The organism is Shinella sp. CPCC 101442 (assembly GCF_024704725.1).
Lineage (GTDB): Bacteria > Pseudomonadota > Alphaproteobacteria > Rhizobiales > Rhizobiaceae > Shinella.
On sequence record NZ_JALIQS010000013.1, the window covers coordinates 1 to 57671 of the forward strand.

The 57671-nt window shown below is 65.1% G+C and carries 52 protein-coding genes (1 of these 52 running past the window's edge); 17 read left to right on the plus strand and 35 right to left on the minus strand.

Going from position 1 to position 57671, the window contains the following annotated elements:
• From MUO32_RS27185 to MUO32_RS27215, 7 genes are all read left to right on the plus strand, one after another.
• The coding region (locus MUO32_RS27185; protein WP_257951265.1) for an aldehyde dehydrogenase family protein at positions 1-130 on the plus strand (130 nt) is incomplete at its 5' end.
• An 11-nt stretch (positions 131-141) separates the two neighbouring features.
• On the plus strand, positions 142-1014 hold the full coding sequence (locus MUO32_RS27190; protein WP_257951507.1) for a fumarylacetoacetate hydrolase family protein: 873 nt from the start codon (positions 142-144) through the stop codon (positions 1012-1014).
• Positions 1015-1016: 2 nt separating this feature from the next.
• Positions 1017-1820, plus strand: coding sequence for a 2-oxo-hept-4-ene-1,7-dioate hydratase (gene hpaH, locus MUO32_RS27195; RefSeq protein ID WP_257951508.1), 804 nt, complete (start codon positions 1017-1019; stop codon positions 1818-1820).
• A gap of 10 nt (positions 1821-1830) precedes the next feature.
• Complete coding sequence (gene hpaI, locus MUO32_RS27200) at positions 1831-2637, plus strand: 4-hydroxy-2-oxoheptanedioate aldolase (RefSeq protein WP_257951509.1); 807 nt, start codon at positions 1831-1833, stop codon at positions 2635-2637.
• 152 nt (positions 2638-2789) lie between these two features.
• Positions 2790-3578, plus strand: coding sequence for an SDR family NAD(P)-dependent oxidoreductase (locus tag MUO32_RS27205; RefSeq protein WP_257951510.1), 789 nt, complete (start codon positions 2790-2792; stop codon positions 3576-3578).
• Positions 3579-3590: 12 nt separating this feature from the next.
• Positions 3591-4373 carry a molybdenum cofactor biosynthesis F family protein gene (locus MUO32_RS27210; RefSeq protein ID WP_257951511.1) on the plus strand — a complete coding sequence of 261 codons (783 nt, stop codon included), beginning with the start codon at positions 3591-3593 and terminating at the stop codon, positions 4371-4373.
• Complete coding sequence (locus MUO32_RS27215; protein WP_257951512.1) at positions 4373-4765, plus strand: nuclear transport factor 2 family protein; 393 nt, start codon at positions 4373-4375, stop codon at positions 4763-4765. Before MUO32_RS27210 ends, MUO32_RS27215 begins: the two co-directional genes overlap by 1 nt.
• 21 nt (positions 4766-4786) lie before the next feature.
• Here MUO32_RS27215 and MUO32_RS27220 read toward each other — a convergent pair whose 3' ends face one another.
• The 16 genes from MUO32_RS27220 to MUO32_RS27295 all read right to left on the minus strand — a co-directional run bounded on the left by MUO32_RS27220 (position 4787) and on the right by MUO32_RS27295 (position 24040).
• The gene (locus tag MUO32_RS27220) at positions 4787-5725 is read right to left on the minus strand and encodes a helix-turn-helix domain-containing protein (RefSeq protein ID WP_257951513.1); all 939 of its coding nucleotides are present in this window, start codon (positions 5723-5725) and stop codon (positions 4787-4789) included.
• Between the two features lie 3 nt (positions 5726-5728).
• Positions 5729-6445, minus strand: a complete 717-nt coding sequence (locus MUO32_RS27225) for an ABC transporter ATP-binding protein (protein WP_257951514.1) — start codon at positions 6443-6445, stop codon at positions 5729-5731.
• Positions 6445-7149, minus strand: a complete 705-nt coding sequence (locus tag MUO32_RS27230; protein ID WP_257951515.1) for an ABC transporter ATP-binding protein — start codon at positions 7147-7149, stop codon at positions 6445-6447. The genes MUO32_RS27225 and MUO32_RS27230 overlap by 1 nt, the downstream gene beginning before the upstream one ends.
• Complete coding sequence (locus tag MUO32_RS27235; RefSeq protein WP_257951516.1) at positions 7146-8177, minus strand: branched-chain amino acid ABC transporter permease; 1032 nt, start codon at positions 8175-8177, stop codon at positions 7146-7148. The genes MUO32_RS27230 and MUO32_RS27235 overlap by 4 nt, the downstream gene beginning before the upstream one ends.
• A complete protein-coding gene (locus tag MUO32_RS27240; protein WP_257951517.1) occupies positions 8174-9040 on the minus strand; it encodes a branched-chain amino acid ABC transporter permease in 867 nt (288 codons plus the stop codon). Before MUO32_RS27240 ends, MUO32_RS27235 begins: the two co-directional genes overlap by 4 nt.
• A 63-nt stretch (positions 9041-9103) precedes the next feature.
• Positions 9104-10351, minus strand: a complete 1248-nt coding sequence (locus tag MUO32_RS27245) for an ABC transporter substrate-binding protein (RefSeq protein WP_374708730.1) — start codon at positions 10349-10351, stop codon at positions 9104-9106.
• A 54-nt stretch (positions 10352-10405) separates the two neighbouring features.
• Positions 10406-11992, minus strand: coding sequence for a GMC family oxidoreductase (locus MUO32_RS27250; protein WP_257951518.1), 1587 nt, complete (start codon positions 11990-11992; stop codon positions 10406-10408).
• Positions 11992-13398 (minus strand): aldehyde dehydrogenase family protein, encoded by a 1407-nt coding sequence (locus tag MUO32_RS27255; protein WP_257951568.1) that lies wholly within the window; start codon positions 13396-13398, stop codon positions 11992-11994. Before MUO32_RS27255 ends, MUO32_RS27250 begins: the two co-directional genes overlap by 1 nt.
• A gap of 98 nt (positions 13399-13496) precedes the next feature.
• A complete protein-coding gene (locus MUO32_RS27260) occupies positions 13497-14465 on the minus strand; it encodes a helix-turn-helix domain-containing protein (protein WP_257951519.1) in 969 nt (322 codons plus the stop codon).
• 108 nt (positions 14466-14573) lie between these two features.
• Positions 14574-15275: an ABC transporter ATP-binding protein gene (locus MUO32_RS27265; protein ID WP_257951520.1), complete on the minus strand. Its 702-nt coding sequence runs from the start codon at positions 15273-15275 to the stop codon at positions 14574-14576.
• Positions 15272-16984 (minus strand): ATP-binding cassette domain-containing protein, encoded by a 1713-nt coding sequence (locus MUO32_RS27270; RefSeq protein ID WP_257951521.1) that lies wholly within the window; start codon positions 16982-16984, stop codon positions 15272-15274. Before MUO32_RS27270 ends, MUO32_RS27265 begins: the two co-directional genes overlap by 4 nt.
• Entirely contained in the window at positions 16971-17840 is an 870-nt protein-coding gene (locus MUO32_RS27275; protein WP_257951522.1) for a branched-chain amino acid ABC transporter permease, read from the minus strand. Before MUO32_RS27275 ends, MUO32_RS27270 begins: the two co-directional genes overlap by 14 nt.
• Before the next feature lie 119 nt (positions 17841-17959).
• Entirely contained in the window at positions 17960-19132 is a 1173-nt protein-coding gene (locus MUO32_RS27280) for an ABC transporter substrate-binding protein (RefSeq protein WP_257951523.1), read from the minus strand.
• Between the two features lie 33 nt (positions 19133-19165).
• On the minus strand, positions 19166-20824 hold the full coding sequence (locus tag MUO32_RS27285; RefSeq protein ID WP_257951524.1) for an amidohydrolase: 1659 nt from the start codon (positions 20822-20824) through the stop codon (positions 19166-19168).
• A gap of 238 nt (positions 20825-21062) precedes the next feature.
• Positions 21063-22541 carry an aldehyde dehydrogenase gene (locus MUO32_RS27290; protein WP_257951525.1) on the minus strand — a complete coding sequence of 493 codons (1479 nt, stop codon included), beginning with the start codon at positions 22539-22541 and terminating at the stop codon, positions 21063-21065.
• 53 nt (positions 22542-22594) lie between these two features.
• Complete coding sequence (locus MUO32_RS27295; RefSeq protein ID WP_257951526.1) at positions 22595-24040, minus strand: APC family permease; 1446 nt, start codon at positions 24038-24040, stop codon at positions 22595-22597.
• A gap of 277 nt (positions 24041-24317) precedes the next feature.
• Here MUO32_RS27295 and MUO32_RS27300 point away from each other — a divergent pair, with 277 nt between their 5' ends.
• The 4 genes from MUO32_RS27300 to recX all read left to right on the plus strand — a co-directional run bounded on the left by MUO32_RS27300 (position 24318) and on the right by recX (position 27559).
• Positions 24318-25067: an IclR family transcriptional regulator gene (locus MUO32_RS27300; RefSeq protein ID WP_257951527.1), complete on the plus strand. Its 750-nt coding sequence runs from the start codon at positions 24318-24320 to the stop codon at positions 25065-25067.
• Positions 25068-25193: 126 nt separating this feature from the next.
• Entirely contained in the window at positions 25194-26462 is a 1269-nt protein-coding gene (locus MUO32_RS27305; protein WP_257951528.1) for an SfnB family sulfur acquisition oxidoreductase, read from the plus strand.
• A 56-nt stretch (positions 26463-26518) separates the two neighbouring features.
• On the plus strand, positions 26519-26920 hold the full coding sequence (locus MUO32_RS27310) for a RidA family protein (RefSeq protein WP_308311340.1): 402 nt from the start codon (positions 26519-26521) through the stop codon (positions 26918-26920).
• 87 nt (positions 26921-27007) lie between these two features.
• Positions 27008-27559, plus strand: a complete 552-nt coding sequence (recX, locus tag MUO32_RS27315) for a recombination regulator RecX (protein ID WP_257951570.1) — start codon at positions 27008-27010, stop codon at positions 27557-27559.
• A 17-nt stretch (positions 27560-27576) separates the two neighbouring features.
• Here recX and MUO32_RS27320 read toward each other — a convergent pair whose 3' ends face one another.
• The 3 genes from MUO32_RS27320 to MUO32_RS27330 are packed head-to-tail and all read right to left on the minus strand — an operon-like array spanning position 27577 to position 30541.
• Positions 27577-28008 (minus strand): DUF3237 domain-containing protein, encoded by a 432-nt coding sequence (locus MUO32_RS27320; RefSeq protein WP_257951571.1) that lies wholly within the window; start codon positions 28006-28008, stop codon positions 27577-27579.
• A gap of 14 nt (positions 28009-28022) precedes the next feature.
• Complete coding sequence (ggt, locus tag MUO32_RS27325) at positions 28023-29615, minus strand: gamma-glutamyltransferase (RefSeq protein ID WP_257951529.1); 1593 nt, start codon at positions 29613-29615, stop codon at positions 28023-28025.
• A 59-nt stretch (positions 29616-29674) separates the two neighbouring features.
• Entirely contained in the window at positions 29675-30541 is an 867-nt protein-coding gene (locus tag MUO32_RS27330; RefSeq protein WP_257951572.1) for a LysR family transcriptional regulator, read from the minus strand.
• Between the two features lie 89 nt (positions 30542-30630).
• Here MUO32_RS27330 and MUO32_RS27335 point away from each other — a divergent pair, with 89 nt between their 5' ends.
• Positions 30631-31620, plus strand: coding sequence for a bile acid:sodium symporter family protein (locus MUO32_RS27335; RefSeq protein ID WP_257951530.1), 990 nt, complete (start codon positions 30631-30633; stop codon positions 31618-31620).
• 7 nt (positions 31621-31627) lie between these two features.
• Here the strand turns inward: MUO32_RS27335 and MUO32_RS27340 are convergent, their stop codons facing one another.
• The 4 genes from MUO32_RS27340 to MUO32_RS27355 all read right to left on the minus strand — a co-directional run bounded on the left by MUO32_RS27340 (position 31628) and on the right by MUO32_RS27355 (position 36550).
• The gene (locus MUO32_RS27340; protein WP_257951531.1) at positions 31628-31999 is read right to left on the minus strand and encodes a response regulator; all 372 of its coding nucleotides are present in this window, start codon (positions 31997-31999) and stop codon (positions 31628-31630) included.
• A 4-nt stretch (positions 32000-32003) separates the two neighbouring features.
• Positions 32004-34721: a response regulator gene (locus MUO32_RS27345; RefSeq protein ID WP_257951532.1), complete on the minus strand. Its 2718-nt coding sequence runs from the start codon at positions 34719-34721 to the stop codon at positions 32004-32006.
• Entirely contained in the window at positions 34718-35491 is a 774-nt protein-coding gene (locus tag MUO32_RS27350) for a DUF3365 domain-containing protein (protein ID WP_257951533.1), read from the minus strand. Before MUO32_RS27350 ends, MUO32_RS27345 begins: the two co-directional genes overlap by 4 nt.
• A 132-nt stretch (positions 35492-35623) precedes the next feature.
• On the minus strand, positions 35624-36550 hold the full coding sequence (locus MUO32_RS27355) for a PP2C family protein-serine/threonine phosphatase (RefSeq protein ID WP_257951534.1): 927 nt from the start codon (positions 36548-36550) through the stop codon (positions 35624-35626).
• Between the two features lie 187 nt (positions 36551-36737).
• Here MUO32_RS27355 and MUO32_RS27360 point away from each other — a divergent pair, with 187 nt between their 5' ends.
• From MUO32_RS27360 to MUO32_RS27380, 5 genes are read left to right on the plus strand one after another with little or no spacing between them, the layout of a single operon-like run.
• Positions 36738-37256: a ubiquinone biosynthesis methyltransferase UbiE gene (locus MUO32_RS27360; protein WP_257951535.1), complete on the plus strand. Its 519-nt coding sequence runs from the start codon at positions 36738-36740 to the stop codon at positions 37254-37256.
• The gene (locus tag MUO32_RS27365) at positions 37253-38431 is read left to right on the plus strand and encodes a class I SAM-dependent methyltransferase (protein WP_257951536.1); all 1179 of its coding nucleotides are present in this window, start codon (positions 37253-37255) and stop codon (positions 38429-38431) included. Before MUO32_RS27360 ends, MUO32_RS27365 begins: the two co-directional genes overlap by 4 nt.
• Positions 38428-40788: a SpoIIE family protein phosphatase gene (locus MUO32_RS27370; RefSeq protein WP_257951537.1), complete on the plus strand. Its 2361-nt coding sequence runs from the start codon at positions 38428-38430 to the stop codon at positions 40786-40788. The genes MUO32_RS27365 and MUO32_RS27370 overlap by 4 nt, the downstream gene beginning before the upstream one ends.
• Positions 40789-40792: 4 nt before the next feature.
• A complete protein-coding gene (locus MUO32_RS27375) occupies positions 40793-41341 on the plus strand; it encodes an ATP-binding protein (protein ID WP_257951538.1) in 549 nt (182 codons plus the stop codon).
• A 30-nt stretch (positions 41342-41371) separates the two neighbouring features.
• On the plus strand, positions 41372-41710 hold the full coding sequence (locus MUO32_RS27380; protein ID WP_257951539.1) for a hypothetical protein: 339 nt from the start codon (positions 41372-41374) through the stop codon (positions 41708-41710).
• On the opposite strand, the gene MUO32_RS27385 is transcribed toward MUO32_RS27380, so the two are convergent.
• The 12 genes from MUO32_RS27385 to MUO32_RS27440 all read right to left on the minus strand — a co-directional run.
• Positions 41700-42443 (minus strand): protein kinase, encoded by a 744-nt coding sequence (locus MUO32_RS27385; RefSeq protein ID WP_257951540.1) that lies wholly within the window; start codon positions 42441-42443, stop codon positions 41700-41702. The genes MUO32_RS27380 and MUO32_RS27385 overlap by 11 nt on opposite strands.
• A gap of 2 nt (positions 42444-42445) precedes the next feature.
• Positions 42446-43984 (minus strand): class I SAM-dependent methyltransferase, encoded by a 1539-nt coding sequence (locus tag MUO32_RS27390; RefSeq protein WP_257951542.1) that lies wholly within the window; start codon positions 43982-43984, stop codon positions 42446-42448.
• Between the two features lie 11 nt (positions 43985-43995).
• Positions 43996-45087 (minus strand): type VI secretion system baseplate subunit TssG, encoded by a 1092-nt coding sequence (tssG, locus tag MUO32_RS27395; protein ID WP_257951543.1) that lies wholly within the window; start codon positions 45085-45087, stop codon positions 43996-43998.
• Positions 45051-46886 (minus strand): type VI secretion system baseplate subunit TssF, encoded by a 1836-nt coding sequence (gene tssF / locus MUO32_RS27400; protein WP_257951544.1) that lies wholly within the window; start codon positions 46884-46886, stop codon positions 45051-45053. The genes tssG and tssF overlap by 37 nt, the downstream gene beginning before the upstream one ends.
• 102 nt (positions 46887-46988) lie before the next feature.
• Positions 46989-50507: a type VI secretion system membrane subunit TssM gene (tssM, locus tag MUO32_RS27405; protein WP_257951545.1), complete on the minus strand. Its 3519-nt coding sequence runs from the start codon at positions 50505-50507 to the stop codon at positions 46989-46991.
• On the minus strand, positions 50504-52291 hold the full coding sequence (locus tag MUO32_RS27410; protein WP_257951546.1) for a type VI secretion protein IcmF/TssM N-terminal domain-containing protein: 1788 nt from the start codon (positions 52289-52291) through the stop codon (positions 50504-50506). The genes tssM and MUO32_RS27410 overlap by 4 nt, the downstream gene beginning before the upstream one ends.
• Positions 52288-53757, minus strand: coding sequence for a type IVB secretion system protein IcmH/DotU (gene icmH / locus MUO32_RS27415; RefSeq protein WP_257951547.1), 1470 nt, complete (start codon positions 53755-53757; stop codon positions 52288-52290). The genes MUO32_RS27410 and icmH overlap by 4 nt, the downstream gene beginning before the upstream one ends.
• Positions 53758-53767: 10 nt before the next feature.
• Positions 53768-55099, minus strand: a complete 1332-nt coding sequence (gene tssK, locus MUO32_RS27420; RefSeq protein ID WP_257951548.1) for a type VI secretion system baseplate subunit TssK — start codon at positions 55097-55099, stop codon at positions 53768-53770.
• A gap of 66 nt (positions 55100-55165) precedes the next feature.
• Entirely contained in the window at positions 55166-55723 is a 558-nt protein-coding gene (gene tssJ, locus MUO32_RS27425; protein WP_257951549.1) for a type VI secretion system lipoprotein TssJ, read from the minus strand.
• Positions 55720-56478, minus strand: coding sequence for an FHA domain-containing protein (locus MUO32_RS27430; RefSeq protein WP_257951550.1), 759 nt, complete (start codon positions 56476-56478; stop codon positions 55720-55722). Before MUO32_RS27430 ends, tssJ begins: the two co-directional genes overlap by 4 nt.
• 70 nt (positions 56479-56548) lie before the next feature.
• Positions 56549-57628 carry a class I SAM-dependent methyltransferase gene (locus tag MUO32_RS27435; RefSeq protein WP_257951551.1) on the minus strand — a complete coding sequence of 360 codons (1080 nt, stop codon included), beginning with the start codon at positions 57626-57628 and terminating at the stop codon, positions 56549-56551.
• A gap of 1 nt (position 57629) precedes the next feature.
• Positions 57630-57671 carry the final stretch of a PAAR domain-containing protein gene (locus MUO32_RS27440; protein ID WP_257951552.1) on the minus strand. Its footprint extends 339 nt past the window's final position, so 42 of the gene's 381 nt are visible here — the last part of the coding sequence; its start codon lies beyond the right edge, outside the window — the gene reads right to left on this strand; its stop codon occupies positions 57630-57632.

A 57671-nucleotide genomic window follows, 5' to 3' on the forward strand; every position in this document is an offset into this window, starting at 1 on the left:
CGGCCTGATCTCCACGGCGGAAGCGCCATTCGGCGGTGTGAAACTCTCCGGCCTCGGCCGCGAGGGCTCGCGCTATGGCATCGAGGAGTTCACCGAGATCAAATATGTCTGCCTTGGTGGCATTGCCTGAAGGAAGAGAAGATGAGCCATCCCCGATTTGCCAGCTTCACCACGGGCAAGCGCCACGCCTATGGCCTGATCACCGAGACCGGCGTGATCGACCTTTCGGCCCGCTTCGGCACCCGTTACCCGACCCTTCGGGAGGTCGTCGAGGCCAATGCCTTCGATGAACTTCTCGAGGCCGTCGAAGGCCACCAGCCGGATTTCCCGCTCTCCGAGATCACCTACGAAATCCCGATCCCGGCGCCGGAAAAGATCATCTGCGTCGGCGTGAATTTTCCTGACCGCAACGAGGAATACAAGGACGGTCAGGTGGCACCCGCCAATCCGTCCCTCTTCATCCGCTTCCCGCGCTCCTTCACCGGCCACGACCGGCCGCTGATCCGCCCGCCGGAAAGCCCGCAGCTCGATTACGAGGGCGAAGTCACCATCGTCATCGGCAAGGGCGGCCGGCGCATTGCCGAGGCGGATGCGCTCGATCACATCGCGGCACTCACCCTCTGCAACGAGGGCACGATCCGCGATTGGGTGCGGCATGCGAAATTCAACGTCACCCAGGGCAAGAATTTCGACGCCACCGGCTCCATCGGCCCCTGGCTGGTGCCCTACCGGGACGAAAGCCAGCTTGCCGACATCAAGCTCGAAACCCGTGTCAACGGCGAGGTGCGCCAGCAGGATCGCACCAGCCGGATGATCTTCTCCTTCCGCAAGATCATCAACTACATCTCCACCTTCACGACGCTGGTGCCGGGCGACGTCATCGTCTGCGGCACGCCGACGGGTGCGGGCGCGCGCTTCGACCCGCCGATCTGGCTGAAGCCGGGCGACGTGGTAGAAGTGGAGGCCGAGGGCATCGGCCTTTTGCGCAACACCATCGCCGACGAGGTTTTCTGACCATGATGACGCAAGACGAGATCCGCGCCGCCGCGCAAAGCCTCGACGAGGCCGAGCGGACGCGCGTCCAGACGGGCCTGCTCTCGCTGAAACACCCCGGCATCACCATGGATGATGCCTATGCGATCCAGGGAGCCTGGGTGAAGAAGAAGATCGCCGATGGCCGCAAGGTCATCGGCTGGAAGATCGGCCTCACCTCCAAGGCCATGCAATATGCTTTGAACATCGACATTCCCGATTCCGGCGTGCTGTTCGACGACATGGTCTTCGAGGACGGCGCCACCGTACCGGCCGACCGCTTCATCCAGCCGCGCGTCGAGGCGGAAATCGCCTTCGTGATGAAGGCGCCGCTGAAAGGCCCCGGCATCACCGTCTTCGACGTGCTGAACGCCACCGACTACGTGACGCCGGCGCTCGAAATCCTCGACACGCGCATCCTGCGCGTCGACCCCGAGACGAAAAAGGCGCGCACCATCTGCGACACGATCTCCGACAATGCCGCCAATGCCGGCATCGTCACGGGCGGCCGCGCGGTGCGTCCCGACCAGATCGACATGCGCTGGATGGGCGCCATCGTCAGCCGCAATGCGGAGGTCGAGGAAACCGGCCTTGGCGCCGGCGTGCTCAACCAGCCCGCCCGCGGCGTCGCCTGGCTCGCCAACCGTCTCGCGCAGTACGGCGACGGCATCGAGGCCGGGCAGATCGTGCTCGCCGGCTCGTTCATCCGCCCCGTCGAGGCCCGCCATGGCGACACCATATCAGGCGATTTCGGCCCCTATGGCACGGTCAGCCTGTTCTTCGCGTAGGAGGTTTTCGATGCCCGCCCCGAAAAACCGTTTCAAGCAGGCGCTGAAAGAAGGTCGGTCGCAGATCGGCCTCTGGCAGGCGCTTGCCAATCCCTACACGGTGGAAATCTGCGCCGAGGCCGGCTACGACTGGCTGCTGCTCGACGCCGAACACGCGCCGAACGACGTGCCACTGCTCGTCTCGCAACTCCAGGCGATGAAGGGCTCCTCGAGCCATGCCATCATCCGCCCGCCGATCGGTGAAACCTGGATCGTCAAGCAGCTGCTCGATATCGGCGCGCAGACGCTGCTGATCCCGATGGTGGACAGCAAGGCGATGGCTGAGGCGATGGTGAAGGCCGTGCGCTACCCGCCGCACGGTGTGCGTGGCGTGGGCGCGGCGCTCGCCCGCGCCTCGGCCTTCAACCGCACGGTGGATTACCTCCAGACGGCCAATGACGAGGTCTGCCTGCTGCTGCAGGTCGAAAGCCGCGCCGGCCTCGAAGCGCTCGACGATATCGCCGGCACCGACGGTGTCGATGGCGTCTTCATCGGCCCGGCCGACCTCGCCGCCGACATGGGTTTCCTCGGAAAGCCCGGCGCACCCGAGGTGCAGGCCGAGGTGGAGAAGGCGCTGAAAAAGATCCAGTCGCATGGCAAGGCGGCCGGTATCCTGATCGGCGATCTTGGCCTCGCCAAACGCTATCTCGAACTCGGCGCCACCTTCGTCGGCATCGGCAATGACGTGACGCTGCTCGCCAATGCCACGACGAAACTGCTGAAAGACTTCAAGGCCACCGAGCCGGCCGAGGCGCCATCAGGCGCAAAGGTCTACTGAGCCAGAGGCGGCCCCAGCGGGCCGCCTTTTTCTTTGCAAGGGCCGCACTCCCGGCGGCGACCGGGTGCAGCCCTGGACAAAAGAATGTGCAGAACCGGACGCGACGACCTCGCACCATCACTGCATGATCGATCCGGAAAAGGGAGGAAACCATGCGTTTTGACAACAAGGTTGCCATCGTCACCGGCGGCGGCACGGGTATCGGCGCCGCCGTCGCGCGACGCATCGCCGCCGAGGGCGGCAAGGTGGCGCTGGTCGGGCGGCGGCTGGAGCCGCTGCAGGCCGTCGCCGAGGAGATCGGCGCGGCCGTCTTCGCCGCGGATGCGGCCGACACCGCCAGCATGAAGGCTGCCGTCACGGCGACGGCCGAAAAATTCGGCGGCATCGACATCCTGATCGCCAATGCTGGCGGCCACGGCGTCGGCCCAACGGTCTCGATGAGCGACGAGACCTGGGAGCTCGCCGTCCGCCTCAACCTCAACACCGCCTTCGTTTCGGCGCGCGAGAGCCTGCCGCATCTCATCCGATCCAAGGGCAACATCGTCGTGCTCTCCTCCATCGCCGGCCTCTTCGCCGGGCCGGATGCCGTGGGCTACGTCACGATGAAACACGGCTGCATCGGGCTGGCGAAATCGCTCGCCCGCGACTATGGCCGCCTCGGCGTGCGCACCAACACGGTCTGCCCCGGCTGGGTGACGACGGCGATGGCCGACGAGCAGATGGAAATGCTGGTCGAGAAGCACAAGCTCGCCTCGATTGCCGAGGCCTATGCGCTCGTCACCAGGGACGTGCCGCTCGGCCGCCCGGCAAGCGCCGAAGACGTCGCCAATGCCGTCTGCTTCCTCGCCTCCGGCGAGGCCGCGATGATCAGCGGCGCGATCCTGACGGTCGACGGCGGCGCCGGCACCGTCGATCTGCCGACCCTTGCTTTTGTGGAATAGGAGGAAACCGACATGGCTCAGCAAAACCCCAAGGACTGGAAGACCTACGACCAGTTCGCCTATGGCATCGACACCAACCGCCTGCCTTTGACCGAGGCATTGGCCGGCACGAAACACACCGTCCATTTCGATGACGGCCGCGAACTCTCGCTCGATTTCACCAAGGACAAGGTGACCTGGAAGGATGCATCCGGTTCGGGCACCGATTCGGTCGAGGTGGTCGAAGTTGCGCCCGACACCTATTTCGTCGAGATCGCCTTCACTGACAAGCCGCTCGAGGCCGAGACGGTCATCCTCAACCTCGCCTCCCGCCGCGCGCTGTCGATCCTTTCGGTCGTACGCTCCAAGGAGGAGACGGTGGGCGAACCGCAGGTCGGCCAGATTTTCCGGCCGGGCGTGATTGCCGGCGGGGAAGCGAGCGGCATGGTGCCGGAGGAAACGCGGGACCTGATCGGCCTGCGCGCCCATTTCACCTACAGCCCCAACCATGTCTACGAGCACACCTACCTGTCCTCCAAGCGTTATGCCTGGCAGTGCCTGGTCGGCGTGCAGCGCGGGCATGGCGACGTGGATCTCGCCACCACCTACAAATTCGCCGAGGCGCAATACATCTTCACCTTCCGCGAATTCAAGATCCCGGTCGCCTCGACCTTCTTCTACAACTTCACCGACATGCGCTCGACCGGCAAATTCCTCGGCATCAATGGCCAGGGCGCGATCCAGAACAGCAATGCCGGCGCCTTCATCCGCAAGGCCTCCGAGACCTTCTACCAGCCCGGCGAGGCACCCGTCTGATGCGCACCGCCTACGAAATCGTCAAAGCCCATTACGACGCCAACGGCCGCCGCGACATGGCCGGCATGCTCGCTGACATCGCCGAGGATTGCCGCTGGACGGAGATGGATGGCTTTCCCTGCGCCGGCACCTATGTCGGCCCCGACGCCATCGTGCAAAACGTTTTTGCGGCGCTCGGTGCGGCCTGGGACGACTACACCTTCACGCTGGAACGCCTTCTCGATGCCGGCAACGACGTGGTCGCCGTCGGCAGCTACACGGCCCGTTTCAAGGCGACCGGCAAGGCGATGAATGTGCGCGTCGTGCATGTCTGGGGCGTGGCGGACGACAAGATCCGCCGCTTCGAGCAGTTCACCGACACGCTGCGCGTCGCCGAGGCGATGCAGGCCTGAGGCACCGACTGAGGCGGCGGATCACTCCGCCGCCTCTCGCCACCGCGACGGCGTCCGATCGTAACGCTGGCGAAAGAGGCGCGAAAAATGCGCGCTGGAGGAAAAGCCGAATTCGAAGGCGACTTCGGCGATGGAACCGGGGCGGACCGGACGGTTGCGCAAGGCCTCGGCCGCCGTCTGAAGACGCTGCTCCCAGATGAAATCAGCCGGTGTGAGGCCCTGCGCCTCGAAAGCCCGATAGACATAGCGCACGGAACAGCCCATGCGCCGCGCAATATCCGACGCGTCGAGATCGGTTCGCTGGATATTATCCGCCACATAGGCCTTGATACGGTCGAACAGCAAGGCCAGCGGCGGCGCATCGGCTTGATGGTCGGCCAGCAAGCAGTCGGTGATGATGGTGCGCGTCAGGTCCGCCATCGCCCGGCCGAGACTTTCGCGGCCGGCAGCATCGAGCCGGTCCATTTCCACCACGGCCCCCTGCATCATCGAGAGCAGGATGTTTTGCAGCCCGCCGGGCGCAAGCGATGCCGCCATCGGCCGGCGCAGGCGTCCGAGCACGGCGCGCGGCAATGTCTCACGCGGCACCTGCAACATCAGCACCTCGACGGGCATGGGGTTTTCGAGCCGGTAGCTATAGGCGGGATCGTAGATCACCAGCGCCTGCGAATTGACGGTCAGATCGCAGCCGCCCTGGTGGAAAATCGAGCGACCGTGCGGCTGGATGATCAGCTTGATCATATCCGGCCGGTTGCCATCGGACAGCACGCGGCGGCCATCGACCAGATGCGCCTCCGCATTCAGCCGCGTCAGCCGGCACTGGCCGAGTTTTGCCGAAACGATGCGGCTCGCCCGCTCCCGTCCCTCGGAAAAATGCAACCGCACGGAGCCGAACAGCCGGCGGGCGACGAAGCGGACATCCATGCCGGTTGCGGCTTCGAGCGGCGAGAGCGTGCCCATGGCTCACACCGCCAGATAGGCGCCGTGCAGGATATCCGGCTGCTGGCGCAGGGTTTGCGAGGAACCATCGAAGACGATGCGACCGCGCTCCATCACCAGCGCATGGCTGGCAAGGCCCAGCGCCAGATTGGCAAATTGCTCGATCAGCAGCACGCCGATGCCGTCTTCGGCAGCAAGGGTGAGCGCCTCCGCCAGCCGCTTGACGATGGTAGGGGCAAGGCCGAGCGAGAGTTCATCGACGATCATGAAGCGCGGTTTTGCCAGAAAGGCCTGCGCCATCGCCACCATCTGCTTCTGGCCACCCGAGAGATCGCCGGCAAGCTGATGACGGCGGGTTTCGAGTTCAGGGAAGATAGCGAAGGCCCGCGCCAGCCCGTCGCGCCGCGCCAACGCGCTACGCTCCAGCACGGAGACCAGCAGATTGTCCTCGACACTCATCTGGCCGAGCACGCGGTGCCCTTCCGGCACCATGGCCACGCCCCGGCGGCGCACCGCATCGGGCGAAAGCCCCGTCAGCTTGAGGTCACCGAGCGAGACGGTGCCCGACATCGTGGGAATGGCACCGGAGAGCGCCATGACAGTACTGGATTTGCCGGCGCCATTGGCGCCGAGCAGGGTGCTGATCGTGCCGGCCTCAAGCGAAAAGGAGATGCCGTGCAGCACCCTTTTGCCGCCGCGTTCGACGACGAGATTGTCGACGGAAATGATGTCCGTGCTCATCACAGTTCCCCCAGATAGGCGCGGCGGACGGCGGGGTCGGCGAGGACCGTTTCCGTATTGCCGAGTGCCAGGCGCTTGCCGTAGTCGAGCACCAGCGTTTCCGCGCACATGGCGCGGATGAGCTCCACGTCGTGATCAATCACAACGACCTGCGCGCCAAAAGCATCGGGAATGGCGAGCACCAGGTCGCGCAGCCGCGCCCCCTCCTCGTCCGTCAGGCCGGCGGCCGGTTCATCAAGAAGGATGAGACGCGGCGTGCCGATCAGGCATTTGCCGAGTTCCACCAGCCGTCGCTCGAACAGGTTCAGCCGCGCCCCGAGCCGGTGGGCGACGCTGCCAAGACCGACGAACTCCAGCGCCCGGTCCGTCGTGCGGCTGCGTTCACCGACGGACGCCACATTGTCGGCGAGGGCGGCGAGATTGTCGCGGGTAGTCAGGTCTTCCACCACCTGTTCCGTCTGGAACGAGCGGCGCAAGCCCGCCCGCACCCTTTGCAGCGGTGACAGCGCCAGCAGCGACCGACCATCCAGCTTGATGGCGCCCTCGACGGGCCGCACGAAGCCGGAGAGCACGTTGAGCAGCGTTGTCTTGCCGGCGCCGTTCGGGCCGATGAGCCCGGAGACGGGCGCGCTCAGCATGGCGGTCAGCTGGTCGATCGGCTTGATGCCACCGAAACGGACCGACAGCGTTTCGATTTCGATCATCGCTCGCCTCCCTTGGTGAAGCGTGCAAGAAGGTTGGCGATCTTGCCGGCGATGCCGGTCGGGGCCGTTGCCAGCGCATGGAACAGCGCAACACCGAAAATGCCGATCGTCACGTAACCGTCGATGCCGAGATCGGTGAGCAATGCCGGCAACGCGCGCAGCAGCAGGCCCGCGATGACGGCGCCGTACCAGTGGAACGCGCCGCCGACCGTCGCCAACGCGAAAAGGTTGAGGCTCTCGAAGGCCGAAAAGGCGCGGCCCTCGAGTTGGCCGACATTGCCGGCGAGAAGCCCGCCGGCGATGCCCGCGAGAAAACCCGAAAGCGCAAAGGCCCAAGCCTTGTAGGCGAGCACATTGACGCCGGAGGCGATCGCCACCGTCTCGCCCTTGCGGATCAGCGCCCAGGCGCGGCCCGGCCGGGTGATCTTGTGGGCCTGCACCAGGATCAGCCCGAGCGTGGCGATGAACGCGCAATAGAGGAAATACGGGATCGCCTCGGTCGCTAGCGCCGGGCGGGCGAGCATGGACCGGCCCACTCCATCCGCACGGCCGAGGAAACCGGGGCCGCCATCGGGAAAACCCCAGGCGGAAATGACGATCTGGAAGGCGCCCGCCAGCATCAGCGTCACCAGCGCGAGATAGAGGCCGCGCAGCCGCAATGCCGGAACGCCGAAGAGCAGGCCGATCAGGGCGGCGACCACGCCGCCGGCCAACAGACTGACCTCGAAGGGTGGCTGGAAACCGTGGCCTATGCGCAGCGTCACCCAGCCGCCGACGCCGACCAGCGCGAACTGGCAGAGCGAGACGAGGCCGAGCTGGCCATAGAGCACGGCGACACCGGCGACGGAGAGCGACAGCGCCATCGCCGAGGTGAGGGCCGAGAGCCAGAAGGCATTGGCGAGGAGGGCGATCGCGGTGGAGAACACCGCCATGGCGAACGCGATGGCAAAAAGCGGGCGCTGCTTGCGGACGACGGTCTCGGCCGCAAGCGGCACCGCGGCGGGGAGAAGGGTTCCTTGCGTGTTCATCGATCCCTCATCGCGGCTCGGGACATGCTGCCGAGGATCGTGACCGCAATCAACGCGATGACGAAGGGCGCGGCGGCGCGGTAGGGCGAGATCAGCGTGATCGGCGTCAGGACCGCCTCGGCAAGGCCGATACCGACGCCGGCAATGGCTGTAATGTAGAGCGAGCGCAGCTGCCCGAGGATCGCCGCGGCGATGGCCGGAATGACGACGAAGGTCAGGAACGTGCCCTGCAGGCGCACGAGATCGGCCAGCAGCAGGCCGGCAAGACCGGAAAACAGGCCGGTAATGACCCAGGCCGCGGTTTCGGTGTGCAGCACGCGCACGCCGAGGATGGCGGACAGGTCACGGTCATTGGCGAGCGCGCGCATGTCGAGGCCGAGACGCGTGCGGTTCAAAAGCAGCGTGATGGCCGCCACCATGGCGAGCGACAGAACGAGCGCGATCAGCCGGGTGAAGGTGAGCCGGACGCCGAAGACGGTGAGATACATCTGGTCGGTCGGAAACTGCAGGCGGCGCGGCAGCTCGCCCCAGATGACGCCCATGGCAGCGATCAGCACAAGGGCCGGCGCCAGTGTGCCGACGGCGCGCACGACGATATCGCGGTGCGAGAGCAGTGGCGCAAACAGCCGCCCGTAGAGGAAGCTCACCGCGGTGGAGGTGGCGACGCCGACGAGGATGGCGAGCGCCAACGGCCAGTCCCATTGCAGGGTCTGCCAGGCGACATGGGCGCCGAGCGCACCGAAGGCGCCGAAAGCGAAATTCAACACGCCGGTCGATCGGTAGAGGATGACGAGACCGACGCCTGACAGGGCATAGACCGCGCCGATCCCGAGGCCGGAAATCAGAAATGGCAGGAGAGACATGGCCCCCTCGAACGTTCGGGAAAGGGGACCCTGCGAAACGCGATGTCCGCAGGGCCGGGTCGATCACTTCAGGCTGGCTTCGAAGGCGCGCACGTCCTTCAGCTCCGGATCGGGCGACGGCGCGCAATCGGAGACGACCTTCCACTTGCCGCCTTCGCTGACGGCCATGCGGGTCGTCGAGTTGGCATTGTGGCGCGGCTGGCCCTCACCGAAATACCAGGGAGCGCAGAAGATATCGCTCTTGAAATCCTTCACCTGGCGCACGGCCGCCGAGACGCTTTCGCGGCTGATGCCGGCGCTGTCGAGGCTCATCAGCGCCTTCTCGGCGATGCGCGCGGCGAGGTATCCGGCCTGGGCGAAGGTGTCGCGCGGGTCGGAGGCCTGGCCGTATTCTTCCATCACGGCGAGCCAGTTGGCATTGTCGGGCGTCTGGGATTCCAGGTCGTTGAATTCCATGTTGACGTAGAATTTGCCGTCCCAGCCGGCACCGATGGTTTCCGGTACGGAGAGATCATAGGCCGATGCGGCGGAAAGGAAGGTGATCTGTTCGTTCAGCCCCTGCTCTTCGGCAGCCACCAGCAGCGGCACGGCGACGCCCTTCGACATGCCGAGCACGATGACATCAGGCTTGCTGGCGGCGGCCTGCAGCATGATCGAGGTCGCATCCGCACTGCCGGGATCCATCAGGATCGTTTCGGCGGCAAAACCCTTTTCCTTGGCAAGCAGCATCACGCCGTCGCAGGACCAGGTGCCGACATTGGGAATGTTCGGGCCAATGCAGACCACCGACTTGGCAGCAAGCTTGTCGAGCGCATAGCCCATGGCGCCGAGCATGGAGACGCGCGGGCCGGCATTGGTCGGCGCATAGTTTTCCGCAAAGAAGCACTCGCGCGGCACGCCGACGCCAGCCACGACATAGATGCCGCTCTTCTTGTAGTAATCGGCGTTGGCCCCGCATTCGACATAGCTGGAGTTGCCGACCATCAGCACGGCCTTCTCGTCATCGACGAGCTTTGCCGCAAGCTGGGCCGCTTTTTCCGGGTCCCACTGATCATCCTCGACAAGATACGTCACCGGACGGCCCTTGATGCCGCCATTGGCATTGAGGCAGTCGAAATAGGCCTTTGCCGCCTTGGTCGAATTCGAGAAATCGTCCGGACCGGTCTTGCCGGTGATGGCGCCGATGACGATCGGCTCGCCGGTTGCGGCAGCACCGGTGTTTTCGCCGCAGGATGCGGCCGCGTATGCGCCCGCCGTGCCGGCAAGGCTGAACGCCAGGCCGACCAGCAGTCCCTTCAACAGTTTCATCATGGTTTCCTCCTCCTTGGTTTTTGATCGGCCGGCGCTCCTCCGCGCCGGCCGTTTTCAGCGCGCCGTCATGAAGGCTGCGGCGCGGGCGCCGATCATCATGCAGGGAGCATTGGTGTTGCCGGAGACGAGCGTCGGCATGACCGAGGCATCCGCGACGCGCAGCCCCTCGACGCCGCGTACCTTCAGGTCCGGCGCCACCACCGCCATCGGGTCGTCGTCGCGGCCCATGCGGGCCGTGCCGGCCGGGTGGAACACGGTTTTGCAGCTCTGGCGGATGTAGTTTTCGAGAGCCTCGGCATCGTTCTCGACGCCGGGGCGCGGCAGGACCCGCCGCTTGACGATCGCCTGCATCGACGGCGTATCGAGAATGCGGATCGCCGCCTTCACGCCACGCACCAGCGTCTCGACATCCTCACGGTCGGCGAGCGAATTGGCGTTGAAATCCACCTTTGCCGCAGGATCGGCGACCGTGATGCGGATCGAGCCGCGCGAGCGGGGACGCAGATAGCACGGGCCGATAGAGAAGCCATGGCCCGATTCCGGCTCGCGATCGACGAAGCCGATCAGGACGGGCAAGACGTGAAACTGCACGTCCGGCTGGCCGGTACCTGCGGTATCGACGAAACCACCGCATTCCACGACATTCGACGTCAGGAGACCCTGTTTCGACGTGAGGTAACGCAGCATGTGCCCGACGGCCTTCAGGCCCGTGTCGTGGCCGAGGATGGAGATCGGCTCGCGCGTCTCGGCCTGAACCGGCACTTCCAGATGGTCCTGATAGTTTTCGCCGACACCCGGCAGGTCCGACACGACGTCGATGCCGAGGGAGGAAAGATGTGCGCCATTGCCGATGCCGGAGAGCTGCAACAGGCGGGGCGTGGCGATTGCGCCCGCCGCCAGCACGATTTCGCGGTTCGCGCGATAGACCGTGCCGTCCGTGAGCGCGATGCCGACGGCCTTGCGGCCTTCGAACAGCACCCGCGCCACCTTGCTTTCGGTCAGCACGGTCACGTTCGGCCGTTTCTCCGCTTCACGGAGAAACGCCATGGCGGAACTCCAGCGCCGGCCATTCTTGGTGGTGCTCTGGTAGAAGCCGACGCCTTCCTGTTCCGCGCCGTTGAAATCGGCATTCGGCTTCAGGCCGGATTCGACTGCCGCCTTGACGAAGGCTTCAGAAAGCGGATGGCGGTGACGCGGGTTTGAAACGGTGAGCGTGCCGCCCTGCCCGTGATATTCGCCGTTGAAAACCTCGTTGTCTTCCAGTGCCTTGAAAACCGGCAGCACCTCGTCATAGGACCAGCCGCGGCAGCCCATCTGCGACCACGTATCGTAGTCGTTGCGATGGCCACGGACATAGATCATCGCATTGAGAGACGAACCGCCACCCAGCACATTGCCCTGCGGCACGATCGAGGGCCGGCCGTTCAGGCCGGGCTGCGGATCGGACGCATAGGGATGGATGTCGATCCCCTTGCCGAGCACCTTGAAAAAGGTCGCCGGGATATGGATCCAGGGATCCTTGTCGCGCCGCCCGGATTCGATGAGCAGCACCCGGTTGGCAGGGTTTTCAGACAGGCGGTTGACGACGACGCAACCGGCCGAGCCACCACCGACGACGATATAATCGTAGGTCCCGCTCATCAGCTCAGCACCGTCTGGATCGTGGTGAATTCCTTGAGGCCATCCACGCCGAACTCGACGCCGATACCTGACTGCTTGACACCGCCGAAGGGCGCGTTCGGCTGGATGGCACCATGTTTGTTGATCCAGACGGAGCCGCATTCGAGCTGCAGCGCGACCGCGCGCGCCTTGTCCGGATCACCGGACCAGACCGAACCGCCAAGGCCGGCGGGATTGTCGTTGGCGCGCCTGATCACCTCGTCGATATCGCTGTAGCGGATGATCGGCAGAACCGGACCGAACTGTTCCTCGTCCACCAGCCGCACGCCGTTGTCGACATCGGCGACGAGCGTGACCGGGTAGAAATACCCCTCGCCCTCCGGCGCTTCGCCGCCGATCAGGATGCGTCCGCCCTGCGCTTTCGCGTCCTCGACCAGCTCGCGCACCTTGTCGAACTGCATGGCGTTCTGGACGGGGCCGAGAATGTTCTTCTCGTCGAGGCCGTCGCCGACGGGAATGTTCGCCGCATAGTCGGCGAGCCGCTGGCAGACGTCGTCATAGAGGCTGTCATGCACGTAAAGCCGCTTCAGCGCCGCGCAGGTCTGGCCGTTGTTGATGAAGGCGCCCCAGAACAGACCTTCAGCAATGCGGGCCGGATCGGCATCAGGCAGCACGATGCCGGCGTCGTTGCCGCCGAGTTCCAGCGTCAGGCGCTTCAGCGTCGCGACGGCCGAAGCCATCACCTTCTTGCCGGTCTCGGTGGAGCCGGTGAAGGTCATCTTGGCGATGCCCGGATGGGCCGAGAGGGCGGCGCCAATGGCGTTTTCACCCGTCACGACATTGACGACACCCGGCGGCAGCACCTCGTTGATGATCTCGACAAGACGGATGGTGGACAGCGGCGTCAGCGGCGATGGCTTGATGACGACGGTGTTGCCGGCTCGCACGGCGGGGATGATGTGCCAGCAGGCGATCATGACCGGCCAGTTCCACGGCGTGATCGAACCCGTGACGCCGACCGGTTTGCGGTGGATTTCGACGCGACCCTCATTGTCGTCCTGCACCAGCTCGACAGGCAGGCTGAGTTCGGCGGTGTGGCGCGTCCAGGCGAGCGCGCCGCCCAGTTCGAAGCGCGAGCCGAGACCGTTCAGTGGCTTGCCCTGTTCCAGCGTCAGCAGGCGGGCAACCTCTTCAGCGTTTTCCGCGAGCTTTTCCGCGATGGAGCGGCAGGCGCTCGCGCGCAACGCGTCATCGGTCTTCGACCAGCTCTCGAAGGCAGCGGAGGCGGCCGCCACCGCGCGGTCGAGATCGACCTCGCTTGCGAGCGGCATCAGGCCGACGATCTCGCCGGTCGACGGATTGCGCACCTCTGCGTGGTGGGGCGTGGCGACGCGTTCGCCGCCGATGAGCAGCGTGTACTGCTTCAAAGTCATGTCCTCCCTTGACTGTCGGGAGGAGTATCGCCGGGTGGTGCGAAACCGTCTTGGGGAGAAGCGCGCCCCGGCTTGGACCGGAACGCAAATGCCTACCGTTCAGCGCCCTTCAAGAGGTCCGTCGGCGCGCAGTCGAACAGTTCCTTGAAAGAGCGGTTGAAGTAGGAGATGTCGTTGAACCCTGCGGAATAGGCGACCTCGGCAATCGTGCCGCCGGATTTCTGCTCCTTCAGCTGCTCGATCTTTTCCTTGGCCAGCCGCAGGCGCTTGTCGCGGATGATGGTGGTGCAGGTCACGCCCATGCCCTGGAAATCCTGCTGCAGGGTGCGGATCGAAACGCCGAGCCGTGTTGCCAGCCAGCGGGCGGAGAGATCGTTTTCCGTCAGATGCCGGTCGATCAGCATGTCGACCATCTGCAGGCGCTTGCTTGCACTGTCATGCAGCGCATGCAGCGGCTCGGTCTCACGGCTGGAATGGAAGGCCTGCCGTGTTGCCGTGAACATCAGCTGGCGAAGATGCGGCGAGGCAGAATCCGATTCCGCCGTCGTCATGATCTTGGCGATCAGCGCATGCAGCATCTGCGCCATCGGATCATAGGCGAAAAGTTTGCGCGCGACGTCGAAATGGATGCGGCTGTCGGAATACATCATCTGACGCGGCAGGTGCAGCGAGATGTGGTTCGAGAAATGCCCGCCGAAATGGAAGGTCGTGGGGCGGGTGGAATCGACGAGGATACATTCGCCGACGTCGAGCACATTCTGCCGGTCGCCATGCTCCAGCCCGCAGCTGCCCTCGATCTGCACGATCAGGAACAGGTGTTCGTTGGGGTCGCGGCGGATATCGTCCCAGCCGCGGCGGACATATTCGAGATCGTTGGAGACATGAGCGAACTCCATGCCGCAGACATCGATGCGCCGGGCGGCACCCAGCACATTGTCGCCGCGTTCCATGGTCTTCGGATTGAAATTGCCGCAGATCGAGCGCAGATCGTCCGCCCACTGGTCGTAGGAAACGCTTGCCCACGCTTCGGGCACCAGGGTCTTGTGCTGAACGAGATCCAACTTTGCCTCCCAACAAAGATTGGTCGCTCCACAATCGACATGCGGAACGGGAAGGCAAGGATGCGCCGCCCTTGCCTCCGAGTCAATGTAATTCACCTGTTAAACAAATCAGGCAGCGGCATCGCCGAGATAGAGCCGGTGCAAATGCCCCGGGTCCCGGGCAAGCGCCGCGCAGTCGCCGTCATAGACGATCTGGCCGCGACGCAGCACATAGGCGCGATTGCCGATGGCGAGCGCCAGCGCTGCGAACTGCTCCACCAGGACCACGGCCATGCCGTCATCGGCGAGCTGCCGCACCGCCCGCATCAGCCGGCTGACGATGACGGGCGCGAGGCCGGAAGACATCTCGTCGATGAGGATGACGCGCGGCCGGTTGACGATGGAGCGGGCGATGACGACCATCTGCTGTTCGCCGCCGGAAAGCATGCCGGCCTCGACGGTGCGTCGCTGGAGAAGCTCGGGAAAGAGATCGTAGGCCTCCTTGAGATCCGCATCCGGATGCAGCGCGACTTTGAGGTTTTCCTCCGTCGTCATCGCGGGGAAGACGGTTCGGCCCTGTTCGACATGGCTCAAGCCCGCCTTGGCGCGGGCGCCGGGGCGCAGCTTCACCAGCGCGGTGCCATCGAGGGTGATAAAGCCGGCACGGGCGGGGATGATGCCCGAAAGGCTCTCCAGAAAGGTCGTCTTGCCGGCGCCGTTCGAACCCAGCAGCACGCTGATCTCGCCGCCCTTCGCTTCGAGATCGACGCCGCGAATGACAGGAATGCCGGCGCGATCAACCTGCAATGCTCCGATGGAAAGGATGGTCACTCGGCGGCCTCCTCGAATTCGACGCCCATATAGGCTTTCTGCACCACCGGCATATCCAGCACCGCGGCGGTAGCGCCCGCGGCGATCACGCGTCCGAAATCGAACACCGTGATCGCCGTGCAGGCTCGCCGTACGAGATCCATGTCGTGCTCGATGAGAAGCACGGCACTTCCAAAGGTTTGCGGGATGGCGGCGATGCGCTCGCCGAGCTTCATCGCCTCGTCGTAGGAAACGCCGGCAGCCGGCTCGTCGAGCAGGATGACCGGCGCGCGCGAAGCGACCGCGCCCGCCACATCCAGCAGACGGCGCGTGCCGACATCGATGGTCGCGATCGGCGTGTCCGGCCCGGGGCATCCGAACCAGGCGAGCAGGCTTTCCAGCTCGCTCTCACTGATCGGCCCGGCCGCAAGCCGGATATATTCGCCCACACGCAGCTCCGGCGCGATGCGCGTCGTCTGCCAGGTACGGCGGATGCCAAGCTTGGACCGGGAGGTCGCGGAGATGCCTTCGAGCGGCTTGCCGTTCAGCAGGATCGACCCGTCATAGCGGAACAGGAAGCCGGCGATGGCATCGACCAGCGTCGATTTTCCGGCACCGTTCGGGCCGACGAGGCCGACGACCGCGCCGGCGGGCACGGCGAGATTGACCTTGTCGAGTGCCGTCACGGAACCGTAGCGCACGGTGAGGTCGCGCACCTCCAGCGCAATGCCGCCGGGATGGGCGGTCTTTTCCGGCAGGGTGCCGGCGGATGTCGCCGCTGCCATCACCCGCTTCGGCCCGAGCTTGCGGGCAAGCCGCGTCCAGGTCTCGGCAATCGTCTCGCCGGTCGAGAGCGCCTGCACGGCGCCGAGTGCGAAGAAGACATTGCCGACGTCCTGCGGCAGGTTGAGCCGGCGCAGCAATTCCGGGAACAGCACGATCATCATGCCGCCGGCAATGGCGCCGAGCGTGAAATGCGCGCCGGCCATGGTGGCGACGGCAAACAGCGCCAGCGACTGCATCATCGAAAAGTTTTCGGAAACCAGCGTGCCGAGATAGCCGGCGAGCAGGCCGCCGGACACACCCGAGATGAAGGCGCTGATGGCGAAGGCACTGAGTTTTGCGCGCGGGATGCTGATGCCATTGGCGGCGGCGGCACGCTCGGAATGGCGCACCGCAAGCCAGGCCGCGCCGAGCCGCGAGCGGCTGACGAACTCCAGCACCACGGCGATGATGCCATAGGTGATGAGCACGAAGGCGAAATAACCCTTGTCGCTGTCGAAGGCCTCGGGGCGCGCGACCTGGGTGAAGCTCGTCTGGCCGGGAAAGGTGATCGTGGCAAGCACCGTGTCGAAGGCCGCAGCGAAGCCGAGCGTGACGATGGCGAGGTTGATGCCGCGCAGGCGCAGCGCCGGCAGGCCGATGGCGACACCGACGGGTACGGCGGCCAGCCCCCCGATCAGCATCCAGACCGCGAGCCCGCCAGGGGCGCCGATGAGGTTGAGATACCCCGTCACCCAGGCGCCGACGCCGGCAAACGACATCTGGCAGAGCGAGATCATGCCCGTGCGACCGGTGACGAGGCCGAGGCTTTGCAGCGCGATGCCGACGATGAAGACGGCGGTGATGAGGAATACCCAGTACTTCGGCAGCACGAGGAGGATGACCGCACCGAGCACGGCGAGCGACAGGGCGGTGGTGGCCGCGGCGCGGAAACTAGCGTGCTTCATCCCAACGGGCTCCCCTTTGCGACCAGAGCAGGACCGCGAGAATGACAAGAAAGGGTACGGCGCCGCGATACTGGCTGACCGCCCCGATGGCGCTGACGCTGCCTTCCAGCAGGCCGATCATCAGGCCGCCGATCAGCGCAGCGCGAAAGCTGGAGAAGGCACCGATGAGGGCGGCGGCCAGCGCGGGTACGACGAGCAGGCTGAGCGAGGAGAAATCCGGCGAGCGCAGCGGCGCGATGATCATCAGCGCGAAGGCCGTGACCCCGCCGGTGACGGCCCACACACCGAGCGCCAGCAGGCGCACACGGATACCGATCAGCTCCGCCGCCATCGGGCGCTGCGAAAGCGCACGCAATTGCAGGCCGGTGCGGGTGCGGGCGAGAAACTGTTCCGTCAGCAGGGTAAAGGCGATGGAAAGCGCCAGCGTCGTGACGGCGGCCCAGGTCACCTCTACGCCGGCGAGGCGGAAGGCGGAACCGGGGATGATCTCCGGGAAATAGTGCGGATGCTGGCCGCCGGTGAGGCGCAGGCCGACGGCGATGATGCCGACGAGCAGTGCCGCGGTGACCGCCGCCTTGGTCGAGGCGCTGCTCCCGGCAAACCAGGTCGTCATGACGAGACCGATTGCAATACCGGCGGCGGCACCCGCGGCGATGCCAAGCAGCACGGCCGGCAACAGCGGCACGCCCAGTTCGAACAGCGCGACCATCGCGAAGGTACCGGCAGCGCCGATGGCGGCACCCGTGAAATTCACCACGGCGACGAGCCGGTAGGTGAAGATGGCACAGACGCCGAGGATGGCGTAGGCCCCGCCGGCCGACAATCCCGCAACGGCGGCAGTAAACAGTGAATCCATTCCGGAACTCCGGGTCGATGCGCGCGGCGCACCGCGCCAGCCGCCATGGTTTTCCGGCCCCATATGGGGCCGGCCAGCTTGGCATGGGGTTTGTCCCCAGGGCTTCGATCTCCCGGCAGCTACTCCGCCGCAGGCAGGACGAACCAGTCCTTGGTCTTCACCGTCCATTTGCCATCGACCAGTTGCATGATCTTGGTGGCCTGCATCGGCGAATGCGCCTTCGCATCACCGAAGGAATAGGCGTTGCCGGCAATCGGATAGGTCAGCGCCTTGCCTTCTTTCAGCGCCGCCGTCACCGCTTCGCGGGTGACTTCGCCTTCAAGACCGGAGATCGTGTCGATCATGACCTTGGCCGCCATGTAGCCGCCCTGCGAGAAAGCGGTTTTGGCAAGGCCGGCCGTTTCCATGGTCTTGGCCCAGTCGGCATTGGCGTCGGTGGCTTCCGTATAAGGTTCCCATTCGGTGCCGACATAGACCGGCTGCTTGCTGTCGGCGAGCGCCTTGGAAACGCCTTCCGTGTAGCCCGGCGCCAGGAACAGCCAGTTGATGCCCGTGATCTTCTGCGCATCCGCCGTCTTGATCCACTGCACCACACCCGGCTCGACCTGATTGGTCAGCACCGCGTCGCAACCGGCGTCGCGCGCCTTGATGAGATAGGGGGTGAGATCGCCCTGCATCGGCAGGGTCACGTCGGTCAGCGTGATCGTGTTGCCGCTGATTTTCTCCCAGCGTGCGACGGCGGCGGCATAGGCCTCCTGCGTGCCGCCGATGATGCTGAAGAACGTGCAGAGCTTTTTCGCCCCGAGATCCTTCGTGGCATAGTCGAGCACGGCCGTCGTCAGCGTATAGGGACCGACATTGACCGGCGAGACGCTCGGCGCGTTGAAGCAGAGCGGATCGACGCCGACACCCTGTACGGCGAGCACATCGTTACGGTCGTAGGTCGCGGCATTGACGGCACAGTCGAGCAGACTCGCCCCGCCGGCCAGCGCCACGACGCCCTTGTTGTCGATGAGATCGCGCGCGGCTTGAGCGGCGACCTGTGGATCGCCCTTGTCGTCGGCGATGGTGAACTCGACCTTGCAGCCATTGATGCCGCCGGCATCGTTGAGTTGCTGGAACACGGCGGCCGTCGCGCGCGGTGCGTCGGAGAAATCGACGACGCCCGTCACCGTCGAAACGGCGCCGATCTGGATCGGGCCGCTCTCGCAGGTCGGCGCAGCCGACGCCGACGAGGCGGCGGCAAGCAGGATCGCCGTGGAGGCGAGGAGAAGATTGCGGGTCTGTGTCATGCTGCTCCCTTTCTTGTTGTTGTCGATGAAGGTTTAGCGTCGATAGACGGCGCGGCCTTCGAAATAGGTGGTGAGGACCTTGGTGGCGGCGATGCGGTTGGCCTTGACGTCGAAGAGGTTCTGGTCGAGCACGATGATATCCGCCGACTTGCCGGGTTCGATGGAACCGGTTTCTTCGCCAAGCCCCATGGCGATGGCCGAATTCAGCGTGAAGATGCGAATGGCGGTGGCAAGGTCGATGGCCTGCTCCGGCCAGAGCGCCACACCCGGGAAAGCGCCCGACGGGTTCTGGCGCGTCACCATGCCCTCGATGCCGTTCAGCGGATCGGGGATCGGGATGACCGGCCAGTCCGAACCACCGGCGAGCAGCGCCCCGGTCCTGTGGAGATCGGCGATCGGCCAGAAGCGCGTGGCACGCTCTTCGCCCATCGCTTCCTTGTGCCCCTCGAGGAAGGTTGTCGGATACCAGATCATCGGGCAGAGATCGGCCACCACCTGCAGCGCAGCGAAACGCTCGATATCCTCCGGGCGGATGTAGCTCGCATGCGCGATATGGTGCAGCACCCTGGTCGGGCCATTGAAGTGGCGCACCGCCTCCACCGCATCGAGCATTTCGGTGACGGCATAGTCACCCGCACAGTGGATCTTCAGACCCATGCCCAGCTTTTCCGACTTGTCGACATATTTGACGAGGTCGGGATAGCTGACCAGGACTTCGCCGCGATAGCCGTGCGGGTGCGCCGCGTCGTCCACATAGGCGTCGTGGAAGGCACCGGTGCGCGCGCCCGGCACGCCGTCGAGGAAAATCTTCGTGTAGTTAGGGCGCACATGCCGCGTGCGGTATTCATCGCGCAGCGCCAGCAGTTCATCGCCCGAAAGGCCGAACATGAAGGACGGCTCGATCAGCGGCAACGAGGTCACGGCCCAGGCAGTCAGGTCACCCCTTTCATCGAGGCCCTTCAGCGCCTTCAGGATGGAGAGAACCGACGCGGCGTCCTGGAAGGCGGTGACGCCGTAGGAATTGACGATCTCCACGGCGCGGGCGACGGCCGCCTCGCCCATCGCCTCGGTGAAATGATCGGCGGCCACACGCTCGACGATGCCGGCGGCGGATTCGATGAGCAGGCCGGTAAGCCGGCCGGTCGCAGGATCGCGGCCGAAAGCGCCGGCCGGCGGATCGGGCTGGTTGTCGGAGATGCCCGACAGGCGCATCGCCTCGCTGTTGACCCAGCGGTTGTGCATGGTTTCGTCACGCAGCAGGACGGGATGGCCAAGACCGGCGGCATCGAGTTTTTGAAGCGCAGCCTCCGTGTTGAGCGCACTGATCATGTCCGCCCCCCACTGGTTGGCGACGATCCACTGGCCGGGCGCTGAGGCTTCGGCCTGGGCGCGCACATGGGCGCAGATGGCCTCGACGGAGGCCCCGGCGGCAATCTGCGTCTCGAAGAGATCGGCCTGGCCGCCCATCATGATGTGATTGTGGATGTCGACAAAACCGGGCATCGCCATGCGGCCGGCGAGATCGACCACCTCGGTCTTGTCGCCACGATAGGCCTCGATATCGGCGGCACTGCCGACGGCAAGGATACGGCCATCCGCAATGGCGACAGCTTCGGCCCAGGAATTGGCGGCGTCGACCGTGTAGATGCGGCCACGGGTAAGGATGAGATCTGCGCGCGGCGTCCCAGTCATGATAGCGATGTTCCCTTTCGGTTCATTATGTGAACCTTGTTTTCAATATCAGCTTGCCGCAGATAGGGGCGACTGTCAATGTACTTCACACGTTAAATATATGAATGCGGCGCGGCAGCGCGTGAACAATTCCCGCTGAAACAGAGCGTACAGCCGCCCCGCCGGGGCTTTTGCCCCGGTCGTCTACCGCTATGGTGGAGAGGTGCCCGCGATCAATTTCTCGCGAGCATGGCTGCGCTCAGAGCTGGATCCACGCCGTCTTCAGGTCGAGATATTTTTCCAGCGCATGCAGCGACTTGTCGTGACCGTTGCCGGACTGGCGCACGCCACCGAGCGGCACCGTGTTGTCGGCCCCGCCATAGGTGTTGACATGGACCACGCCCGCACGGATGCCGCGCACCATGCGATGTGCCCGCGAGAGATTGGCGGTCCAGACGGCGGAGGCGAGGCCGTAGTCGGTACCGTTGGCGATGGCGAGCGCTTCCTCTTCCGTGTCGAAGGGGATGATCGAGAGGATCGGCCCGAACACTTCCTCGCGCGCAAGCGTCATGCCCGGCGTGACGTCGAAGACCGTCGGCTCCATGTAGAAGCCGCCCGTTTCCGTAAGAATACGCTTACCGCCCGTGCGCAATTTCGCACCTTCGACCAGCGCCTGCTCGGCAAAACCGAGATCCTTGCGCAGCTGCATTTCGCTGGAGATCGCGCCGGCCTCGGTCGTCAGCAGCAGGGGATCACCGACCTTCATGGACGCCGCGATGCTGGCCACCTTCGCGGAAAATTCCCCGACGATGGAGCGTTCGACCAGGAGCCGGGAACCGGCGACGCAGACCTGGCCGGAATTGCGGAAGATGCCGTAGGCGGAGTTTTTTGCCGCCCTGTCGAGATCGGGCGCGTCGGCAAAGACGACGTTCGGCGACTTGCCGCCGAGCTCGAGATAGACGCGCTTGAGATTGGAGCGGGCCGAATATTCGAGGAGACGCCTTCCGACCGGGCCGGAACCGGTGAAGACCAGAACGTCGATATCGGGATGCAGGCCCATCGCCTCGCCGGTGACGGCGCCACGGCCGGTCACGACATTGAGCACGCCCTCCGGAAGTCCGGCTTCGGCACAAAGCTCCGCAAGACGCAGCAGCGACAGCGAGGCCACCTCCGCCGGCTTCAGCACCACGGAATTGCCGGCGGCAAGCGCCGGCGCAATCTTCCAGGCGCCGATCATCAGCGGGAAATTCCACGGCACGATGGCGCCGACCACGCCGACCGGCTCGCGGTGAACGAGACCGAGAATATCACCCGCCGTCGGCGCGATCTCGCCATAGACCTTGTCGATCGCCTCCGCATAGTAGCGGAAGCTGCCGGCGGCGCTGCCGGGTTCGGCCTTCAGCGCCATGGCGATTTCCGTGCCGTTGTCGCGCACGCCGAGCACGGCAAGTTCCAAGGCATGTTTCTCGATCAGTTCGGCGATCTTGAGGAGCACCCGCTTGCGTTCGGCCGGCGCGGCTTTCGCCCAGCGGCCCTTTTCGAACGCCGCACGCGCCGCCTTCACCGCCCTGTCGACATCGACGGTTCCGGCATCGGCGATGCTCGTCAGCCGGCGCCCGTCGATCGGCGAGACGACGTCCAGCACCGCTCCGGTGGCCGGCTCGCGCCAGTTGCCGCCGATGAACAACGCCTGCGGGGCGATGACGAGGTTACGGAGCGCTTCGATCTTTTCCTGCATGACATTCCCTCGAAAGAAGGGGCGGCGCCGGAGCGCCGCCGTGCTTTTCAGATTTAGCGGCCGACACCGAGACGCGCAAAGGCGATCGCGTCGCCGGACTTCAGACGTAGCGCGCAGAAGAGGCCGATGACGGCGGCAATCAGCACGAGGCCCGGCAGGAACACGGCAAGCGGCCCCTCGGCCCCGGCCAACGCGCCGAAGTTGGTGGCAATATAGAACACCAGTGCTGCAAGGATCAGTCCCGTCAGAACCGGCAGCACGACCGTCGCGAGCTTGCTGCCTTCAAGACCGGGGTTGCGGCCGAAGAAGGCGACGATGGAGAAGGCCGTCAGCGCCATCAGCAGAATGATCGCCAGCGTACCGACATTCGTCAGCCAGGAGAACAGTGCCAGCACAGGATCCAGTCCCGCGAAGGCGAAGAGCGCGACGACGACGACGGCGATGACCGTCTGCACGACCGAACCGGCATGCGGGCTCTGGAACACCGGATGGGTGACGCCGAGCGCCTTCGGCAGCAGGCCCTCGCGGCCGGCGACATACATGTAGCGGGCAACGCCGTTGTGAAAGGCCACGACGCCGGCAAAAAGGCTGGTGATGAAGAGGATGCCCATGATGGTGGTGATGCCATTGCCGACATAGCGGTCCGCCAGACCGAAGAGGAAGGTCGTCGGATCGGCAAGGCCCTGGATTTCCGGCACCAGCTTGTCGACACCAGCACCGTTGACCATCAACCAGGAGGTCAGCATGTAGAAGACACCGATGAGGACCACGGAGATATAGGTGGCGCGCGGCACGGTCTTTTCCGGCTCGCGGGCCTCTTCGGAATAGATGGTCGTCGCTTCGAAGCCGATGAAGGCGGCAAAGCAGAACAGAATGCCGATGGCCGGCGTTCCGCTCATGAAGGCGGACGGCGTGAAGGGCACCGCGGAGAGGCCGCTGTCACCGCCCTTGATGAAGATCGCCGCATCGATGACCAGGACCACGAGATATTCGAGCACCACGAGCACGGCGAGTACGCGGGCGGAAAAATCGACCCGGCGATAGCCGAAGACCGCGACGAGCGCGATGCAGAGATAGGTCCAGACCCACCAGGGCACGTCGATCCCGTAGCCGGCGAAGAACCCGGCGGTCGCGGCACCGAAAAGGCCGAGGACACCGATCTGCATGGCATTGTAGGCGAGAATTGCGATCAGCGCCGCCGCACCGCCGGCAAGGCCGCCGAGGCCCTGCGCGGTATAGGCGTAGAAGGCGCCGGCATTGCTGATATGGCGGGCCATCGCGACATAGCCGACGGCAAACAGCAGCAGAACGGCCGTCACGAAGGCGAAGGTCAGCGGAATGCCGGCACCGTTGCCGAGCATCATCGACAGCGGCACGCCGCCGGCAACGGCCGTCAGCGGCGCTGCGGCCGACACGACGAGAAAGGTGACGGCCCCGACACCCAGGCTGTTCTTGCGCAGTTGGTTCGCGCCGCCGGGCGACACGGTCTCATTGCTCATGATTTTGCTCCCATCCTGGCGGCTCACCCCACACGGCTGCCGCCTCCAGTGCCGTGCGCGAAGCGCCCGGCGGTTCCCACTCGAAGAATTGTCTTGCGGTTCATTATTTGAACCTTTATTTTAATATTAGACTTGCAAAAGCCTGCACCCGCGTCAAGTTAATTCTCATGTTAAGTATCTCGACAGGAACGGGAGAGGCATGAGAGGCTGTCCGGGGGGTGGCGGCATCGATCATCCGGTGCGACACGGTCCGTAACGAAACGCGCGAAAGAGAAGCATGAGCACCATCGGAAAGGCCCTCTCCCTCCTCGACGTCATCTCGCAGCTCGGCAAGGACATCGGGCTGACCGACGTCGCGCGGCTTGCCGCACTCGACAAGGCCACGGCGCGGCGTTTCCTGGTGGAACTGGAGAAACACGGTTTCGTGGAGCAGGACGAGGAGACGCGGAAATACCGGCTCGGCGCCGCCCCCGTACGATTGGCGCGCATTCGCCAGGAGCGGTTTCCCTTCGTTTCCGTCGCAGCCCCCTTCGTCAAGGCGCTAGCGGACGAGGTGGGCGAAACGGTCCATCTTTCGGAATTTACCGGCGGCCGGCTCTCCACCATCCATGTCGAAGATTCCTCGCAGGCCCATCGCGTGATCGTCGATCTCGGTACGCCGCTTCCCTTCCACGCCACGGCTTCCGGCCTCGCCTATCTCGCCTTCCTGCCGGCCGACGAGATCGAGCGGGCGCTGAAACGGCCGATGGAGCGGTTTTCCGCCGAGACGGTCACCGAACCGGAAGCCGTGCGCCTCCTCTTGAAGGAGACCGCCAAGCGCGGCTTTTCGATCAACCAGCAGGGTTTTGAAATGGGCGTGATCAGCGCCGCGGCCCCCATCCTCGCTCCAAGCGGGAAACCCGTCGGCGCCCTTGCCGTCGCTGCCCCGACCGCCCGGACGAACAAGACGCGCATGCTCGATATCGGGCAGAAGACGATGGCGGCGGCCGCCAGCATTGCGCAGAAATATTATGGCGCGAAGGCCTGAACGGCAAAGAAGCCGGCGGCCGCTTTCGAAGGATTTTTCCCAAGCGAGCCACTTTATAATACATAATATCTATCGATTTTATTTTTAACTGCGAAACTCTCCCGAAACCAACCGGAGAGTTTCGCCATGGGGATTATCGAAAAACAGCCGATCGACTACACGCAGCATCCGCGCGTCAATTCGGACGATCCGGTTCCGCCGCGCCCGCGCCCGCAGACGCCCGCCCACATCATCAAGAGCGATGAAGAGGCGATTGCTATCGCAAAGCGGCTGGCCGCCGACTTCGCGCAGGGTGCCGCCCTTCGCGACCGGGAAGGTCTGCTGCCGCTCAAGGAGATTGATACCTATTCGCAAAGCGGTCTCTGGGGCATCAACGTCCCCAAGGCCTATGGCGGCCCGGGCGTTTCCTACAAGACGCTGGCGCGGGTGATCGCCATCCTCGCCGCGGCGGACTCCTCCATCGCCCAGATCACCCAGAACCACCTCGCCATCAACGGCCATATCGATCTCGACGGCACGGAAGAGCAGAAGAAGGAGTTCTTCGGCTGGGTTCTTTCCGGCCTGCGCTTCGGCAATGCTTTTTCCGAGCTGAACAGCAAGACCGTCGGGGCCTTCGAAACGCGCGTTGCCCATGAGGGCGACGAAGCGGTCGTGAACGGCGAAAAATTCTACACGACCGGCGCGCTTCTCTCCCACATCATCCCGATCGTCGCCGTCGATGCCGACGAAAAGGGCTATCTGGTCTTCACCGACCGCGAGACGCCCGGCCTTACGGTCACCAACAACTGGTCGAGTTTCGGCCAGCGCACCACGGCCTCCGGCGCGGTGAAGATCGAGAATGTGCGCGTGCCGAAAAGCCGGCTGCTGCCCGTCGCCGCCTTCGACCGGCCGACCATCGCCGGCCCCGTCTCGCAGATCATCCAGGCCGCCATCGACGCCGGCATCGCGCGCGGCGCGATCGACGACACCATCGCCTTCATCAAGACCCAGAGCCGACCGTGGATCGACAGCGGCAAGGAGACTGCGGGCGAGGATCCCTTCACCATCGCCGCCATCGGCGACCTGAAGATCCGCCTGCATGCGGCCGAAGCCCTGCTCGACATCGCGGGCGAGGCGATCGACGTCGGCCTTAAAAATGCAACGGAGGAGACGATCAACGACGCGACCGTCAAGACCGCCGAAGCCAAGGTGCTGACGACCGAGATCGCCATCCTCGCCACGAACAAGCTGTTCGAGCTGGCCGGCACGCGCGCCACGCTCGCCAAGCACAATCTCGACCGCCACTGGCGCAATGCACGCGCGCACACGCTGCACGACCCCGTGCGCTGGAAGTTTTTCCACGTCGGCAACTTTTACCTCAACGGAATCAACGCTCCGCGCCACGCCTGGAGCTGAGCCTTCCATACGGGTGCCGGTCCAGCCGGCACCCGTCCCTCACCGGATACCCGATCATGCCGCTGCACCGCCACGTCGTCGCCAACGCCGCTCCGCCACCGGCCACCGCCCGCTACGCCCATGCCGTGGAAGCCGCAGGCCTGCTCCACGTAACCGGCCAGTTGCCGATTGATCCCGATAGCCCGGACGCGCCCCTGCCCGCATCGATCGAGGCGCAGACGGACCTTGTCTTCCTCAATCTCCGCCACATCCTCGATGCCACCGGCTACCGGCTGGAAGACACCGTCTTCGCCCGCATCTATCTCACGCATTTTTCCCGCGACTATGCCGGTCTCAACGCCGTCTATCACAGGCATTTCAGCGAGGATGCGCATCTGCCGGCGCGCACGACGGTGGGTGTTGCCGCACTCGGGCGCAATGCGCTGGTAGAGATCGACCTCGTCGTGGCGAAGCGCTGACAGAGGCGGAAGGGTGACAGGGCGGGGAACTTCTTCCATAAGGAACGGGATCCGAAGCACCGCAATAGCCGAAAGCCCGCCTTGAGCCTGGAAGACGACACGCCCGCCGATGTGCCCACGCCGCGCATGTTCTCCTGGGCGCGCAATTCGACGATCTATCGCATCGAACGGCGCATGCACACGGAAAAGCAGCTCTACGATGCCATCGCCCGAAAGGCGCGCGAGAAATTCGAGGAAATCAGCGACGCGCAGGTGAAGGCGCTCGCCGATGCCGCGGTGAAGTTCGCCTATGACAACAAGGCGCTCGACGATACGGCTTTCGCCGAAATGAGCAGCCGCTCCGGCATGCGCAGCGGCCGGTCGAAGCGCGCGGTCGTGCAGAGACTTTCGCAGAAGGGCATTGCCAAGGAAACGGCCGCCGCCGCGGTCGCCGAGATGGACGATCTCTACGCCGCCGTCGTGCTCGCCCGCAAACGCGCCTTCGGGCCGTTCCGCAAGGTCGAGCTTGACGACAAGCGCAAAGCCAAGGAATTTTCCGCCTTCGCCCGCGGCGGCTTCAGCTTCGAGATCGGCCGGCAGGTCTTTTCCATGACGCTGGAAGACGCCGAGGAAATCCTGGACGCCGGCCGCCATTTCTGACGGCCGGCCCATTGGTTTCAGGCCACGCGAAAGAAGGTGGCCTTGGCCAGCGTCCCCGCTCCGTCGGTCAGCAGCGTCCCGACAAAGACCGCATCGCGAAGCCAGGCGTAGGCTCCATCGGCCACCTCGAACCGCGGCACCGTCCGTCCGCGGAAGTCGCCGTTCTCGTCCGCCTGCACGGTTCCGGCATTGATCAGCGAGATCAGGACGCCGTCATGGGTGCGAAGCGTATAGCGTGCCCAGATGTCGCTGATGCCATCCGGCCGGGTCAGGCACCAGTCGGCACCGCCCGGCAGAACCTCGCCATGGATATCCGGCCCCGTGAAGCGCCCACCCGTGATCGGGATGATTTCGCGTACGCCGCCGCCGATCTCGCCGACGACGAGAGCGGGCGCGATCTCCGCCTCGATGCGCATCACCAGTTCCAGTTTCGGCTGTTGCGTATCCATCACGATCCTCTCCCTCAAAGCCCGAGCGCAATGCCATCCTTGCGGGATTCAGAGCCGCCGATCAGCGTGCCGTTCTCCCAGTCGATGCGGATCGCCTGCGCCCCGCCGATCGGCCCTTCGGCCGGAACGAGAGAGAAGCCACGGCGCGTCAGTTCGCTCGCCGTCGCCGCCGGCAATGTGTGCTCGGCCTCGACAAGCGTGCCATCGGGCTTGGGAATGAGGCGCGGCAGGTCGATCGCCTCCTGCAGGTCCATGCCGTAGTCGAAGACCTTCGAGACGAGATGGGCATGGCCCATCGCCTGATAGTAGCCACCCATCACGCCAAACGGCATTTCCACCCGCCCGCCGCGCGTCACCATGCCCGGAATGATGGTGTGCAGCGGCCGCTTGCCCGGTGCCACGACATTGGGGTGGCCTGGCTTCAGTGAAAAACTCTGGCCGCGATTGTGCAACACCACGCCGGAACGCGGTGCGACGAGGCCGGTGCCGAAGCTGTCGAAGACCGAATTGATGAAGCTGACAGCGTTGCGGTCGCGATCGACGACGGAAATATAGACCGTATCGCGGTGCAGCGGCATGTCGAAGGCCGGCAGGTCCGTCAACGCGCGGCCGAGGTCGATCATGCCGGCCAGCCGGTCCGCAAGACCGTCCGACAACAATTCTTCGACCGGCACATGCGCCTTGTCCGGATCGGCGATCCAGGCATCGCGCGCCGCGTAGGCCAGCCGCGTCGCCTCGATCTCCAGATGCAGCCGGTCTGGCGATTGCGGATCGCCCTTGGCCTCGAAACGGCTGAGGATGTTGAGGATCAGCAACGCGATGATGCCCTGGCCGTTCGGCGGGCATTCGTGGATCGTGTGACCTCGAAAATCCGTGGTCACGGGCGTCACGTAGTCGCCGCGCGCACCGGCAAAATCCTCCAGCGTATGCAGCCCGCCGAGCGAGCGCAGATAGGAGACCATGTCTTCCGCGACCATCCCCGTATAGAACCCGTCGCGCCCCTCGGCCGCGATGCGTTTCAGCGTGGCGGCAAGCTCCGGCTGGCGATGCACCTCGCCGATTTTCGGCGCCCGGCCTTTCGGCAGGAAGATGCGCGCGGCCGTCGGGTCGGAAGCCAGAAGCTCTTCCTCCAGTTGCCAGTCGCAGTGAACGCGCGGGCTGATCGCATAGCCCTCCTCGGCAAAGCGGATGGCCGGCGCCAGAACGTCGGCAAAGGGCATGCGGCCGTGATCGGAATGCAGTCGCGTCCAGGCATCGATGGCGCCGGGAATGGTCACAGCGGACGGAGACTGGCGCGGCACTTCGGCAAGGCCACGCCCGGTGAACCAGTCGAGCGTCAGCGCGGCGGGCGTGCGGCCCGAACCGTTATAGGCGATCACCTTGTCGGAGCCGTCGGGCGCAAAAAGCACGAAGCAATCGCCGCCGATGCCCGTCGAGCCCGGCTCGACGACGCATTGCATGGCAGAAACGGCAATGGCCGCATCCATCGCATTGCCGCCAGCCTCCATGATCTGCAGAGCGCAGAGCGTCGCGGAGGGGTGCGAGGTGGCCGCCATGGCATGGCGGGACACGGCGACGGAGCGGGTCGGCCTTTCGAAATTGCGCATTCTCTTTGTTCTCCTCGGATGTTTTTTCGCTGCCGAGCGGCAGGTTTTATGGTTTGACGTCAGGGGGCCGTGGTGATGGCGAAGCCCTTGCCGAAGCGCTCGCGCACCTTGCGGGAGAAAGCCGAGACGGTGGCGTGATCGGCCGAGCTCGCCGTGACGAGCACGAATTCCACATCCTCCAGCGCCGGCAGCAAGGGAGGGGCGATCTCGCGAAGGCCTGATGGCGCCAGGCTGCGCGGCTGCACCAGCACGCCCATGCCCGCCCTTGCCGCCGCCGTCAGCCCGCTGAGGCTCTGGCAGGAACAGACGATGCGCCAGGGCAAGCCGCTGCGCTCCAGCGCTTCCATCAGCAGCGCCCGCGTCAGGCTCGGCGGCGGAAACACGATCAGCGGCAACGCGGGCTTTGCCAGCATGGCTTCCGGATCGTTCGCCAGCCACACGAGCGGCTCGCGCAGAATGGCGTCGCCGCGCTGCTCGCCGATCCGCCGTTTGGCCATGACGAGATCGAGTTCGCCACGATCCTGCATGTCGGCCAGCGTCTTGGAGAGTGCCACGGAAAGCTGGAGATCGACGGAGGGATGATCTGCGATGAAGTCTTCCAGCAGCCCCGGCAATTGCCCGCTCACGAGATCCTCGGAAATGCCGAGGCGGAAGGGGCCGCGCGGCGCCGCGGCATCGAAGCGCGCAACCGTCTGGCGCTCCAGCGCCAGAAGCTGGCGCGCATTCGGCAGCAGCGCCTCGCCGTCGCTGGTCAGCCGTACCGCATGGGTATCGCGGTCGATAAGCCGACGGCCGAGGCTGCGCTCCAGCCGCTGGAGATGCTGGCTGACCGTCGACTGGCCCAGGTTCAGCCGCTCGGCCGAAAGCGTGAAGCTTTTGGTCTGGGCCACCATGACGAAACTGCGCAGTTGGGCGAGATCGAGCATATCACGTTTCTCGATAAGCATTATCGATTGCATCGTAAAACAGGATAGCGCATTTTAGGGGCCTGTCGAGACCATCCGGACGATAACCGATGAAACGCCTCCTGCCCGATACGTTCACGCTGCTGCTTGTCGGCGCCGTGCTGCTCGCCTCGCTGCTGCCGATATCGGGCGAGCCGGCGCAATGGTTCGGCATTGCCACCAATGTGGCGATCGCGCTCCTGTTCTTCCTGCACGGCGCGCGCCTTTCCACGGATGTGGTGATCGCCGGTTTCCTGCATTGGCGCCTGCAACTCTTCATCCTCGTCACGACCTTCGTGGTCTTCCCGCTGCTCGGCCTCGGGCTCGGCCTGTTCTCGCCGTGGCTGATCGACCAGCCGATCTATCTCGGCCTGCTTTTCCTCTGCGTTCTGCCCTCCACGGTACAGTCGTCGATCGCCTTCACCTCGATAGCCGGCGGCAATGTGCCGGCCGCGATCTGCGCGGCCTCCACGTCCAACATTCTCGGGATTTTCCTGACGCCGGCGCTCGTCGCTCTGCTCTTTTCCACCGGCGGCCAGGCCGGCATATCCTTCGACATGATCTGGAAGATCATGCTGCAGCTCTTCCTGCCCTTCGTCGCCGGCCAGGTGCTGCAGCCCTTCATCGGCAACTGGATCCGCTCGAAGAAGACGCTGCTCAATCCCTTCGACCGTGGCTCCATCCTGATGGTCGTTTATCTCGCCTTCTCCGAGGCGGTGACGGAAGGCATCTGGCAGAAGCTTGCTATCGGGGACCTCGCTCTCCTCATCCTGATCGACAGCCTGCTGCTGGCCGTCGTGCTCGTCATCACCAGCGTCGGTGGCAAACTCCTCGGCTTCAACCGCGAAGATCGCATCACCGCCGTCTTCTGCGGCTCGAAGAAGAGCCTCGCCAGTGGCGTGCCCATGGCGAGCGTGATCTTCGCCGGCCAGTCGATCGGCGCCATCGTGCTGCCGCTGATGCTCTTCCACCAGATCCAGCTGATGGTCTGCGCCTGGCTCGCCCGCGTCTATGCGGAGCGCAAGAAGGGGCTCGAGGCGAGCGCCGTGCAGGCGAGCTGACGCTGTATTAGCCGATACCGGGAAGCAGCGCTTCGATCTTGCCCAGCAGACGCGGCAGATCGATGGGCTTGGTGTCGAAGTCATTGCAGCCGGCATCGCGGGCGCGGGCTTCGTCGACGCTCATGGCATGGGCGGTCAGCGCAATGATCGGCAGACCCGCATTGGCGGGATTTTCGCGAATACGGCGCGTCGCCTCGCAGCCGTCGATGCCGGGCAGGCCGATATCCATGAGGACGAGGTCGGGCGAGTCGGAGGCAGCGCGCATGACGGCCTCCTCGCCATCTATGGCGAAGATCACTGCGTAGCCCTTTCGCTCCAGGCGGCGCGAGAGCATGTCGCGGTTCATCTCGTTGTCCTCGACCAGCAGAATTTTTGGCATGACATCAGGTCCCGCTGGCGTTCGGCAAACGCGTGAAAAGCACGTCGCGCAGCGCCTGCGTCAGCTCGACATGCGCGCCGCCCTTGCCGATGATCTGCGTGGCACGCGCGCTCAAAAGCTCGCGCTCCGCATTGGAAAGGTGTTTTGCCGTGACCACGAGCACCGGTACGGCGTTCCATTCCGCCCGCTCGCGAAGCGCCGCAAGAAATTCGAAACCGTTCATCTCCGGCATTTGCAGGTCGAGCAGGATGGCAATGGGCGGCGGGTTTTCGGCAAGCCAGGCCATGCCCTGGCGGCCGTTTTCCGTCAGGGCGATATTGCGGCCAAGCCGTTCCACGGTGCGCTGCATGAGGAGGCGCGTCGCCGCATCGTCCTCGACGACAAGCACGGTGCCGTCCTCGCGGCCACCGGTGAGGCGCGCAATGAAGTCGCTGAGTTCGCCGCGATCGACCGGTTTCGCGAGCATGGCCGCTGCGCCGAGCGTAAAGCCGAGCGCCTTCTCGTTGCTGATGCTGACGATGACGACAGGTATGGCCGACAGGTTGGGATCGGATTTCAGCGCGACCAGCACCGACCAGCCGTCCATCTGCGGCATGAGGATATCGAGCGTGATGGCGGCGGGGCGATGCTTGCGCGCCATCTCCAGCGCCTGCTCGCCACCGCCTGCATAAAGTACGCGATAACCCTCGCGTTTCAGATGCGAGCCGATGATGTTCATCGAGGCCTCGTCGTCGTCGACGACGAGCACGGAGGTCCGATCGACCTGATCCGCTTTTGCCGGCGCGGCGCCCTCCTCCGTCGTCCCGGCGGGCGCGGCAACTTCATCCGGATCAGGCAGCGTGAAGATGAAGCGCGAGCCCTCGCCCGGCCGGCTTTCCACGGTAAGGTCGCCGCCGAGCATCAGCGCAAAGCTGCGACTGATGGCAAGGCCAAGGCCCGTGCCGCCGAATTTGCGGGAGGTCGAGCTGTCGGCCTGCGAGAAGGCCTGGAAAAGCCGGCCGAGCTGTTCCTCGTTCATGCCGATGCCGGTATCCGCGACGGTTAGAACCAGCCGCCTTTCGACGCCAGTACCCTGCCGCGCAACGGCGAGCGTGACCGTTCCCTTGTCGGTGAACTTGCAGGCATTGGAGAGGAGGTTGAGCAGCGCCTGCTTGACCTTGGTGACGTCGGTCTCGATCGAGCCGATATCCTCGGGGCACTCCACCACGAAACTGTTGCCGTTCTTGGCGGCAAGCGGCCGGATCAGCGCCGCGACGTCGCTCACCAGCGCGGAGATGCCGAAACGCTCCCTGTAGACCTCCATGCGGCCGGCCTCGATCTTCGAGAGGTCGAGAATGCCGTTGATAAGGCCGAGCAGGTGGTTGCCGGCGCTCTCGATCTTCTTGAGGTCAGGCAGGAAGTCGCCCTGGCCGGTGTCTTCCGCATCCTCCTGCAAGATTTGCGCATAGCCGATGATGGCGTTGAGCGGCGTGCGCAGTTCGTGGCTCATATTGGCGAGGAATTCGGACTTCACCTGCGTGGCGCGCTGCGCCTCGTCGCGGGCAAGCTCCAGCTCCTCCTGCCGGCGGCGCAGTTCCGTGATATCGACATAGACGATGGTGAAGCCACCCTCGTGGGTGGGCCGCTCGCTGATCTGCATCCAGCGGCCATCCCGGAAGGGCACGACGCGGGTGGCGCTGTGGTCATGCGCGGCAAGCCGTACAGCAACCCACTCGTCGAAGGGCTGTTCGAGTGCGACGATCTCGCGTCCGCCCGCCTCGATGACATCGCGGAACATCGACGTGCCGGGCACGAAGGTCTCGTGGATCGGATGCATATCGCGAAAGCGCTGGTTGGTGATAATCAATCGCTCATCCGGGCCATAGAGCGCAAAGCCCTCCGCGATGCTCTCGATGGCGTCCCCCATCGTCTTGCGCTGGTTTTCCGCTTCGCGCGTCAGGCGCTCCCGCTCCCGCTGGCCCTCTTTCAGCAGTTGCAGCGCCTCGCTCACCCGGCCAAGCTCATCCGCGCCGGCCGGCGGCACGACGACATTCGTATCGCCCTTCGTCAGCCCCCGCACGGCCGTGACGATCTCCCCGAGCGGCTTCAGGATGGATCCGAGGATGACGACCGTCAGGACCGTACCGATGATGACGGCGGCAATCGACAGCAGGGAGGCGACATTGGCGGCCCGCTCGAACTGCAGGAGGATGTTTGCCCGCGCTGCCGCCGCCTGCCGGCCGAGATCGGCCTGGAGCGCGGCGAGCTGGTCTTCGACGCCGATGCCGTAGCGCCGCGCCTCGGCGAAATGCGTGTTGCCAATCACGCGCTGGTCGTCCGTATAGGCCTCGACCGCCTGGTTGGCGAGATCGTCGAACCGCTCGACCTCCGCGCGGATCGCCGCGGCCTCCGTCGGGCGATGTTCGGCAAGCGTGTCGAGCCGTTCGCGAAGCCGCGTGCGCGCCTCCGCGGCGCGGGTCTCGGCAAGCGTCAGCAGACTGACCGAGAGGTCGGCCTGCCAATAGCGCAGGCTGTTGAAGTCGGCGCGCACCTCATGGGCAACGGCGATGATTTGGGCGATGCGGTTCGCCTCGTCTTCCGAGCGCAGCGCCTCGGAAAGCTCGCCGCGGGTGAAGAGGCTGCTGCCGATGGTGGCAACCAGCAACACCGCCGCAAGCAGAATGAGCCGCACGCGGATCGGCAGGCGCCGCAGCGAGAGGCCCGAACCCGGCGCAGCCGTCATTGCGGGATCAGCCCGATGCTGATGACGCCGCCGAGATCGCCCTCATGCGCGCCTTCCTTGGGATAGCCGGTGATATCCAGTTCACCGGCCGGGTCGCCGTGACAGGTAAGACAGGAGGGCGCGTAATATTCGGGCACCATGACGCGCGCCCGTCGCCGGCCGTCCTCCTCGACCGTCGCCGAATAGATCTGGCCCTTCGGCCAGTCGGCAGCCTCGAGATAGTCGCGGATCGCCGCGGCCTCGAAGGCGTCCGGCCGGGCCTTGCGGTTGCGGATCAGCACGGGCGGCGCGGTGAACTTCATGCTGGCTTCCGCACCGATACGGGCCTCGAAAGCCTCATTGACCAGGCGGGTGAAAGTGGCGGGAATGAAACCCTTGAAGCCCTTGCCCTTGGTATTGATCGTCGCCTGGTTGGCGTCCATCACCTCGACCACGGCATCCATCTGCGCCTTGAGCAACCGCCCTTCATAGGATGTCGGATCGACCGTGCGGGGATCCCGTCCCGTCGCCTTCCGGTAGTTGGCGATGGCCTCTTCCAGCACGACGGCGCCCGAAAGCCCCTTGTCGCCGATATCGGGATCGTTGATCCGCGCCTGGTTGACGGAAACGACCGCACGCGCCGATTGCAGCATCGTCGCGACGCTGCGCGCGATGGCAAGGTCGGCCGGACCGGCCTCTTCGGCAGCAACAGCACCTGCGAGCAGGGGAAAAACCAGGATTGCGGCAAAGCCGCTTTTCACGAACGGGATGATGGCCGCCTCCCTCGTCACAGACTGCAAACCGGCAGTACGATGTGGGAAACATAACGCAATTCCACTGCCCGGCAATCGACAATTCGGGCCAGGCGCATCGCGCGGCGGCACGCAAACACAATTGCGTGAACCGCCATCACAAAACATGTGTCAGAAGCGGATTTCCAACAACGAGAAGTCGTCCGGCAAAGGTCCGGCGGCGTTGAAGGAGCGGACCCATTCGTGAATATCCTGCGGGCGGCTGCCGTGCGTCTCGGCCTGCTCGGCCAGCGCATCGACGCTCAGCATCGCATCGCCGGGCCCGTTCACCTCGAAGGTGCCGTCGCTGATGACGAGCAGCCGGTCGCCGGGCGCGACATGGGTCACGCTGCTGTCATAGTCCATCTCCGACAGCGCGCCGATCGCAACGCCGCCGACGGTGATCAGCATTTCGTGGCCGGCACCGTCGGCGCGCAGCAGGATCGACGGCGGGTGACCGCCGGTGGCAAAGCGCAATTCGCCGGTGCTCTTCTGGTAGACGCCATACCAGATGGTGAAGAACATATTGTTCTGCTTTTCCATCGGGAACGTGTCGTTGAGCGCCTTCAGCACGGTCGAGGGATCGCGGAAATCGGCATTGGACAAAGCCGAGGCCCTGAGCACGTTGATGACGGTGACGGAGAGCAGGGCCGCGCCGACCCCGTGACCGCAGACATCCAGCAGGTATATGGCGAAATGGTCGTCGTCGATCCAGTGATAGCCGAACGAATCCCCGCCGAGTTCCGTCGAGGGCACGAGCAGCCAGTCGGTTGCCGGGCTGGCCGCGCGCTTGTCCGGCAGGATGGAGAAAACGTAGCGGCCGGCATCGTTCAATTCCGCGTCCAGACGCGCCTGCGTGCTCTCCAGCAGCAGGTTCTGCTCGGCCAGCTGGTCTTCCACCGCCTCGCCATGCTCGATCATCGCTTCGTAGAGCAGTTTCAGATCGTCGTACTCGGCTTGCAGTTGCGCGAAATCGATGCGTAATTGGGCGACATCGGCGGCCTCGCCGCTTTCGCTGAATCCTGAAGAAGCAAGGCTTGGGTTTGACGAATCTTTCATGATTGTATGGAAAGGTTCCGGCTGGAGTTCGAAGGGGACGGCGCAACCACCGATATCATATCGCGTAGGCCGGCCTCGCTGGCCGCCTCCGCGCTTGTGCCGGCACTTCGGACATTACATAGTCTATTCGCGAAAGATAGAGCGTGCGACAGCACGCCCGTTTGCGGGATCATAAGGCAGGGGGCCAATGGATCTGGGGGCAGCACCGATGGGAGCCGGCGACTATGCCGAGCTTCTCGAATTCGACATGGACATGGACGGCTTTGCCTCCAACTGGGCGTATTGCGACCGGGTGTCGACCTATTTCGCGCGCATGATCAGCCACAACCGCAGCGACTCGCTGCTGTATTCCAACCTGTTCTCCTCCGCGCTCAACGAATTGCTGGAAACCGTGTACCGGCTGCACGCGCCGTCGGGGCGTTTCGCCTGTTCGGTCGCCCGCAAGGGCGCAAGCGAGCGCGTCACGCTTACCGTGCCGGTCGACGCACAGACGGCTGAGTTTTATCGCAGCGCCGTGAAAGTGCTCAACGAGGGCGACGTCGCCTCCCGCTATCACAGCGCACTCTTCACCGACGGCCCGCTTCAACCCAATATCGGCCTCCTGGAACTCGCCGTCGACTATGCCGCGCGCTTTTCCATCGAGCCGACCGACGCAAACGCCATCCGCCTCATCGCGGATCTCAAGCTGGAGGAATCCGACACATGATCGCCGACACGCTTGTCCAGACCTACAAGGTTTCCTTCGACGACAACAATCAGGAATTCGCGCTTTCCGGCTCGATGCGCCCCGAACGCGGTGCCGAAATGGAGGCCTGTATCCGCCTTCTGGAAACCTCGATCGCCTCGATCAGAGGCACGTTCTACATCAATGTGAAGCGCCTGGTGCGGCTCAACAACGTCGCCTTCCATGCCCTTGCGGGCGCGCTCCTGAAGGCGGCCGACGAGCGGCCGGACGTCAAGATCTCGATCATCACCTCAAGCGTCATCGGCTGGTCGACCAAGAAATTCGGCACGTTGACCGCCAAGAACCCGCGCATCGTCGTCGAGGAATATGACAGCGAGTTCTATCCCGGCCAGTCCTTCCTGGAGGAAGGCGGCTTCGTGCCGGTGCTGCGCACGCAAACCAAGCTGACCTGGAAACATGAGCGCTCTCTCCTGCCGCGCCACGGCCTCACGCCCGGCGTGACGATGGCCGATATCTGCTGCGGCATCGGCGATTTCGCCGTTCTCGTCGCCAAGGAATTCGCCCCCTCGCGTATCGTCGCGCTCGACCATTCGAAGTCGAGCCTCGCCTATGCAAGGCAGGTCGCCAGCGAGTTCGACATCGGCGGCATCGAATATATCTATGGCGACGCCGCCGAGATGCTGCTGGAGGACGGCCAGTTCGACTTCGTCTCCTGCCGCCACGCGTTGCAGATCTTCAACAAACCGGAAATGATCGTCAACGAACTGGTGCGCATCTGCAAGCCGGGCGGCCGGGTCTATGTCTCCAACGAGAAGATTTCCCAGTGCCTCGGCGAGCCGCGCGGCCCCTCCATCCAATGGACCTACGAGCAGCTTTCCAAGCTCTTCGCGGATTTCGACATGGATCTCGAATTCGGCCCGAAGAGCTATCAGGCCCTGCAGAAGGCTGGCCTCGAGGACATCCGCATCGAAAGCTTCATGGTAACCAACCGTGACGGCGACGCGCAGGCCTTTGCCGACATGGTCATGGCCTGGGAAGAAATGTTTGCCGGCGGCATGTGCGAGAAGCGCGGCGACGATGCCGCCTTCGTCGAAAAATTCCGCCGCGGCTTCGAGGACCACATCGCCGCAGCGCTGCATCCCGGCGGCTATGCCGGATGGCCGGTCTGGGTGGCGTCAGGGCGCAAGCCCCTATGAGCGACGCTGCGGAATCCATTCCCTCGCGCTGGGGTTTCTCGCTGACCTCGTTCCGCGCGAAGTTCGTTCTGGTCGTCGGCGGCGCCGTGCTGGTGGATCTGCTTGTCGCCGGCGGCATTGCCCTGTGGAACGTCAACCGCCTCTCCACCAATGCGATGGACGAAGTCGGGCGCGGCCTTGAAAAGGCGAATATCGAATATCTCCAGAACTACATCGAGACGACGGTCGAGCGCACCGACCTGCTGCTCGAACGGTATCATTCGGAAGTGACCGGTCTTGCCGGGTCGATGCAGACCCTGATGGACAATCCCTCGCTCTACGACAAGCTCGGCGATCAGCTGCAGGGCGATGGCAAGCTGACGACCCCGCTCACCTACAACCAGGCCGGAAACTGGTGGCAGAACCAGCCGGGCGAAGCCTCCGCCGTCACCGTCTGGGGCTACCTGCTCGACGAGAACAAGCAGCCGACGCCCGAGGCCATGAAGACCGTGCGTGACAGCGCCGCCTTCAACCTTTTCGGCCCGAGTTTCCTTTCCGCCGGCCCGCCGAAGCTTCAGATGTATTACATCGGCCCGCGCGAGAACCCGATCCTGCGCTCGACGCCCTATAACGACCAGGGTTCCGTCTTCGACCAGGTCTATCCCGGGCACAACCAGACGAACTGGTGGGACTTCTATTTCCCCGGCCTCTACGAGACGTGGCAGTCCTGGCTCGCCAACCCGGCCGAGCGCCCGGTCGACAGCCCGATCACGATGCTCTCGCCCTATCTTGACGGCATCACGGGCAAGATCATCGTCAGTTTCTTCCAGCCACTGATGACCCCCGACCGCAAGGACCTCAACGGCATCGTCGGCGTGGACCTGACGCTCGACCAGCTCGCTGATATCGTCAAGAGCGTGAAGATCGCCGAGACGGGCTTCGCCTTCCTCACCATGTCGAACGGCAACGTGCTGGCCGTGACGGAACAGGGTGAGAAGACGCTCGGCGTCAAGATCAACAACGAGGCGGGCTTCGACCGCCGGCTGGCGCACAGCAGCCAGCCGGCGCTTGCAGCACTTGCCATGCCCTCCGACAAGGAGACCGTGCTCAGCACGCTGACGCTGAAGGAGAACGGCGAGGACGTGCCCTATGTCGTGCTCATGAAGCAGCTCGACGCGGAAAACCTCTATACCGGCAAGGTGCCCGTCACCCGCGAGGTCATGTCGCTCGGCTTCATGGTGCCCGAGCGCGAGATTTATGCCGCGCTGATTGCCGCAAAGCAGGGCATTTCCGACGAAACACGCCAGGTCGTGAGCTGGCAGATCGGCACCGTCATCCTGTCGCTGCTCGTCGTCCTCTCGGCGGTCTTCGCGATTTCCGGCCGCATCACGGCTGGCCTGAGGGCCCTGGCGGATGCAGCGCAACGCTTGCAGAACAAGGACTATTCCGTGCGCGTGGCCATCCCCGCCCGCGACGAAGTGGCCGCCGTGGGTGTCGCCTTCAACCGCATGGCGGAGGAGATCAGCTACCACACGGAAAACCTCGAAAATCTGGTGACCGAGCGCACGCGTGCGCTCGAAACCGCCAACGAGGAAATCAACGGGTTGAACGCCAAGCTGAAGAGCGAGAACCTTCGCCTCGGCGCCGAACTCGACGTCGCCCGGCACATCCAGATGATGGTTTTGCCCCGGCGCGACGAACTCGACGAGATCAAGGGCATCGACGTGTCCGGCTACATGGAGCCGGCCGACGAGGTGGGCGGCGACTATTTCGACGTGCTGCATGACGAGGGGCGCATGAAGGTCGGCATCGGCGACGTCACCGGCCATGGCCTCGAAAGCGGCGTTCTCATGCTGATGGTGCAGTCGGTCGCCCGCGCGCTGCAGGAGCAGGGCGACGAAAACCCGCGCGAATTCCTCGAAGTGCTCAACCGCGCCGTCTTCAAGAACATCCAGCGCACCAAGACGGACAAGCACCTCTCGCTCGCCTTCCTCGACTACCAGGACCGCAAGATGACGCTGTCCGGCCAGCACGAGGAAGTGCTCGTGCTGCGCGACAACGACGAGGTCGAGCGCATCGACACGGTCGATCTCGGCTTCCCCATCGGTCTCGAAAGCGACATCGGCCCCTTCGTCGATACGCATGAGTTCCCCTTCGATTCCGGCGACGTCATCGTGCTGCATACCGACGGCGTCACCGAGGCCGAGAGCCCGGCGGGCGAACTCTTCGGCTTCGACCGGCTATGCGAAAGCGCCAAGCGTCACCGCCGGAAGGACGCCGATGCGATCAAGGACGGCATTATCTCCGACCTGATGGCGCATATCGGCACGCAAAAAATCCACGACGACATCACGCTCGTCGTCATGAAGCACAGGTAACGCGATGGAAGCCACATTCGGACAGGTGGACCTCACCAACGGCGCAGGCGCGCTGAAAAACCGCATCCGTCTCGCCGACGGACCGCTCGAGCTCGCCTGGCAGCATTGCGGCGTGACGTCGGAATTCCTCGGCGATTTCTTTGCACTGAGGCGCGCGGCGGAGGGCGGCGATTATAACGAAGCGCGCCACAGCATCGGCTATCTCACCAACGAGCTGCTCGAAAACGCGGTAAAATTCCGCCGCGGCGCGGATATCACGCTGGAGGCATCGCTGGAGGGCAACTCGTTCGAGATCCGCATCAGCAATGTCATCACCAGCGAGACCGCAGGCCGCTTCCAGGCGCTGCTGGCCGAACTGACGACACGCGATCCGGGCGAACTTCTGATCGAACGGATCGAACAGAATGCCGAGAACATGGAATCGAGCGGTTCGGGCCTTGGCCTGCTCACGTTAATGAGCGACTATGGCGCCCGTCTCGGCTGGCATTTTCAGCCCACGGCAGGTACGGACGTCCTGCGCCTCGACACCTATGCCGCGCTCGACATCGTCTGAGCGGACATCACCGGGAGTTTATTGCAGAAAATGGAAATCAAGACGAACGAATATCGGGTCTGGAGCGAGGGAGCGACGATCCACTACGAAGGCACGATGCGCCTTTCCGGCACGGAAGCCTATGCGCCGATCCTCGACCTGATGCAGCAGGTGCTGAACGACAAGCCGGAAACCATCACGCTCGACCTTTCGAGCCTGGAATTCCTGAACAGCTCCGGCATCAACCTGCTCGCCAAGTTCACCATCGACGTGCGCAAGCAGCCGGGCATCGGCCTCATGGTCAAGGGCAGCACGCAGATCCCGTGGCAGTCGAAGTCACTGCCGAACCTGAAGAAGCTGCACCCTGCGGTCAATCTGGTCATCGCCTGACGGCCAGGAGCCGTGAAAAATCGGCGGCGGCGGGACGACCCGCCGCAGGCCCCAGCCCTGCCTCGAGCAGGCCGGCCAGGGCGGTGTCGTTCCGTTCGAGCGCCGCATATGCCCTGACGGCCGGCGGTTCTCCCGCCCTCCTGAGCCGCAGCACCGTGTCCGCCTCGCCCGCATAGGGCTTTTCCCCCGTCAGCAGGAACAGGCCAAGCGCCGAAAAGGACCAGATGTCGGCCGCAGACCCGACGGGTCCGCCAAGAAGCTGCTCCGGCGCCATCCATGCCGGGCTGCCGGACAGTTCCGCCTGCTGAAGGTCGTCGTCGGGCGTGCCGGCGATGCCGAAATCGATAAGAACAGGCGCCTCGCCCCGAAACAGCACATGCGCCGGCTTGATGTCGCGATGGACGATTCCGCGCGCGTGAATGAAGGCGAGCGCATCGGCAAGCGGCGCGAGAATGGCCCGCACCGCTGCCGAACTGTGACGCTGGGCTTCGGGAAGCCCGACCTCCAGCGCCTCGAAGGCGATCCAGTCCTTACCCTCGGCAACGAGCCGCGGCAGGGCGGGATGTCGCAAGAGACGTGCGAAACGGCGTTCCCGCTCGAAACGCCTGACAGCGATGATGTCGCCCGTGCCGGCGAGGCGCTTGACGACGACCGGTTCACCGAGCGCCGCGCGATAGACCAGCACCGGGCCGCTTCCCCGCAAGACCTCGCCGACGTCAGGCGCGCCAGCCATGATCAGATCGCGCCGACCCGCCGCCACATCGGCAGGGCGATGGTCAGGATGAGATCGACATTCTCCCTGATGACGGCAAGGACTTCCGCCTCGTCCTCGATGGGCACACCTTCGTTGCGCAACTTGTCGCCGCGCACCTCCAGCAGCGTCCGGATGGCCTTCGTGACGGCATCCGCCTCCGGCTCGATACCGTCGAGCAGCACTTCATAGGCCAGCATTTCGAAGAGACGCACCGTGATACCGGAGCCGAGCCCGGCGGCAGCGAGCGCACAGACGGACCGTCCCTCGTCGGCGCAGATGGCAAGATGGGCGCGGTTGTAACGGCGCACCCCCGCGACCGCCTCCTCGCTCACGGCGTTCGGCAGCGCCATCGCCTGGCGCGAGCCGATCAGCATGCCCAGAACCTCGCGTTCCGTGGCACTGGAGCCATCCGCCTCCGGCAGGCTGCGTAATGCACCGATCGTCATCGGCTTTTCGGCGAGCGCCCGCAGTGCCGGGCCGTAGAAGCCCTCGTTCAGCGTCGCCTCGCCGACCGGCACTTTCACCGAAAGATTGATCGCCGACGGCGGAACGACGAGGCAGAGGTTTCGCGCCGCCAGCCGCTTTTCCAGCCGCCGCGCGGCGATGGGCCGTGGGCCGCGCATATAGATGTCGCGGCGAAAACTGCGGGCGAGGAAATAGTCCCGCGCCGTTTCCGCATAGGCTGCGGGCAAACTCTCGACCAGACGACGCTGCGCGTCGGTCATGGAGAGGTCCGGATAGTTTTCGAAGAGATTGGCCGTCGCCACGAAGGAGAGTTTTGCATCCGCGAGGTCCCCGGCCACATCCACCTGATAACAGGGCGACCAATGGGCGTTGAGATATTCGTGGCTGAGATAGGCGGTGCCCCCGCCGCGCTCCTTGTCGAGCTTGTCCAGCATTTCCACCGGGATCATGTCGGCCCCGGCATCCGTGAAGGCGCGGGCGATATCGAGCGCACTCATGACGCGCCGGTCGCTGCGGCCGGTGTCGAGCGAGGCGGCAAGGTACAGCAACCGCTGCATCGGCATCGACGGCGTCCAGCGCGGCAGGGCGTTGTAGGTCACGTAGAACAGACCGCCGGGCTTCAGGTGCTTCGCGGCGAAAGCGACGATGTGGCGGCGGTTTTCCAGGCTCACCCAGCTCCAGACACCATGCGCCGCGATATAGTCGAACATCGGCAGATCGCCGGATGTTCCACCCGCAAGCTCTTCGAAGGAAGCCTCCTCCAGCCGGATGTTGGCGATAGTGCCCGCCTTCGCCAGCGCGCGGCCCCGCGCAATATGCGCCGGATTGAAATCGAAGCCCCAGACATTCGCCCGCGGATTGGCCGCAGCGATCGTCAGCGCCGTTTCGCCAACGCCACAGCCGAGCTCGCAATAGGCGAAGGGCTCGCCCTCACCGACCGGCGGCTCCACACCGCGCAGGAGGCAGGCGACATCGAGATGGGCAGGCGTCTGCTCGGCATAGAAGCCGGGCAGATATTCGATGTCGGAGACGTAGCCTTGCGTCCAGTCGTTCATGATAGATCCTGTCAGGTGAGATGCGGCGGCGGACGGAAGGTGACGGTGGCGGGCACCCTGCGCGGGCGCGCCGGCTGGAGCCAGGTGTTCCAGCCGAGACGGCTGGACTGTGGCGCCTCACGGCTGCCGCCGAGCCGAAGGACGGGCACCTGCTCGGATTTCAACTCCAGGCGGATGTTGAACATCTTGTCGGCGCCGAGCGCACTTGCGGCAAGGTCCGTGAGGATCCTCGAGCGGCGGCCATCCGGCAACAGCGAGCGGAAATCGGGGTAATCCAGCGCCTCGACGTGCAGCGTGACGGCGGACTGGATATCGAAGGTTTTCACGCCGACGACGGCGTCGTCACCGAGCCGGGCGAAGGCACCGTGCGGCTGGGCGCGATCCGGCAGGCGCGTGCGGTCGGAAGGGGCGATCGGATACCATTCGCCGGCAAACTGCTCGACGCGCAGCGTGTGGCCGAGCGCGCCCGACAGTGCCCTTTCGATGGCGACCGCCGAGCGGCCCTGCCGCCCCAAAAGCCCACCGAAGAAGACAAAGGTGTGGTCGCCGGCCTCGGTGCGGTTCGCCATGGCCGGCAGGCCGAAGCCGACGATGGATTTCAGCGCGTGGTCGATGGTGGCGGGCATACCGACCTGTGCTGCCCGCTCACGCTCGATGACCGGCCGATACTTGGCCCAGGCGTTGAACAGCAAGCCGGAGAGCCGGTTGTTGAAGACGTCGAAGAATTCGCGCAGGGCGAAGTTGCGCTCGCGCACGCTCATCTGCACCAGCTCGCTCAAGGCATGCGGCAACACACCCGAGGGGCCGGTGAGGCCGACCAGCGTCTGCGTCATCTCGACGGGCCCGCCGCCACGCGGCCGGCGCACGGAGAGCACTTCCGCCGAGGCGAAACCGAGCGGCACCGAAGAGCGGATTTTCAGCGCAGCGCGCTCTGGATCGACGCCCTGCCCGACCGGATCGACCGGCGGATGCGAAAGGTCACGCCCCTCCCCGGCGCCAAGCGCCTCCAGGAGCCGGACCATCTGGAACAGCTCGAAATCCTGCGGCGCATCGAAGGCCCGCGAGATCAGAGAAGAATGCGATCGCCTGCCCGTGCCGGCCATGTCTTCAGCTTTCCGCTTCGCCCCCGAACCAGGGCGGTGAGCCGCGAGAATGAATTGACGCTCGCATAGAGGCCGAGGAAGCGCTCGATTATGCTTGCCATGAGAAACACGCCGTTGCCGGAGAAATTGCTCTCCTCGAAGGTCATCGTGACATCCACGCCGCGGCAGAAGGCGCTCTGGCCGAAACTCCTGACCCGCGCCGTGCCGCTCTGCGACGACAAGGCCGTGATGCCGTCGATCAGGGCCCGCGTTTCCGCCGAGTTGCGGAAATCGTAAAGCAGCAGGATTTCCTTGAGCGCCTCCACCCCGCCGTCGGAGACGAGAGAGAGATGGTTGAGCGCGAGATGCGAGATGAGCCGCCAGCGCCCGCCCTGGCCATAGTGCGGCCGGATCGTCGCGGTCGGCACGGTCAGGAGCCGCATCGCCTTCATCATCGGCACCGGCTCGACCATGCGCAAGTGCGGCTGACCGCCGCCGAAGGGCAGCCGCTCCGGCCGGTTGCGATTGAGGCAGAGCGTTTCGACCGAGAGCACGTCGTCGGAAAGGCCCTTCGGATTGAATTCAGGGTCGGAGAGCGACAGGAACACCTCGCTGCCGGGGTTCTCCTCCTCAGCCGGGCGGCGATGCGAGAGCCACCAGACGGCCGACTTCTCCTCGCCCCGCGCCTCGTTCGCATCAACGCCGTGGCGGATGCCGTAGAACGGCGACAACAGCCGCTCGTCGCCATCGGCCGTCACGGTGGAGACGCCCTCGATGCCATAGACCTCCAGCGCATGCAGCCGGCGGCTGTCCGGCACGACGCGGTATTCGGTGACGGTCTGGTCGAGCTTGACCGGTTCGGCCGTCTGCGGGAAGAGGTTGACGATCGGCGTGCAGCCGAGCGCGAAGGCCGCCGCCGTCAGCGAGCGCTCCAGCGTCGGCGCGGCGCGGTTGAGATAGAGGAAGACATCGAGCGTGCGCCCCTTGCCGGCGAGTTTTGCGGCATCGGGAAACTCCAGGTCGACGAACAGGAATTTTTCCGGAAAAGCAAAATATTCCGTAAGCAGCCGGTAGGCGGGGTGCGAGGCCTGCGGATAGGGCAGCAGGTTCTCCTCCGCCCCGAAACCGCCCGGCGACAGCACGGAAGCATCGAGCACCGCCGGATTGCGGTCGTTCGCCCCTTCGGCAAAGGCGACGGCCACCACGTCGTTCAACAGCAGTTCATAGAGCGGATAGACGAGCTGCGGCTGGCCGCGCAGGAAGAAGCGCAGCCGCCCCGGATTGTAGCTCGCAAAGGTCAGGTCCTCGCCAGCCATCTCCAGCGTCAGACGCAAGCAGCCCGCCGCATTGTGCGCCTGCGGCGTTTCGGGCGCGGTGATGGGGCGGCCGGTCAATGTCGCCGCGCGCACGGTGACCGGATGCAGCGTGACATCGAAGGCGGTGGAGAAGCGGCAGCGCTCGCCATCGACCGGCTCGGTGTCGATGAGCGTGCCGGACGGCACGTGATGGGGTTCGGCAAGCTCGTCCTTCGGATCGAGCTGCAGGATCGACATCGAGGGAATCGGCCGGTCGAAATGCGGATAGAGGATGCCGAGCATGGCATTGGTCAGCTCGGGAAAATCGTCATCCATCTTCTGCCGCACGCGGGCGGTGAGATAGGCGAAGGCCTCGATCAGCCGGCCGACATGCGGGTCCTCGATGGCATCTTCGGAAAGTCGAAGCCGGCCTGCGATACGCGGGTTCTCCGCCGCAAAGGCCGCCGCCGCCCGGCGGATGCTGAGCAGTTCACGGTTGTAGTGGACGAGCAGATCATCCGACATGGGCCGGCCGTTTCCCTCTCAAAAGCCGCCTTGCCGATTCGAACCGGGCGTGCCGCGACGGTTTCATGGACATCCGCGTCCTGTCAACAAAACGAGGCCCTCTCATAGCAGCGCCGGGCAGGTGAACGGCGAGAGCACGTCGCGGGCGAAGGGGTTGCGCGTGGCGGGCGCGATGAGGCGCATCAGGACCGCGCGCTTGCCGAGGCGGAACTGGTAGGTGACGACGTCGGTCGGGTTCTTCTCGATCTTCCTGCCCTGGTCGAACAGCCGGAAGAGCGCCCAGGCGCCCTGCTCCGTCAGGATGTTCCGCTGGCCTTCCATCTCCGGCGTCATGGACATGGCGACGCCGGCCACGAGATTTTCCGGCGGCCAGAGATATTGCGTGCCGGCCGGCGGGCCATGCGTATAGCTCGCCACCTTGCCGCCGATATCGATGAGGAAGGCACGCGCCGTCGGATCGAGCTTGCCGACCTCGACGGTGAAATCGACATTCGGCTTTTCCTGTCCGGCGAAGAAAATCGTCGTGATGTCGTCGGCCTTCTCGAAGGCGGCCAAAACCTCGTCCGAAAAACCAAGCCCGAATTGCTGGCCGGTCTTCCAGCGCCAGGGCTTCGTGGTCCGGTCGATATAGGGTTTCAGATAGGTATCGCGGAAACCGGCAATCGCGCCCTGCGGACCGAGCAGGCGGGAAAAATCGTCAAGCGAGGCGTCGTTGATGCTTTCCGGATCGAAGGGATAACGCCCGCCCGTCGTTGCGGTGCAGAGCGGCAGCACGGTCGAGTTCCAGATCTCCACCAGGCGCGCGCGCGAACTGCCGCCAGTGATCGCGCCGGCCTGGGCGAGAATACGGGCGAAGAATGGCTGGAGGCTCGGTGGCAGTTTGCCGTTGCGGTCGGTCAACTGGGCAAGCAGCGTCTGCGGCTCGGCACCGAGTTCCAGCACGTCGCCGCCGGCCGCGACGTGGTTCAGCTGGCGGTAGAGCGGTTCGAGTGCGGCCAGCATGTCGTCGAGCGGCGCCTGCTGGCCTTCCGCCGCCGGCACGACGGCCAGGCGGAAAGCCTTGAAATGACTGGTGACGGACTGCGGCACATTGACGACGCGGCGCGGCGCACGCACGGTCTTCGTGACCTGCGACAGCCGCTCGGCGGCAAGCGTTTCGATGGCGTCCGCGGCACTCGTCGAAAGATCCTGCAGATCGACTTCGGCGGCAACGGCGACGAGCAGCTCCTTGGCCGGCGACGGATTGCCGGCAACGATGGCGACGGCATCCGCGAGACGGCGCGGGTCCGTATCGCCGGCAATGCCGAGATCGGCGAGCAGGCTGTCCCAGCGGCTCATGTAGGTGACGCGGTAGAGATCGGCGAGGCCATCGCGGATGCGGCCCTCTTCCCGCTCGCGGTCGAGCGCCGTGTCGGGCCGCCCCATCACCCAGAGATCGTCGGCGAGCGTATTGGCGGCCTCGCCCGAGGCACGCATCATCACGCCGACGCCGGCCTTGGTATAGATGCCTTCGATGCCGTCGAAGAAGCTTGCGCCGCTGACACGCGCCAGCGCCTCGGGGCCGGCAAGCCCCATGTGATCAACCGGCCGCCAGGGCGCCATCGCCTTCACCTCGGGAAGATCGAGCGCGAGATCGTAGGCGAGCCGGGCAAGGCTGTAGTTGGTGATTTCCGCGCGCGCCTTTTCGACAAGCGCCGGGTCCGCGTCAGGGGTCGAAAACGAGATCGAGGCGAGCTCGGAGAAATGCGCGGCAAGGCGGCGGTCGACAGCCTCGCTGCGGTCATAGAGCATCCAGTTGGCCGCGAAATCCGGGCCGAGCAGCGCCGCCGTCTCGCGACCCGCAGGGCGCTCACCCGTCAGCATCAGGTAGAATTTCAGCTGGGTGAACCGCAGCGCGGCTGGCGTCGCGGGGTTGGAAAGCCCCTGCCGCAGATATTGCCAGACGAAGGGGAAAAAGAGGTTCGCCAGCGCCTTGTCATAGGCCTTGCGCGCCTCCGACTGCACCGGCCCGGGACTGTAGAGGCCGAAGGTCGCGCCACGCGGCTCTGCTGCGGTGATGGCCGCCAGCCGGTCGAGCACGGTCAGGACGGGCTCGAAGCGCATGGAGAGCGCACCACCGGGCACCGCTTCGGCGATCTCGCCGCGCGCCGTCGTCGTCTGGTCCTTGATGCCGGAGACATAGCTGCGCCCGTCGCTGAAACCGAACCACCAGAAGACAAGCAGGGCGAAGGCCGCAACGCCGAGCACGATGTTGATCGCAAGGTCCTTCATCCGCGCCGCGACGAGCGCCGGTCGCGTCAGGCCGCCAAGGTCGGCCTCGGGCAGGATGACCTTGCGAAATAAGCCATAGAGGAAGAAGGGCCGCACCCGCCGCATGCCAGGATCGGGCATCAGCGACAGCGTGGCGGGCGAGCGACCGAACAACGGGGCAAGCGAGCCGGCCAGCGCATCGACATTGTCGCCCGTCTGCCGGCAGGACACGAAGAAGACGCCGCGCAGGTTCGTGGCGGTGCCGAAGCGGTGCAGCGTGGCGAGCTGTTGCACGAAGGGTTGGATGCGTTCGCGCAACAGCGCGAACTGCGCCGGAAATTCGAAGGCGCGACGACGGCGCAGTTCGTCCGGCTCCTCCTGCAGGCAGACGAACTGGCGCTGCATGATCCGCTCGGTCAGCCCGGCAAAACCCCGGTCGAGCGCTTCCGACGGTCCGCGCGCATCGCCGCCGATATCGGGCGCGATCGGCAGGCCGAAGGCGGCGGCGCGCTCCTCGGTCGTCAGATCCTCGAACAGTTCCTCGAAACCGACGATCCGGTCGAGCTTGGTGACGACGATATAGACGGGCGCATTGGCGCGCAGGCGCTGCACCGCCTCGTCGAGCCGCTGGCGGATGGATGTGGCATAGGCCACGGCCTGCTCCGGCAGCATGGCAAGCAGTTCGTCGATGCTGACCGTGACGATGATGCCGTTGACCGGCTGGCGGGAGCGCAGGCCCCTTATGTGCTGGAGCGCTTCGAACCAGAGCTGGCGCGCCTGCGGTTCCTCGCTGGCGGTCAGCCGGCCGGCGAACTCGATCAGCAGGGCCTGGTCGCTGATGTGGAAGCGGGCGGAGGGCGCTTCCACCGCACCATCGCCGTCGAACGGCAGCGCCAGGCCGCTCGCGCGCACCAGCGACGTCTTTCCGGCGCCGTCCGTGCCGAGCAGCATGTACCAGGGCAGCGCATAACGCGCGCTGACGAAGAGATCGCCATGGCCGCGGCGCAGGAGGCCCATGGCCCGGCCGGCGGCTTCGCGAAAGGCGGAAATCTCGGCCTCGGTGGCGACCTTCTCCTTGTCGGTACGGGACGCGGCCTCTTCCTCCTGCTTGCGCAGGGCGGCGATGAGGGCCGCCTCATCGCTGCTGCGCTTGGTGCGGACGAGAAAACCGAGCCCGCCCCACAGAAGAGCAAGCACGAGCAGAAGGGACAGGCGCGAGGCGGCGGAGCCGAGCGGGCGCAGCTCGCCGAAGGCGATCAGCGGGCCGACGAACCAGATGAGCAGCGCCAGGAACAGCACGGCGAGCGTCAGGATGACGCTCGGCCGCCGCAGCGCCCGAAACCCCTTCCTGATCTGCCCGCGCACGCTCACGTCAGACTATCCCGATAGGCTATGCGCCGGCGCGCCGCGTCGACATAGGCCCGGTCGATGGCAAGGCCGCCCGCTTCGCCGATGGCGGCCAGCGCCTCCTCCACGAAACGGTCCTGCCCAGCGGCAATTTTCGCGGCACGTTTTTCAAGCCAGGTCTTCAGCGCCGGCGATGCCGGATCGCCAGCCTTGTCGGCAAGGGCGATCAGCTCGTTGAGGGTGGCCGTATCGTTGGCATCGTCGACGAGATCGGCTTCGAGCCAGGCGGCCATCTCCGGCACGAGCGCATGGACCCGCACCGCGCGTTTGGCATCGGCAATGCCGTTTCGCAGCATGTCGCGCTTGTCGAGCCAGAAGGCGTATGCCGGTACCGGCTTTTCCGCCGCCAGCCGCGCGCCGACGGCATCGAGCCGGTCGAGGGTCGCGAGCATGCGCGGAACGTCGCTGCGCTTGGCGGGGCTGGTGAGCGGCGCCGTCTCGCCGATCACCTCCTGCACCTGGCGGCGCAGGCCAATCTCATGATCGAAGGTCGAAAACAGCGCGTAGCCACCCGCCGCGCACAGGGCAAGAACAGCCGCGAACGGCAACCAGTGCAGCACCGGATGCGAGGAACCCTGCCGCTCCTTCAGCACAAGTCCGGCTTCCGGCAGGATCGCCTTCTTGACGGCGCCGCTGATGAAGTAGCTGCGGTTCAGCTCCTCGTCGACACCAAGGTCGGGCGGCAGCATGCCGCTGCGCGGCATGGCGAAGCGGCGCGACAGTTCCGGCAGCAAGGCATCGATGGAAAGCATTTCCTGCCGTGCGCTGGTCATGAAGATGCCGCGCAGCAGCACGCCCCGCCACGTGCCGTTTCCACCCGGCAACATGGCATCTATCACCGGCATGACTATGCGCTGGATCGCGGCGATCTGCGCGGAAAAGCCGTTTATATGCCCGCAGCGGATCGCGTCGGTCTCCTTGGAGAGCAGTTCGATATGCCGGCGGCGCATGGTCTCGACGATATCGCCGAAGCCGGCGTCGATTTCCGCATGCAGCGCCTCGACGGTTTTGGGCTCCTTCGGGTCGTAGGGCAGGGCAAAACCCCAGGGCTGCGCCTGATCGGCGGGCTCGATGCGCTCGAAAATCTCCTGGAAGCCCGGCACGAGATCCGTGCGCGAGAGCAACACATAGGCCGGTAGCGTCTGGTCGAGCATTTCATCGGCCTGGCGAAACCAGGCGGCCACGGCCTCGGCGGTCATGCGCTGTTCGAGCTGGTCTGCGAGCACGAGATCGGCGGGGCTGACGGCGAACAATATGCCGTTGACCGGCAGCTTCGGCCTGACGGCGCGCAAAAGGCGGAACAGTTCGCCCGCCCCGTCCGAGATCTGCGTCTCGATGAAAACCGCATCCGGCCCGACCCACCAATTGGCGGGGCCGATGGCCTTCGGCATGCCGAGGCGCATTTCCGACCCTTCCAGCAGGCAGGTCTTGCCGCTGCCGGGCGAGCCGACGACGAGGAAGAACGGCACCGAATAGCGTCCGCGCGCACCCTTCAGGCCACGATCGGCAAGGAAGGCGGAAACCTGCCGGCGCAGCTCACGCAGGGCCGGCGTTTCCGGTGTGCCGCCGCGCTTCAGGAAAAAACGAGAAAAGAGCACCGGCACAAGCGCCCAGACCACGACGGGTATGAGCGGCAGGAGCGGGCGGATATCCGGATTCTCGACGAAAGGATGCTGCGCCAGAAACCAGCTCGCGGCCAGAGCAGCCGCAAGTCCGAGAAGCCAGAAGAGCAGCAGCCATGGCCTCATGGGATCTTTTCCGCCGGGATCTGGTATTCGACGCGCCGGTTGCGCGCCCGGTTCTCCTGGCTCGTATTGGGCAAGATCGGATCGTTGGCGCCCCGCCCTTCGAAGGTGATGCGGGCGGGATCGTCGATATGGCGCTGCAGCATCTGCGCGGCCGAGCGGGCACGGGCAAGCGAAATCGCCATGTTGTCGCCAAGCGGGCTGCCCGCGCCGACGGGGATGTTGTCCGTATGGCCGACGACGACGATGGCGCCGTTTTCGCTGTCCAGCGCATCGCCGATCCGCGTGATCAGCGGCTCCTCGCCGAGCGCGAGGTCCGTGCCACCAGACGGGAACGAAGCCTTCAGCATGCGGATCGCAACCTTGTCGCCGATGCCGGCCACCTCGACGCGGTCAGCCGAAATCTCGGCGGCAAGCGCCTCCGACAGGCGCTCGATCTGCGTCTTGCGCACCGGCGGCACCGGATCGGGAATGGTCGGGATGCCGGCGCGCTCGACGAGCATGGGAATGCCGGGCACGAGGGACGCGATCTCGGCGGCGGTCTGCTCCATGCTGGAGCGCAGGCTGATCGAGGAGAAGGCCCAGACGACGGCGAGCAGTGCGAGCAGCACCAACGCTGCGGCCCAGGGTGCCGCCATGCTGCGCGGGGCGCGGTGGGGAGCGGCCGCACTCTGCCAGACCTGCGAGAGATTGCGTTCGTAGGGGCCGCGCACGCGGCGGATGACGCGGTAGAGATCCTGCCGCAGGCGCGCGAACTGCCCCTGCCCGCCATCCATGACGCGGTATTTGCCGTTGAAACCGATGGCAAGGCAGATCGCCATCAGTTCGAGCACGTCGATATTCTGTTCCGGCTGCTGCAGAAGCTGCTGCAGCAGGTCGTAGAACCGCTCGCCGCCCCAGGTCTCGTTATAGAGGATGGAAACGAGGCTCTGGCTCGCCCAGCCGGTCGTCGCGCCCCAGCGCGTGTTGAGGATGATGTCGTCGATGACGGCGCAGAGCGCATAGCGCGAGACGCGCACCAGCCGGTCCGGTATGTCGCGCGCCATGGCGGCGGTCTCGAAATTGCGGATTTCCTCCAGCACGCGGCGGCGGAATTCGGTGATGTCGTCGGGCGCGGCACTTTCGTTCAGCCGTCCGGCAAGCCAGAGCAGCGGCGAAGCGGCACCGACCAGCGGATTGACGGCGGCAAGGTCGAAGGCCTTTTCGATGGCGGGATCGCCGCGGTGTCGCGCGCGCTCGGCGGGCAGCGCATCGAGCCCGAAATCGAGGTCCTGGCGCTCGGAGGCCGCCGGCCGGGCGGCAAAGAAACCGCCGTCATTGGCCATTCCGCCACCGGAAAGACCGCCGGAAAAGGCATTGCCCCCAAGCGTTTCCTGGCCGAAGCCGGCCGTCTGGCGCGGCTGCGCACCGCCCAAGGGTCTCCGGATCGTATCGTCGGCGCCGGGAAGACCGGCGAATGGGTCGTTCACATGCGCCTCCTCAATCCTTCACGGCCCAAAGGTCGAGTTCGAGCGCCGGAAAATCGCCGGCGACATGGATGGCAAGGCCGTTGCCGGCCGCGACCTGTTTCCAGATCGGGCTGGAGCGGTCGAGTTCGAAATAGGCCTTGCCGGTGTGGTAGGGGATCTGGCGCGGGGCGACCGGAAGCGCGCGCAGCATGATGCCCGGCAGCGCCGCATTGACCAGTTCCGTGATCTGCTCGGCCGCGCCGATCTTGATCTGCCCGACGAGCCGGCGCACCAGCGCATCGGCCGGCATATCGGCCTTGGCCGCCAGGATGAAGGAATATTTCCCGTAGATCGAACGGTCCGGCACATCGGCGACACGGATGCCATAGCGGTGCTCGATGAGCGGAATGGTGATGGCGCTCCGCTCCAGCACGGCGCTCAGCGCCTGGCGCACGGCGGCGGTCACCGGCGCGAAGGACAGTTGCAGGCGCTCGTGGTCATAGGTCGGGAAGGGGCGCGGACGGTGGCCGGCGGTGGTGAAGGTGGCAAGCTCGCCGGCAAGGCCGATCATCGCCACGAACAGCCGCTCGGGATGCACGAAGGTGGCGGACGCCATATGGGTGAATACCGGCTGCCAGCGGTTGATCGTCTGGAGCATCATCAGGTCGGTGATTTCGGCGGCCGTGCCGACATTGGTGCCGGCAAGCCGGCCGGCGATAGCCTCGCCGCGATGGTTGAGCAGGCCGACGATCTCGGTGAGCAGGCCCGACAGGATCGGCGAAACGGCGCAGTCCATGGCCGGCGGCACGTAGCTTTCGTCGAGCACCACGGAATTGTCGCTGCGCACCTCGACGATGCGCGCAAGGCCGATGCTGACGAAGCCGCTGCGGTCGCTTGTCTCGAGGCCGTAGCGCAGGCGCAGCTTGCCGACATTAATGGGGGCTGCCGAAAGATCGGAACTGTTGGCGTCGGCGACGTCGATCTCGGCGAGCGTATAGCGCGTCGTCAATTCCGCCTCGGCCTCGGCCACCTCGCGCCCACCCGGCTCCGTCAGCGGCAGGGTGAGGTAGATGACGGCATTGCGGACGTTCTCGTTCAACATCAGCGGGGCAAGACGCACGCCATCGTCAGGGAGCGAAAAGGACGTCCCGTCGGCAAAGACGCCGGCGGCGCGCTCGACGGCGAACTGACCGATGGAGAGGAGTTCGCGGTTGAGGCGCAGTTCCGTCAGGCCCCAGCCATAGGGCACGAGAGCCTTGGTGCGGGCACGCAGCTGGCGCTCGAAATGGCGCGCTTCCTGCTGGAAGTGCTGGGCACGGATAAACATCCCCTCAGACCAGATCACCTTGTCATCGAACGACATCCGTACCCTTCCTTATGCTGGTGACGCGAACCCTGTCCGCACACCGCCTGCCCCCCTCGGCTTGCCTCAATCCTGCGGTCCCAGTTCGACGGACAGCGTCTTCAGATCGACCTTGAGCTTGAACTTCTTGTCACCCTGAAGCCCGACCATCGCACGCCACTTCGCCTCCTCGAAGTTGCGGAACCCGACCACCACGGCAATGATCGTGGTGCCCTCGATCAGGTTCGCTTTCACCCGTTGCACCTCGCCCGGTGCGAAATAGAGTTCCGTCTTGCCGAGCATGGTCGGCCCGAGCGTCTCGGCGTCGGCCTCCCAGAGCTGGCGGAAGCTGGCATTGGCGAATGCCGTCTCGCCGTTCAGCTGGTAGAGTCGCATCACGACCGGTTGCGGCAGGCCGTCAGGCCCCGGATTGATCAACGGCGATGCGACGGCGATCACGTCGAGGCTCGCCGCTGCCGGCGCCGGCTTGATCTCGATCTCCGTCGGCGGCGGTTTCTTCTGTCCGAGACCGCAGCCGGCAAGCGATACCGCGACGACACACAGGCACACCAACACGAAAAGGCGCGAAAAAATCGCGCGCAACCCGTTCAACCCCGATACCGCTGGAGACAATCCAGTCGTCAACCCACCCTCTCCTTGCGAAGAAGGTCACGCAACCGCCCCTCGAACTTTCGTTTTTCGTCTATCGACAAGACCGACATCGCCATTTCAACAGTCCTGGCGAAAACCGCCACATCAAGCCCTTCCGCTTCAGCGACGAGATTCGCCTCTGCAGTAACCGGAGAGGCTACTGCCCCGCCCGTCGCATTGGTATTTTCATTCGAGGCAACGTCCACACCCCCGGAGATATCCACAGGTTTCGCGTCGCCCTGCCACCCCGTTGCTTCAGGCACCCACCAATCCTGTAGGACAGCAACCTTGCCTCGGGCATTCTCCCCCGTCGTTTCCGGCAACGCGGCGGCCTTTTCAGCGCCTTGCGCCGCATCGTCGAAACCGAACGGACCGTCGGCGAAAGGGTCGCCGGCGGGGATGGCCTGCACGCTCGGCGTGCTTTCCACAGGCGGGTCCGTTTCGATGGCGACGGCGATGATCGCGTCGCCAAGGGTCAGCACGTCCCGATCGACAAGCATCTTGCCCGCCTCGCGGCCGAGCGGCACGCCGTTGACCAGAACGCCGTTGGTCGACATGTCCGTGAGGAGGAAACCGCCGGCCTGGCGTTCGATACGGCAATGGCGCTTTGAAACAACGCGCTCGGGATCGGCGAGGACCCAATCGGCTTCGTCGGACCGGCCGATGACAAGGGAGCCCGTCTCGACGGTCCTTTCCCGCACACCGGCCGTCAGGCGCTCCGGCCCCCTGAGTACGAGTCGCAATCGCATGGTCCACCCCCGCTTGCGATCCGCTTCCCCCCGCCGACACGGATAGACAGAATCGCTAGTGGGAAGAATCTTACCCTACCGTTTTTCGGGCGACTACCAGATAAGCGGAATAATACATGCAAGACCGGTCATGCAACCGGACGTGCCATGGAACCTCCCCGACCGCCCCCGTGCGCCTGAGGCTACCCGCCGCAAGCGGCCCCTCGGAGAGCAGGAGATCAAGGATCGCCTCGGGGCTCCCGGCATGATGGGAGCGCTGCGAATGTCCGCCCAGCCAGGCCTCCACCGGCGTCACCTGCCCCGCCCAGTCGAAGGGAATGGAAAGAACCGCCCGGCCCTCGTCCGCCAGCACGCGGCTGATCTCGATCAGTCCGGCACGGGGATCGCGCATGCAATCCACCACATTCATGCCGATGGCGAGCGCGAAGCTGCCGGCAACAAAGGGCAGTGCCAAGGCGTCGCAGAGCCACACATCGCCACGCGCACCCGCCTGATGGCCGAGCGGATAGGACCGCCGGTCGTAGACGAGGCCGACGCGGCGCAGGCCATAGTCGATGCGTCCGTCCACCACCGCGCGCCGACCGATCCGCGCCAGCGGCACGGAAAGGTCGATGCCGATGACATCGCGGCCAAGCCGTGCGGCGGCGTCCGTGACCGTGCGGCCCGCCGCGCAGCCGATATCGAGCACCGGCCCATCCGGCAGGTCATCGCCAAGCATATCGAGCGCTTCGGCGAGATTGCGCGAGACCGCGCCGGGCCGACCGCCACCCGGCGCCGGCGTGAAGGGTGCCGGATCCTGGTCGCCCCAGTGATCCCAGGCATAGGAGGAGACATGCTGGCGGATCGATTCAAGACCGCTGCCCGGCCCCGCAGCATCGCCCAGCAAGCTTTCGACAGCCGGTGTGAGATCGTTGCGCGCCAAGAGATAAAAGAGATTGTCCTGCACGAAGCGGCGCACCTCGGGCACGATGATCGGCATGCCGTCGAGAATGGGATATTCCGAGCCGCAGCTCTGGCAGGCGAGGATGCCGCTTTGGACATCGCCGGCCGCCTCGGCCTCGATGGTGCTCAACGCCAGCGGGCTGTCCTGGCCGTTCAGCCGGCAGACGGGGCAGACCGGCCGCAGCTTTTCGAAATGGGAAAGCCGCACGTCAGCCGCCGATCATCACGGTCGGGCAGCCAGGCGGCAGGAT

Bases quoted from the DNA above. Each gene is read 5' to 3' on its own strand.
- MUO32_RS27225 (WP_257951514.1), bottom strand. From the start codon at position 6,445: ATGAGCACGGACATCATTTCCGTCGACAATCTCGTCGTCGAACGCGGC.
- MUO32_RS27245 (WP_374708730.1), bottom strand. From the start codon at position 10,351: ATGATGAAACTGTTGAAGGGACTGCTGGTCGGCCTGGCGTTCAGCCTT.
- MUO32_RS27390 (WP_257951542.1), bottom strand. From the start codon at position 43,984: ATGAACGACTGGACGCAAGGCTACGTCTCCGACATCGAATATCTGCCC.
- MUO32_RS27380 (WP_257951539.1), top strand. From the start codon at position 41,372: ATGGAAATCAAGACGAACGAATATCGGGTCTGGAGCGAGGGAGCGACG.
- MUO32_RS27215 (WP_257951512.1), top strand. From the start codon at position 4,373: ATGCGCACCGCCTACGAAATCGTCAAAGCCCATTACGACGCCAACGGC.
- MUO32_RS27240 (WP_257951517.1), bottom strand. From the start codon at position 9,040: ATGTCTCTCCTGCCATTTCTGATTTCCGGCCTCGGGATCGGCGCGGTC.
- MUO32_RS27280 (WP_257951523.1), bottom strand. From the start codon at position 19,132: ATGACACAGACCCGCAATCTTCTCCTCGCCTCCACGGCGATCCTGCTT.
- MUO32_RS27205 (WP_257951510.1), top strand. From the start codon at position 2,790: ATGCGTTTTGACAACAAGGTTGCCATCGTCACCGGCGGCGGCACGGGT.
- MUO32_RS27305 (WP_257951528.1), top strand. From the start codon at position 25,194: ATGGGGATTATCGAAAAACAGCCGATCGACTACACGCAGCATCCGCGC.
- MUO32_RS27360 (WP_257951535.1), top strand. From the start codon at position 36,738: ATGGATCTGGGGGCAGCACCGATGGGAGCCGGCGACTATGCCGAGCTT.
- MUO32_RS27190 (WP_257951507.1), top strand. From the start codon at position 142: ATGAGCCATCCCCGATTTGCCAGCTTCACCACGGGCAAGCGCCACGCC.
- MUO32_RS27330 (WP_257951572.1), bottom strand. From the start codon at position 30,541: ATGCTCGATCTCGCCCAACTGCGCAGTTTCGTCATGGTGGCCCAGACC.
- MUO32_RS27335 (WP_257951530.1), top strand. From the start codon at position 30,631: ATGAAACGCCTCCTGCCCGATACGTTCACGCTGCTGCTTGTCGGCGCC.
- MUO32_RS27375 (WP_257951538.1), top strand. From the start codon at position 40,793: ATGGAAGCCACATTCGGACAGGTGGACCTCACCAACGGCGCAGGCGCG.
- MUO32_RS27310 (WP_308311340.1), top strand. From the start codon at position 26,519: ATGCCGCTGCACCGCCACGTCGTCGCCAACGCCGCTCCGCCACCGGCC.
- MUO32_RS27355 (WP_257951534.1), bottom strand. From the start codon at position 36,550: ATGAAAGATTCGTCAAACCCAAGCCTTGCTTCTTCAGGATTCAGCGAA.
- MUO32_RS27370 (WP_257951537.1), top strand. From the start codon at position 38,428: ATGAGCGACGCTGCGGAATCCATTCCCTCGCGCTGGGGTTTCTCGCTG.
- MUO32_RS27295 (WP_257951526.1), bottom strand. From the start codon at position 24,040: ATGAGCAATGAGACCGTGTCGCCCGGCGGCGCGAACCAACTGCGCAAG.
- MUO32_RS27230 (WP_257951515.1), bottom strand. From the start codon at position 7,149: ATGATCGAAATCGAAACGCTGTCGGTCCGTTTCGGTGGCATCAAGCCG.
- MUO32_RS27365 (WP_257951536.1), top strand. From the start codon at position 37,253: ATGATCGCCGACACGCTTGTCCAGACCTACAAGGTTTCCTTCGACGAC.
- MUO32_RS27290 (WP_257951525.1), bottom strand. From the start codon at position 22,541: ATGCAGGAAAAGATCGAAGCGCTCCGTAACCTCGTCATCGCCCCGCAG.
- MUO32_RS27340 (WP_257951531.1), bottom strand. From the start codon at position 31,999: ATGCCAAAAATTCTGCTGGTCGAGGACAACGAGATGAACCGCGACATG.
- MUO32_RS27300 (WP_257951527.1), top strand. From the start codon at position 24,318: ATGAGCACCATCGGAAAGGCCCTCTCCCTCCTCGACGTCATCTCGCAG.
- MUO32_RS27430 (WP_257951550.1), bottom strand. From the start codon at position 56,478: ATGCGATTGCGACTCGTACTCAGGGGGCCGGAGCGCCTGACGGCCGGT.
- tssK (WP_257951548.1), bottom strand. From the start codon at position 55,099: ATGTCGTTCGATGACAAGGTGATCTGGTCTGAGGGGATGTTTATCCGT.
- hpaI (WP_257951509.1), top strand. From the start codon at position 1,831: ATGCCCGCCCCGAAAAACCGTTTCAAGCAGGCGCTGAAAGAAGGTCGG.
- ggt (WP_257951529.1), bottom strand. From the start codon at position 29,615: ATGCGCAATTTCGAAAGGCCGACCCGCTCCGTCGCCGTGTCCCGCCAT.
- MUO32_RS27410 (WP_257951546.1), bottom strand. From the start codon at position 52,291: ATGAGGCCATGGCTGCTGCTCTTCTGGCTTCTCGGACTTGCGGCTGCT.
- MUO32_RS27285 (WP_257951524.1), bottom strand. From the start codon at position 20,824: ATGACTGGGACGCCGCGCGCAGATCTCATCCTTACCCGTGGCCGCATC.
- hpaH (WP_257951508.1), top strand. From the start codon at position 1,017: ATGATGACGCAAGACGAGATCCGCGCCGCCGCGCAAAGCCTCGACGAG.
- tssG (WP_257951543.1), bottom strand. From the start codon at position 45,087: ATGGCCGGCACGGGCAGGCGATCGCATTCTTCTCTGATCTCGCGGGCC.
- MUO32_RS27275 (WP_257951522.1), bottom strand. From the start codon at position 17,840: ATGGATTCACTGTTTACTGCCGCCGTTGCGGGATTGTCGGCCGGCGGG.
- MUO32_RS27320 (WP_257951571.1), bottom strand. From the start codon at position 28,008: ATGGATACGCAACAGCCGAAACTGGAACTGGTGATGCGCATCGAGGCG.
- MUO32_RS27210 (WP_257951511.1), top strand. From the start codon at position 3,591: ATGGCTCAGCAAAACCCCAAGGACTGGAAGACCTACGACCAGTTCGCC.
- MUO32_RS27270 (WP_257951521.1), bottom strand. From the start codon at position 16,984: ATGAAGCACGCTAGTTTCCGCGCCGCGGCCACCACCGCCCTGTCGCTC.
- MUO32_RS27235 (WP_257951516.1), bottom strand. From the start codon at position 8,177: ATGAACACGCAAGGAACCCTTCTCCCCGCCGCGGTGCCGCTTGCGGCC.
- MUO32_RS27385 (WP_257951540.1), bottom strand. From the start codon at position 42,443: ATGGCTGGCGCGCCTGACGTCGGCGAGGTCTTGCGGGGAAGCGGCCCG.
- MUO32_RS27250 (WP_257951518.1), bottom strand. From the start codon at position 11,992: ATGAGCGGGACCTACGATTATATCGTCGTCGGTGGTGGCTCGGCCGGT.
- MUO32_RS27345 (WP_257951532.1), bottom strand. From the start codon at position 34,721: ATGACGGCTGCGCCGGGTTCGGGCCTCTCGCTGCGGCGCCTGCCGATC.
- MUO32_RS27220 (WP_257951513.1), bottom strand. From the start codon at position 5,725: ATGGGCACGCTCTCGCCGCTCGAAGCCGCAACCGGCATGGATGTCCGC.
- tssF (WP_257951544.1), bottom strand. From the start codon at position 46,886: ATGTCGGATGATCTGCTCGTCCACTACAACCGTGAACTGCTCAGCATC.